Source organism: Vreelandella aquamarina (assembly GCF_044805175.1).
GTDB lineage: Bacteria > Pseudomonadota > Gammaproteobacteria > Pseudomonadales > Halomonadaceae > Vreelandella > Vreelandella aquamarina_B.
This window is the reverse complement of the sequence record NZ_CP085232.1, coordinates 2,181,154-2,237,446: the sequence shown is the minus strand read 5'-3', so window position 1 is coordinate 2,237,446 and position 56,293 is coordinate 2,181,154. Positions and strand designations below refer to the sequence as shown.

The following is a 56,293-nucleotide window of genomic DNA, read 5'->3' as shown; positions in this document are numbered from 1 at the left end:
TCCCGGTGATCGCGGGCGTAGACACAAGGATTGCCCATGCTGCTATCGCCCGATTTACACGCTCACCTGCGTATGACGCCTATCGACAATTCGGCCCTGGCCGCTCAGGCAGAGGTCATTGATCTTTTGATTCCGGATATTCAGCCGCTGGCCACTCGGTTCCCAATTGTAATTACCGATGATGGTGGCCTCGGGTTAAAGGCGTTGATTACGCCCTCAGACACCGACAACCTTTTTGCCGAGCATATGCCCTTGGCATGGCGTCACTACCCGCTGTTGCTCACGTCGCTCTTGAGAGCCGACCACCCCTTGAAAACCTCGACACCCGGCGTGCGGGAAATTACCCCTGCCGTGGCTATTGATACGGACGCACCACATTTTCAGCTCGATAAGGGATTTAGGCTATTTGAGAACGATGAGGCGACGCCTTTTCTGCAGGATCGTATTGCCCGGATGCAAGTCGATGCTGAGCATGAGCAACGCACGCTTGCTTTGCTTGAACTGCTGCGTCGAGCCGAGGTACTGGAACCCACCCACGTTCACCACCTAGGCCAGAAAATAGCCTGCTACCTCGTCAACGACAAAGCCCTGAGCACCAATCTGGACAAAGCCGCCACCGACAGTGACTCCATCGGGCAAGCGGTCTCGCTGGCCCTGGCCATCGCTGACTCCCAGAAAGGGTTGAAGGTGGAACGTAGTACGGATTAACCGGCAGGACGCTCAAAGCGGCCCCAGGGCCGCTTTATGCCGTAAAGGCAGGGGAATGGCATCAGGTAGCGGCATAGAACGCCGCACGGGGCGGCATTGAAGCGCTATCAAATAAGCGGCACGAACGGTACGCCACCACAGCCGGTTAACAGCGCCGCCATGGCGAGCAATAACATCATCTTCATTTTTCCCTTAATCATCGAAATCAAAGCTCAAATCCTCATCGTTATCAAAGAAGCTATCTAGGTTTTCCGGTGCGGCGACGTAGCCGGGATTCAGCCTCGCCAAGCGGCCTAGCAGGTGCGTTTGGGGCAAGGAGAGATTCACCGCGTAGGCAATGGGTAGTGCCTGGGCTTTTCTAAGGCTTAGGAACGTCTCGTCGTCGATCTGGCTAAGCGCTTTTTCATCGATCATGTGCAAGCCGTTAATGGACAGGCCCAGTTGGCTGTGTAGGGTTTCCGGCCAGGGGGTAATAACGTTGGCTTTCGCTAATGCTGACAGCGCTTTTTGAGTCGCCTGATGTTTACGATGGCTGGTTTTGAGCGCTTCTACACGGGCGGCAACGGCTTCACTCATCTGGCCCTGTTCATCGAAAAATGGCTCACCGGTACTCTCTTCGGCTAATAGGCCACTGTTACGATTAAACGTGACCAGCCCCTTCTTCCCCACGGTCACGATCTCAAAGGGATAGGTAGATAGCCACTCAGGCCGATAATGACCCAGCCACTTGCCGTTTTTGATGAACAGGTTATGGCCGGTTTCGATACCGCACAACCCGACTAACTGCCATTCACGATTCTCCTTGATGAACGCTAACGGCATGGTGGTAGCGGCTTTGGCGAGTTCGCCTAAGTGCAATGGAATGAGGGCTTGATCGGCAGCGAAGTGAAGGTCCGTTGGCGGGTGCCAGGTTTTGCCCTGGCATTCTTTGGGGCTTAGTACGAGTGGTGTTGGCATAACGGCTCCTTGTTTTCGTTGCGAAATATGTCGCCTAGTGTGCCATAAACACACCCAAGATGGGCTGGCTGTACACTTACGAAAGTGATGGGATCACCGCCACCGTCTCGCGCAAGCACTCTGGGCTTAGGTGAGCATAGCGTGAAGGACATTACAGCGGTTAAAGCCTATAGAAGCTGCCAGTATGGCGATGAATAGCGTGCCCGCATTGGCTTCGTTGCCAATAAACACGATAAGCTACCTTACCTCTACAACACTTGGTTACTAGTGTTACCACAATACGTCACACCAAACACTGGATGGCTATAAGATCGCTTCTGATTTGTTCATAGAGGAGCATCATAGTGGGAGGTTAGGAAGCGCGCTATCGACTGGGATATCTATTTAGTGAGCGGCTAGGCGATTATTTGCATTCCAGATACCGCTGGGCTGCGTAACGTTCTACGAACCGCCAAAATACATGCCTATTATCAGCTTTGTCAGTCGAGATTTTTCCATACTTGAAACTTATTAAAAGCAAGCAAATGCGCTGTGAGCTGCTGATTTATCTATGCTACTAGAGCAGTGAACACCCGCCACCCCTTTGCAGGGTGGCGGGTATAGGGTTACCCCCCGAAAACGATATCGCCTCCGCTCCAATTCACGTCGATATTGGCTCCTATCAAAATGATGTGCATGTCAGCCTGATCATCGAATTGACCATCTGCATCGGCGATGTCCACCAGAATGCGCGTGGCATCCTGTATGCTGTTACCGTCCCAGCTTTGTACCTGAACGTTCTTTTCGTAGCGCACCGAAAGCCCAAGTGTACCCGGGTCTACGTTGCTAGCGTTGGCGGAGCCGCTGCCGAAGAACTGGACGTTACTGTCCTGAACACCGGAAAAGTCGATGATATCGCCCAGTGTGAAGTTTTCGATGTAGTCACGAGTGTTCTGTGTGGTACCTGACTCGTCAATCAGCGTGCTGCGGTCAGTCCCGGCGTAAATGAATTTATCGCGGTTCTCGCCGCCATAGAGGCGGTCACCGCCGCCATCGCCGGTCACCGAATTGGCGTAGGTTGAGTTGACACTAGTGGTATCAGCACCGCTGTCGCCAGCATAGATGGTGTCGCGCCCGCTACCGCCGTACAGGTAATCCGCATCGCTATCGATACCGCCTTTGATAGTATCCGCGCCCGCACCGCCAGTTATTGTATCCCATCCCGTCCCGCCTTCGAGAATGTCGCTGTCGTTACCGCCGTTAATGGTGTCATCACCGCTGCCGCCCTTGATGATATCGTCGCCGTCAAAGCCGTTGGCGATATCGTTACCGTCGCCAAGGCTAATGTCGTCTTCACCCGGCGTTCCATCAATCTTTTGGTAGCCACTGCTTGCCGTCACGGTGATGTGGTCGCGGTGGTTATCGCGAGTATTCATCAGCGCGAAGATATCGCCGTTGTCCTGTCCGATTTGTTGCGCCTGATAAATCGCCTCGGCCGTATCGCTGATCGTGATGGTGGTGGCGTCCTTGATGGAGCCACGATCCGCGACGGTATTGTCCAGGTTTGTCACGTCAAGTTCGTTAACGTGATAGGCAGTGCGGGCAGCCACAGTAGGCGCATTGTCTGCTATGCCGGAAAATACGCCATACACGGCCTTCCAGAAGGTTTCGGCGTTCGCCGCGCTGATCGTGCCGTTGATGGTAATGTTCGAGGCTACGCTATCTGCCGTTACGCTATTGTCAGACGTTGCGCCTTGGATGAAGGCTAGATTGGGCGAGTTGATCGCTGTATCAAAGGCACTCCAGCTATCTGTGACGTAATAGTTGTAGCTTAGCTTGTCGTTTTCCTTATTGTTGGCTTGGCTAAGGAACGTGTTGATTTCACTCACGTTGGCTTGAATCCAGAGAATCGTGGTCAGCCCTGAGTTGGTCAACGCAATGACGGTTTCTGCCTCGGTGGTATTCACGGAGCCACTCTGGCTGACGGTCAGATCCGTGGCGGCGTTGACGCCGCTGGCATTGCTGCCGGTGATCAGGTTGGCGTACGTATCCGACACGTTGTAGTGAAGGTCTCCGGCGCCGCCATCCCGTGCGGCAATGATTGTGGCATCGGCGGCATCGGCCGTGTTGAGAGCGGTTAGGTCTCGACCCTGCGTGATGGCGCTTACCAAGTCTGTGTCACTCTTGATCAGGTTGGAAACATAATCCGCAATGTCGTAGGTGGCCATATTAAAGTCTTCGTAGATCGCTTTAGCCTGACTGACGCTGGCTGCTTCGGTGGCGGTGACGCTGGTTGCATTTAGCAGAATGTCATCGGCGGCCGACGAGGCGAGATTGGCCGGGGTGTCTTTCAGGCTGTAAGTTAAGTCACTTAACTTGAAGCGACTGGTGTTATCTTTGTCTTTTAACGCCAAGAGGTACTGGATATCAGCTACTTTAATGTTATTGATAGTATAATCTTCAAGCGTAACCGTCCCGGCACCAGCTACCAAGTCGGCGTTCTCACTTTCCACGATTTTAGCAAAGCTGTCTTTCAGGTTATAGCTAAGCGTGCCATCATCGTTTTGCGCATCAATTGCCTTGATCTGAGTGATGGTCGCGTCGTCAGTAATGGTGACGTTGGTGCCCTCACCGACATAAACGCTTACCTTGCCACCACTGTCGACCAGGCTAGCGGCGATGTCCTTGAGGTTCTGCGCTGTCACAGTGCCGCTGCCAATGGCAGCTTTGACGGTGTCCAGTCCTGACACACTGATTTCGTCGGTGACTCGCACGTTTTTGCCGTCGATGACGTAGGTGCTGTTGTTTGTAAGCTCATTTTCCGTACCGCTGACCGTGGTGTAGTTCAGTGCACCATCGCCGTTGGCAGCGTCCAGCGCGGTGAGTTGGGCAATGGAGGCTGCATCGGTCACGGTGACGTCTGTGCCTAGGGTAACGGCATCATCTGCGGTGCCGCCCGGTGACAGATGATCGGCAGTGTCCTTCAGCGCGTAGGTGCCGCCGCCGGAGAGGGTGATCGCATCGTGCTGGGCAATGGTCATCGCGGCCACGGCACCCGCCGGCAGGTCAACGGCGGTCACGCTGAGGCCTGCGGAAAGTGGCGTGATATCCACCACCCCGGTCTCTCCGTCAGCGACATTCAGCAATGTGGGCGGCGTGCCGGTCAGGCCGGAAAAGTCCATGCTGCTGGTCACACCGGTCAGGGTCAGCTGGCCACTGGTGATGGCAAGCGTGTTGCCACTCAACAGGCTGCCCGGGGCGCTCAACTCGGCCGTACCGGCGTTGACGGCCACTAGGTTGCCGTAGTCCGCCGCACCAAGCCGGTCGCTTTCGCCCTCGCGGGTGAATACCACCTCGTTGTTCGGTGCACCAATGCTAACGGTGATTTCTCCCGTGGCTGTGCCGCCGAAGGTAAGGACGTTTGCCGTACTCACCTCAATGGTAAACGTCGGTGTCGGTGTCGGCGTACGGTCACCACCTCCACTCTCGCCACCGTTACCGCCATCATCAACCTGATCCTCGTCAGGCTGCTCAGCCGGTGCTTTTAGGCCTTCCTTCTGTCCATATGTAATGAAGTGAGTCAGCGGATTCAGATCGACATCAAAGAAGGCATTTTTGACATCTTCAATGTTCTGATACTGGGTCTCACCGGCAGCCTGAAGTGCAGCCAGCTTTTCCTCTAGATAGGCAGAGGCATCAAATGCTTTGGAGGGATTGATTCCTTCACTGGCACCGTACTGGATATAGTGTTGAAATAGATCACCTTCCCATGCATTCAAAAATGCCTCTCGGGCAGCCGCTAAATCTGCATATTCGCCTGGCCTGTTATCTAGTAATTGCTGCGCCTTGGCATCCGCATACTCTGAAATATCGAAGTAAACATAGGGTGAAATTTCTTCTTCGCGCCCGTAAGCGGCATAGTGCTCCAATGGCGAAAGACCGCTATCAGAAAACGCTTTCTGAACGTCAGCAATGGATTTTCCTTGCCACTCACTTGCCGTTGCTGGGTCAGCTTGTAGTTTTTCTAGCTTATTCTGAAGATAAAAATCGGTGTTAAAATAAGGGGCAGGACTGAGGCTTTCCTGGACGCCATACTGCTTATAGTGTTGCTCGGCAGTAAGGCCATAGTCGGTTTGTAAGATAGCCTCTAGATCGGCTACCGTTTTGTTTTCCCACGCTGCCCGCGTCTCTTGGTTTGCTTGGAGCTGCGCTAACTTTGCGTTGAGATAATACGTTTTATCGAACCCTTGAATCGCCACAATCAATACCTTTTTTATGTTTTGCCAATCAATGACGGTGTTGCCCATCAGTTAAGAACAATGTGCCAAAATTTTCAGCAAATTATAGGAGTAAATGGATTTTATCAAATATTTAATCTTACCGTTTTAGGCCGATGGCGCACGCCACAGGTGACTTCAACATATTGATTTTTAAATCAAAAAAAAATACATTAAAACACTTTTTTAAAAAAACAACCGCAAAAAATTAACAAAATTTTACATTTTTGCGCGAAGGTGCATTAAAACGCACAGGAAGGAGGCTATGCTCAGGTTCAGTTTGCACTGGCGGCTATAGGGGACACACCTGCCTCGAAGCTTATTCAGACAGACCAATGAGCATCCCAGCAGCATAAAGATATAATGAATATCAGCACGGCGTTCATAGCGAATTGTCTCATTCACCCCAAACCAGGCAACAGTTCACTCGACCACCCAGCTGTGGTGTCCGAGTCGTTGACCATCTTCCACGCCCCGATGAACGTTACGAGGTTAGATGCTACTTACCCTGTTTGATGAACAGTTTATAGCCAGTATCGATGCCAAAAGCCCAGCCAAGTGCCATTCACGCTTCTCTTTGAGAGGCGCTAACGGCATTGGCCGTGACGGCCTTGAAGAGTTCGCCTACATGCAGTAGCAGTGCCTTATCGGCGGTGAAGTGAACGTCAACGAGTGAATTCCAAGGCAAGAAAACAACCGCCCATGCGATACCGCTAGGCATCGCGTGAACGGTGAAGGATAAAGCGGGAAGAATGGCGATCAATATTGATGCAATGAAGGCGGAAGTGAGGCGATCATGGTTAGTTTTCCCAGATCACCTCGACGCCATAAACGCCATTACGGTAGTAGCTGATGAAGTTAGTGACGTAATGATCAAAGAACTCCCCCACCCGGCAGAGCGCAATCGGCGGCAGGTAGCGCAGGACACATAGCTGGGCACCAAATTCAAAATCGATTTCCCGCATTAACGTCCTTTTCTCTCCTGATGCCACGTAGCTAAAATCGGTGAGATAACCTATGCGGTAGGTCGTCCCCTCCACACGCCCCAAGCGAATGTCCACGGGGTGGTAGCCGCCTAGCAGGGGATCGTAGCCGGGATCACGAAAGACCACGGTGATGGCAAAGATGGGATCTTCCGGGGGTGATGGAGGTGTCTGTTGGTAGGCCCGCTGGATCTCATTTTTCTAGGAGCGACGTTAGCGACTCAGGGATAGGTAAGGGAGTATCACGGGTATCAATCTGTATCGACAATGGCATCGAATGTCTCCAATGGAAATAGGCAAACGGATGGAATCGCGATCCACACAAAAACGGCATAGCCCTGGTGAAAGAGCTATGCCGAATCCTGCATGTCGCTAAACGAACGTTTTGGGTGATGAAAAAACCGCCGATTAACGCGGTGGCTAACGATTAGCCTTCATCGGTGCTGACGGATGGATTTTTGGGGGGATCTGCGGGGGTTTTGGCGGTGTCCAGCGTGTCGGTGCTGCTGGTGTCATCTGAGGAACTCGTAGCTTTTTTCGCATTGGCGTCACGGCGACGTTGCTGTTCGGCTAAGCGGGCTTGCTTGCGCGCTTCCTTACGGGCATTTTCCTGAGCGACCTCATCGGTGAGATCAATCCCTTCCTCGATGGCAGTAGTCACCTGTTGCCAAAAAGCATCCAGCTTCTCCGCTGGGTGAAGTACCAAGGGTTGCTGCTTATCGGCGATCAATAGCCCTTCGGCTTTCAGTGCTGCTCCGAGAAACCCATGGTTATTGGCCCCTTTGCGTTCATAGAGCGGCTTAAACAGAATCGCTTTAAACGGCACGGTTTGTTGATCGATAAGGGTCAGAATAGCGGTGAGTTGGATCCACTCCTGACTGAAGTAACCACTGGATTGATTGGCGGTAATACGCAGCCAAGTGTGATCGGACAGCGTGCTTTCTTCTCCGGTGGCGTTGGCATCAATGCCTATTTCGTAGCTTAATGTGCCAGAAGCGCGGGGGCTGAGTTTGGAGCACGTGGCCTTTTTGAGTATGCGGATACGGTCGTCCTGGATGGTTGTTTCCTGCTCATCGTTGGAAATGGATGGCGGCGTGGTTGCATCCTTCATACTTTCGGCAGCGGCTTTGACGGTGGTTTTACGTGAACGGGCGTTCATTGGCTTTCTCCTGATAAAACGTCCTAATAGAAACGCTAGGCACGCGAACACCCCCAGAACGGTGAAATTCCAGGGGGGAAACGTGGGGTGTGGGTTAATACAAAGAATTGACCGATAGGGGCGGTAAAACGGCCTTAACCGGCGGCTTTTAGTCGCATCTCAGCGGTGATGTAAGGTTCTAGCTGGGCCAGGACGGCAGTGATCACGGCTAAATCATCCACATAGCCTCCGATCGGGAGGGCATCGGCTATCGCATCCAGTGGGCAGATCAGATACCCCAAGGCGGCAACGGCACTGGCTTTTAAGGCGATGGGCACACTGGGATCCCGCATCACGTACCACAGCACTTTGGCGCGATAACGGATATCACGGTAACTGGTGGGGAGTTGATGCAGCTTGCGCCAAAAGCGCTTTTGCGAGAACTGCTTGGCATAGCGGCTAGTCATGGGCTTGTTTCCCTAACGCGGCTAAGGCACAACAGCGGGAGGCTTTGGGAAAGAGCAAGTAAGTACCGCCGCCATCGTCTTGGGTGACGGCCAGCAGTAAGGCGTGCTCTTCAGGGGCATTGAGCAACATCTCGCTGAAATGGATCAGCTGCACGCATGTGAGCTGATGAATACCGGGTAAATCGGTGAGTGTCTGGGTGGCGGTCAGGCAATGCAGCTGCGTTCCCGTGCTTTGCCAGAATTGCTGGGCAGCATGGCGATCGCCTTCAAACGGGGCGTGGATAAGCTGCTCTTCCAGGAAGGTTTTGAGCGGAGGCGATATCGCCAACGATGGGATGTGTAGCGGAGAGTCAATCGTGGTCATAAAAGGTTCCTTTACCGAATGGGCAAAGGAATAATATGTATTTATGACAATGAGTTATAACGGTTACTAGACGTTGTGATAGGAGCGTCGTTTAAACCATTGCTCGCTCACGGGTACGTTACCCGGAACATAGGAACACAGCAAAATAGCCCCTCTTTGGTCATAAAATCGCGCTTACTATCGAGATGAAAGGAAAAGGCTGAGTGATATGGCATCGTGTGGTTTTAGGGGCTGTTCTAGTGGGTAACCACTGCGTCGTTCAGAAACGCTACCGTGACCGCTTCTCCCTTCGCCGGTATGCTGGTCGCCACGATGAGCCCCGTGTTGAGGACCCCCCTGGATGAGCGAGACGGAATCACAACGGTCAACGGATCACGATAGCCCTTGGAAAAATGCGCTGGAAACGCATTTTGCAGAGTTTTCGGCATTATTGTTTCCGGCCATTCATCAACAGGTCGATTGGTCCAAAGGCTATACCCCGCTGGATAAAGAGCTTCAGCAAATTACGGTCGAAGCGGAAAGCGGACGTCGTTATGCCGATAAGCTGGTGAAGGTGTATGCCAACGATGGCACTGAAACCTGGGTGTTGATTCATGTGGAGGTGCAAGGCGAACCGGAAGACGCGTTTGCCGAACGGATGTATACTTATCAATACCGTTTGCGGGATCGTTACGGCATTGACGTGGTCAGTATTGCGGTACTAGCGGATACGCGAGAAAGCTTTCGACCCACGACGTTTTATTACGAGCGCTGGGGCTGTGAGGTGGCGTTTACCTTCCCCATGGCCAAGCTGATCGATTGGGAAGCGCAGTGGGAGGCCCTGGAAGCCAGCGATAATGTGTTTGCGCTGGTGGTCATGGCGCAATTACGGGCGAAGCGGTTAACCGATGGCAATGCCCGCACCCAAGCCAAAATCAAGCTGGTGCGGTTGATGTTTGAGCGTAACTACAGCCGGGAACAGATCCAGCAGTTATTTATTGTCATCGATTGGATGCTCCAGCTGCCTTACGTTCTGGAACCCACGTTCCGACAAGCGGTCTATGAGATTCAGGAGGCGAAGAAAATGCCCTATATCAACACCTTTGAACGTCACGGTATCGAGAAAGGTTTGCTGCAAGGCCGGGAAGAAGGCGCGCTTATAGGTGAGCGGCGCTTTTTAACCAAGTTACTCCATAAGCGCTTTGGTGAGCTACCCGATTGGGCACAGCAGCGCATTGCGGAAGCCGATGAAACCCAGCTAGAGCGTTGGGCTGATGACGTTTTGGAGGCACATAGCTTGGATACCCTGCTAGGCAGCCACTAACTCAATTTTAAGTGTGCAGCGCCCCATCACTAAGCGTTTCCTATCATAAGATCATAGACCCCGATGCATTAACGATCGGGGTTTTGTGTGATGAGCCTAACGGCATCGTCACGATCCCGACAAAACAGCCTCTATCAAGCTGATTTATCGCTGCTTAACCGTGATGGAAGACAAACCCTTACGGCTGCCGATTAGCCCCTGTTTTCAGCGCTCTCCGCACCGTAAAGAGAGCTCTACTGGATCACCGAGCCGCTTTGATTGATTTCAGGCTTTCTCTTGATCAAATAAATGTCACGAACGGCACGCCGTTCCTGCGAATACTACGCTTCATTAATGAGGATCTTCATGCTCAATACGCTCGTACTGTGCCCCAGGTCTTGCCTTGGCATGCTTCAGGACTGAGTACGAGCTGAGTGGGCATTTTTCCTCTAAGACAGTGAACAAGGTTCTGAAAGTATCTACCTATACTCCTGACTCTCCCCAGGCACTGCGAAGAATGCCGCTTAATGCGGTGATGGGCGCCAGGTTGTTGTCAGCGCGTCCGGGGGTGTGCATCTCGCTCTGCAACGATAGTAACGCTTCCAGGCTGGGGAGCTGACGCTTCACCATTTCCCGGACGTTCAAACGCTCATTGAGGGCTTCAAAATACGTCAACAATGCAGCGGTGGTCGTGTGTCCAAGCGCATGGGCCAGTTGGGTAAAGCGTCCGTCATCCGCCGTCAGGTTGTGGGCCAACACGGCAGGCATAGTAAACGCACAGGCGAGGCCGTGAGGCACGCCATAATGGGCCGTGAGGGGGTAGCTCATGGCATGGCAAAGCGCCGTACGCGTCTGGCTAATGGCAAGCCCAGCCAACGTGCTCGCTTCGGCCATCCGGTCGCGATCATCTGACGTGCTTTCACCACTGGCCAACCGAGGTAACGTTTCCATACCAAGCTGCAAGGCTTGCGTGGCAAGGTTGAGCGTCAACGGGTTGGCATGGCGATTCCAGATCGATTCTGCGGCTTGATTGATGGCATCTAGCCCTGTGGAAATGGTCACATGAGAGGGCAAGCTATCCATCAAGGCCCCATCGACAAAGGCGGCGGTGGGAAACACACGCCTTCCCGCCAGCGAGTGTTTTTTCTTTGCCTGATGATCCCATACCGTGGCGAAAGGCGTCACTTCGCTTCCGGTACCTGCCGTGGTTGGCAGCGCATATAGAGGTAGTGACACTCTCCGCGTTGCAAGCTGTGGAGATGCTAACTGATCCGCCAAAGGCATATCACAGCTAAGCCCCGACCGCATGGCCTTGGCGGCGTCCATGGCGCTCCCCCCACCAAACGCGATCACCGCGTCCAGTGAGTGCCCCTGCCATTCCTCAATACTGTCTTGAAGCTCATGGAGATCAGGGTTTTCGGTCACACGGTCATGCCACTCGAGACGGTGTGATTGGGCGATTTGCTGCAACAGCGAATCGCTTTCCCACTGCTGACGTCCACGCTGGCTGGTCACCAGCAAGAGCGTTTTTGGCTGTGTGCCGAGCTTTTGCGCCAATCCGGCACGGCAGTCGCGTCCGATGGTGAGATCGACCGGGTTATAAAACTGCCACGGTGCGTTCATGCTCATTGGGCCAGCCACTCCATGAAGGCGTCACGATTCTCCTGCGGGGTTTTGGTCGGACGCCCCAGGTCGCTTCGTGAACCGGGAGCAATGCGTACTTCCAATAGCCGGGGGCCGGGGTGATGCTGCACGCTATTCCAGGCGTCGTGGATCTCATCTAATGAAGAGGCTTGTGCATAGGCGCGGTAGCCACTGGCGTGGGCCATCGCAGCAAAATCGAGTTGTCCGGCGACCGTAGGCTGCCCACCGACCGATTCATGGGCGGCATTATTGAGCAGCACATGGGTCAAGTTAGCGGGAGCTTGGCTGCCAATGATCGGCAATGCGCCCAAGTGCATCAGCAGTGATCCATCCCCATCCAAACAGACCACCGGTTTGTCGGGACGCCCTAATGCCACCCCTAACGCAATAGACGCCGTATGTCCCATGCTGCCGACTGTCAAAAAGTCACGCTGCGGTTGCCCCGCTGCCACCCGCAATTCAAATAGTTCTCGCGAGGTTTTGCCTGTGGTGGCCACAATGGCAGCATCGTCCATCAGCGGCAGCAGCGCAGTTAAGGCTTGCTCACGCGTCATGTCGGATAACGCGTTAGCTTTCGCGGTATAGGGGTGCGGGGCAAAGGTGTCTTTTTTAACCAGCAGCGCCACAGGAGCGTGGGTGGTGTCCAGTTGCGCTTGAGCCATAGCCATCACCGCCTCCGGGTCGCTATCGGCGTCCAGTACCTGGTACGGAATCCCTAATAGATCAAGCTGTCCAGGCGTTATCTGCCCTTGCTTGACATGCTGCGGCTCGTCTTTGACACCGGGCTCGCCTCGCCAACCGATCAACAGCAGCATGGGCAGTCGATACACGTCCGCATCTGCCAGGGAAGCCAGGGGGTTGAGGGTATTACCCAGTCCCGAGTTTTGCAGGTACACCATGGCGGGCTGCTGGGTCGCCATATAGCGCCCGGCGGCGATGGCCACCGCATTGCCTTCATTGGCGGCAATAAGGTGTTGCTCTGCAGGGAGCGTTTCATCAAGAAATGCACAGAAGTGCTTGAGCAGCGAATCCGGCACTCCGGTAAAGAAATCGATATGACGCCGCGTGAGGGCGTCGAAAAAAGCGTGGGGGGCGATCATCGCGCACCTCTTTAATGGCGAATCGTGAAATAACGGACGCGCTTAGCGCGTACCAGGAATCAGCTCTAAAATGTCTTTGATCGACAGCATCCGTTCATCGCACTCGGCAGAGCGCCGATGCTGCAAGATCGACTTCGCCGTTTCCAGCATGGCGGGATAGGCGCTGCGGAGAAGCTGGTTGGCATAGATCACGATATTGACACCGTACGCCTGGAGCTCTTCCTCCGTCACGGTGTTATAGCTGGACGGCACCGCTACCAGCGGCTTGCGATTGGAAAAGGTGTTGTATTGTTCACAGAAAGCAAAAATCTCGTCTGGTGTCTTTTCACGGCTGTGAATCATGATGCCATCGGCACCTGCATCGAGGTAGGCCTTGGCCCGAGTTAGTGCATCTTCGACTCCTTTTCCCAAGATCAGGCTCTCAATGCGGGCAATAATCATGAAGTCATCTGTCGCCTGCGCTTTCTTGCCTTGCTGAATCTTGTGGCAAAAGCCTTCGATAGAATCCTGGGTCTGCGGAACATCAGTGCCAAACAGCGAGTTCTTCTTCAGCCCCGTCTTGTCTTCGATGATGGCGGCGGAGACGCCTAAGCGCTCCAGGGTCTTAACGGTAAACTGGAAGTGCTCGGTCTGCCCCCCCGTATCCGCATCGTAAATGATGGGCTTCGTCGTGACTTCCAACACCTCATTGAGTGTCGTCATGCGCGCGGAGACATCGACCGCCTCGATATCCGGCTTGCCTTTCGCCGTTGAGTCGGTCAGTGAGCTACCCCACATGCCATCAAATTCACGCTTGCCTTGGGGCGTGTCGACATAGGCGTGTTCAATAATAAGACCGCTGAGAGCGTTATGAATATCGAGGAACCGGAGCAGTGGCTTGACCTTGAGCATGCGGCGCAGGGACTTCAAGCGCAGCTCGGGGGTGGTGCCGATTTCCTTGAGAGCTTGATTGAGCTTGGTGGAGGAAATCCCTTGCGTATAAGGCACTTCGACCAGTTCTCCGCCCCACTCGGCGAGCGCATCGATGACACGCTGGCGTGTCTGGCGCTGAACGCCCTCTTGCCAGTCATCGCCATGTACCACGTAATCGGGCTTCAGCTCTCGTAGGTTAGGCACATAATCCAATGTGGTCTGCGGAACGACCTGCGCGACCCCTTTGATGTTTTCAATTACCTGCTTGCGCTGCTCGAACTCCATAAACGGCACTCGCTTGTAACTGGCAATCGCTTCGTCCGTAAGCAGCCCGACCGTCACTTCACCGAGCTCTTGGGCTTTTTGCAGAACATTCAAATGCCCTGGATGCACCAGGTCCGCACTCATACCGACGTAAACATGCTTCATTACTAAACCCTTTAACTTTCTTTAACCCGAAAATTGCACCGAGAACAAATCACCACGCAAATAAGCTGACTCAATGAACCGTGGCACTTTCTTTCTCTTCCAGCGCTGCCTCTTCCAACCGCCGCTTTTCTTCCATTTCAAGGTGCGCCTCTACCTTGCTTTGCAATTGCTCCAGCAGTGCATCGCCGGGCTGGTGACGCAGCATGTGGCACACCAAGGCACGCATTTTCTTGAAGCTGCCTTTAGTCCAGTACTTGTACAGACGGATATAGGCGTAACATTGCGTCAGATAGGAGAAGCTGACCAAGCCCGGTTCACCACCGAAGGTGGCAAAGTAGGGATCGGGCTCCTTCCAACCCTTACCGTAGAGGGACTCGAGCAGCGGCACAGGGTCTTTCAACTCCCATACGGCGCCATGTGGGCGCTGGTTCACCTGAAGATCCATGCCAGGGAATTTGAGCAGGTAGTTCCAGTCGAACGGGATCTTGGGCATGATGAAGCCCGTGACAGCGACCTTCTCCTGGGGGTCATAGCTCAGCGCAAAGAGATCAATGGAAAGCCGTTTCTGCGGATTCGTGAATGCACGCGGGCTGACCATCCCGAAACTGTTTTTAACCTCTTTCCAGCCATGTGCCGCCAGACACTTGCCGGCTTTCGGCATTTGATTAAACGGAATGCAGATGTCCACGTCTTTATCGAAGGGGAGCAACTGACCATCGCGCACCAGCCCCAGTAGGGTGCCGAAGGCTGGGAAGGCCTGCACTCCCGCTTTTTTCAGTTGGGCCAGCAGCTCCCAGAGCGTGTCTTCGTGGCGCTCGACATCGAACGTTTCTTCAGCATCCGCCGCCGACTTATCCCCCGGAGGTGCCAGCTTGATCAGCTCTTCCAGGGATTGGCGATAGTAGTCTACAGCCTCTGGCAACAGGTAGCTGCGGCGCTTTACCTCGGCTGTCAGCTGCAAAAAGTGTGGGTTATCGGGGGTTTTGCTGCGGTGGCGCTCGATGTGAGCCTCCGCCTCGTCAATTCGACCCAATTCCAGCAATGACTGTACATACTCCACTTGCATGTGCTGGTGGTCAGGCTGATGCTCCAACCCGATCTTGAAAAACGCCAGGGCCAGTTCGGGTCGATTGACCTTGCGTGCGATACGCCCCAGGTTGTAGTTTGCCACGACATTGTCGCGGTCCCGGTTCCAGACCTCCTGGAACAGCTCTCTGGCTTCGGCATAGCGCTTGCGCTCAAGCTGTAAGGCACCCTTGACCTGCAGCAACGGCGAGGGGTAAGGCGGACGCAACCGCTGTTCAATATCGTTCAGCAGGCGTTCGGCCTGCTTGAAATGTCCGCGTTGGTGAATCAGCTTATCGGCTCGCTGGAGCTTTTTGAGCTGCCGCGAGGAGAGCTGATCCTTGTTGCTCACTTTGGAGGCAGAGTTGGATGATGCCTGCTGTTTTGGCACGGCGATACTCCATGACGAGCAGTGAAGGCGATAGCAAAAGCCCCCAGCGGTGAGGCCAGGGGCTCGATGGCTTACATAGCGAGTGTTGTCACCCGCTCATCAAGCAAAGGGTAAGCCCTTAGGCAGCGGTGCCCGCTGTCAGGAAGCCGCCTTCGAAGCCAGTGATGTCGTCGGCATTGAAGCCAACCAGGGTGACCTGGGTGATCTCAGCATCCCCGGTGCTGTTGCCACCGAAGGTTTCGCTTTCGACGTACAGCTGCAGATCGTCACCATCCTGCTCCCAGAAGATTTCCAGGGCAGAAGCGTCGCCAACGTTCTGGCTCATGGACTGACCGTCTTCAAGCTCAACCAGCGTGAAGCCTTCGCCGAAGAAGATTTGGTCTTCGCCGTCAGCACCGAAATCGCTCATGCTCACGTCGTTGTCCGCTTCCGCGAAGAGGTAGACATCATCACCAGCGGTAAAGTCTTCACCATCTTCCAGAAGGCTGATGCCCAGACCTGCCGGATCGTCATCTTCTTCGTTGGTGATGGCCAGCTCGGCATTGGTCTCAGCTTCCACCAGATCGTCGTAGTCTGACTCCAGCTGGGTCATTTCGCGGTAGTCCGCCAGCGCATCGGCCAGGTCAGACTGGTCTTCCAGCGCGGTTTCGAGAGCGGTGCGAGCTGACAGGACAGTAGCAGCGTCCGAGGCAATGGCGCCAGTCGGGCCACTAGTAGACGGTGTAGCCCAATCGCCAGCACTCGCTGAGTACGTAAAGTCTACGGTGACATCGTCACCCGAATTAGTGATGATTGACGTAGCTGCAGACCAATCAATCTCAAGGGTGTTGTCTTCCTGATCAATGCGCACAACATTCTGAACCGCATCTTGGAGGTTGCCCAGTGCTTCAGACTGTGCATCACGTGCATCGGTATCGCTCTGCAGGGCAGACAGCAGCTGAGTGGTGCGGGCGAGGTCAGCATTCTCACCAGCAGAAGTCAGTTCCCAGTCGCCTGCAGAGTTTACTTGGGCAAGAACGACGTTGCCTGAAGTTGAGCCATACACAGCGAAAACATCGCCACCGGACGCTGCAGAGAATGTACCACCCGCGCTCACGGTACCTTGTGCAAAAGCTTCAGTGCCCGAAACGCTTGCGGAGAAGTCGCTAGCAGCGTTCGCATTATCAAAGGCAGCCACTGCACCAACCAAGTCGGTGGAAGCTTCTTCCGCCGCAGCAATAGCTGCTTCGTAGGATGCCGTGCGAGACTCAACGGTATCCAGCGCGCTCAGCAGATCGCTACCGGCATCGGCTTCGGTGCTTTCCAGCGTCTCCTCAGCGGAAGTCACTGCGGAAGCGGCAGCCGCTTCAGCGTCAGCAATGTAGCCTTCACGGACGTTGTTGGAGGCAGATACGAAGGCAGCTGTAGAAGCCGCAGCACCCAGTGCAGACACTTCGCCACCCAGCGCGCTAGTAGCGGCAGACAGAGCGGTGTCGAGATTAGCGGAGGTCGCTGCGCTTGCGCCGCTACCCGCCACGTCGGCTACCTGCTCAACATCGAGTGCGTTTTCCAGGAAGGTGGAAACGTCATCGCGGGCGGTTTGCAGAGCAGCCAGTGCTTCAGTCAGCTCTCGGAAACATTCCCGCTTAACTCACTGATAGCACTGTGTAGTTTCACTTTATTAAATGAGCGCAACGTATCGGCAACTCATCAGGGTGGCCTGAACCGCCGCGTAACCGCCCAGAAAAGTGGCAGTTTTGGGATGACAGTACATAGTTTCCTAATGAGGCTACTCACTAAGGAGACTGACCATGACCGTCACGCGATTAACAGAAGAGGTCGTACAAGCATTAGTGTGCCCCGCAGACCGCCAACACTGGGTGGTGCTGGATACGCTGTTATGCGGGCTGTTTGTGGATATACAGCGCAGCGGGCGCATGGCTTACCGTTTGCGCTACCGCGCTGATGGGCGCACTCGCTATCTCACGTTAGGGAATGCGCGCGTGATCACGTTAGAGGAAGCCCGCCACGAAGCCCGCGAGGCACTGCGTAAAGTGCGTGTGGGTGCCAACCCCGAGGCCGTCTTGTTGCCAGGGGCAGGGCCAACGGTGGCTTGCTTTTTTACTGACCACTATCTGCCCTATGTAAAAACCTATAAGCGCAGTTGGTCAACGGATGATTCGATGATTCGCCTGCATATCCTTCCCCTGCTGGGCCCTAGGGAAATGGGGGAACTGACCGGGGCGGATATTGCCCGTGTGGTCGGCCGTATGCAGGCCCGCGACTATGCCCCCGCCACCATTAACCGAGTGCTGTTTGTGCTGGGGTATGGCTATCGCTTGGCGATGCGCTGGAAAATCACGGGCATCACGGAAAACCCCGTGCGGGAAGTGCGCTGTCTAAAGGAGGATAACCGTATTGAGCGCTACCTCACCCCAGAACAAGTGGCGTGCTTATTGGTCAGCGTGCGCAATAGCCAAAACCCGTGCTTGGCGGATATCGTGTCGTTTTTGCTGTATACCGGAGCGCGCAAGCGGGAAGTGCTGAACGCCCGTTGGCAGGATGTGGATTGGGCGCATCAGTTGTGGCGTATTCCGCACACGAAATCGGGGCGTATTCGTTATATACCGCTGTCGGAAGGGGCGTTGGCACTACTGTCACAACGCAAGGCGGGTGCGCCAAGCCGGTGCGACTGGGTATTTGCTAACCCGGCTACCGGCAAGCCGTTTATCACTGTCTATTACAGCTGGTACAAGGCGCGCAAGGAGGCTGGCATGCCGGAGTTACGGTTGCACGATTTACGCCATAGCTTTGCGAGCTTTTTGGTGAATGCGGGGCGTAGCCTGTATGAAGTGCAAATATTGCTAGGCCATGCCAATGCACGCACCACCAGCCGCTATGCCCATTTAAGCCCGGAGCGCTTGCGCGAGGCGGTGGCGGTGATTCCGTCGCTGTCGTAAGGTGCGCACTTTGCCAGCCCATCCTGGGTGTGTCTATGGCACACTAGGCGACATATTTCGTAACGAAAACAAGGAGCCGTTATGCCAACACCACTCGTACTGAGCCCAAAAGAATGCCAGGGAAAAACCTGGCGCCCACCGCAGGGTCTTGCCTTTGCTGCTTCTCACTCGCTGTTGCCCCTTCATGCTGGGGAGCTTGCTAAAGCGGCTGCCACCATGCCCCTGGCTTTAGTTAAGCAGGGGCGTGAGTGGCGTTTAGTGGGAGTGTGCGGCGTGGAGGCACACCATAACCTGTTTATTAAAGATGGCAAGTGGATGGGTCAGTACCAGCCCGAATGGTTAGCGACCCACCCGTTTGAGGTGGTGACGGTGGGCGAGAAGGGCATTGTTACGTTTGATCACGAAAGCGGCTTTCTGGCCGAAGGGGAAGCAGGCGAGCCGTTCTTTGATGCCCAAGGGCAGCTGAAAGCGGCGGTAAGCACTCGGGTGGAAACGCTTAAAGCAGCCTACGGTAAACAGCAGGCTACCCAGAAGGCACTGGCGGCGCTGGCCCGCGCGGGGGTTATCACCCCCTGGTCGGAAGCGCTAACACGCCAGCTGGGCATGGTAATAGATGGCCTGCACATGATTGACGAAAAGGCCTTGGCCCAGTTGGATGACGAAGCGTTTCTGGCGTTGCGTAAGGCGCATGCACTGCCGATTGCTTACGCTATCAACCTCTCCCTTCCCCAAACGCACTTGCTGGCCCGTTTGGCCCGGTTAAACCCTGGCCATGTGGCGGCCCCGGAAAACCTGGATAGCTTCTTTGATAGCGATGAGGATTTGAGCTTTGATTTCGATGATTAAGGTAAGCACCGTGTTGTTGGTGGCCGCGATGCTGGGCGGCTGTGTGCCATTTGTGCCGATTATTTGATAAGCAGAGTACAATATAAACCAAGAGGCTGGCGATGCATCAGGGCTGCTATCGGGCCCTATGCATCATTGGCTACCTAGCAGGGCACCTAAGCTATGAGTGTCCAGAATAGCCGACGAGGGCGGCAGGGCACTAAAGAAGTCGTTACGTAGGTTGCGCTCTACGGCGGTGATGATCACTAGGTCGGGTGTAAAGCCTTCCACCAATTCAGCAAATCGTGCCGGAGGCGTGCGGTCGTAATCCAGTTGCAGTGTCTCTGCAAAGGTGAGCGCCATGTAGGGCGCTAGCGCGGTACCAAACGAATCCCTCAGCCACAGCACGCGCAGTGGGTTGGCGGCGTTGTCGCTTACCACCCGCAGCGGTTCTCGCTGGGTGCCAATGCGCCCTGGGCCACCTTCCGCCACCAGGGTATTCTCAGGCCAGCGGTACTGGCGTACCTGGGCCGTGGCGTTCAGCGCCAGCTGTGGCTCTTTATCCACCAAGTGTGCCCCTAGGCGTAAAAAATCGGCCAAATCGCCGCCGTCGGTTGGCACGGTGCCGGTATAGCGGGCTTGCAGCGGGTGGCGAAGGGTAGGGTGGTGGGCTTGCAGCTGTGCCATTAGCGTGTCAAATGCTTGCCACGCCCCCAGGGCATTCCAGTGGGTATCGGTGCGGTAATACAGGTCATCTTCTGCGCGGTCTCGCTGCGCTTGCAAGGCCGCGGTGGGGTTGACTACCCGGTGCCCAAACGGGCTGGCCGCCAGTAGCGCCGCATGGCTAGGCGGTTGCGGTGTGGCCCAGCGGGGCAACCGATGCGAATACACGCTACCTTTATCCGGCCCAATCATTAAGTACATATCCATCACCCCGCGCTGCTGTACATAGCGGCGCCACTGGGTAAGCGCTGCGGCGCTGGGCGCTACCTGGGCCGGTAGGGCCGGTTGGCGCTTAGCGCTTAGGGTGTGGGCGTAGCGGTCGCCTAAAAATAGCCAGCCCTGTTGGCCAACCACCACCTGCTCGGCAAAAGGGCTTACCCCCAGCGGCAGCAGCCATTGGCTCAGGTAGGGGATCACCGGGTCTAGCCGGTACAGGGTGCGCGGCTGGGTGAAGGTTTCTCGGCTTAGCCCGCTATGGGCAATATTCAGCAGCGGCAGTATCGCTAATAGCCCCAGCGCGAGGCTAAAAAACAGCCCGATTCGTCGCTTCATCATGGCGTTACCTTAAAAGTTGAAATACAAAAAGACGCTGCTGGCACCCGCCAGCGACATATACAGGGCACAAGCAAACAGCACCGCCGCCCCGGCCATACGCAAGGCGGTTAACCGCTGGCGCATCAGAGTGGCAGTGTTATTCAGGCTAATCAGCCAAAATGCCCCCACCATGGCCAGTAAAGGCAGGCTGTGTACCGCCAGGGCAGTGCCCCACACGGGCAGGTGGTCAGGCAGGGTGCCCAGCCAGGCAAGGTGGCTAGTAGGAATGGCGCTGAGTGAGCCGTTCAGGCCGCCGTTCAGGCCCACCATACCGCTCAACACATTCAGTGCGGCCTGCATATCTTCAGCGCGGAAAAACACCCAGGTTAGGTTAATAAATTGAAAGGTCACGACCCAGGCAAGCACGGTGGGGAGCACACCGCCCCAACGCTGCCAAAGTCGGTGAACCACCAGCGCGCCCCCATGCAGCGCCCCCCAATAACAAACATCCAGCTGGCACCGTGCCATAGCCCACCCAGCAAAAAGGTAAGAAACAGGTTGCTATAAGTACGCCAGGTACCAAACCGGTTACCCCCCAGGGGGATATATAGGTAATCACGCAGAAAACGGCTTAGGGTAATATGCCAGCGCCGCCAGAAGTCTTGTATGCTCAGTGCTTTATAAGGCGAGTTGAAGTTAATGGGCAGTTGAATGTTAAACAGAAGCGCCGCCCCAATGGCCATATCGGTATAGCCGCTAAAATCAAAATAGAGCTGAAAGGTATAACTTAAACTGGTGATCCACGCCTCTAACAGCGGTAACGGAACGCTGCTTTCAAACCCAGGGGTGGCCCACTGGGCAAAGGTGTCGGCAATCACCACTTTTTTAAACAGGCCTATAGAAAACACGAACAGCCCCAGAGCAATATGGCGGTAGCGCGCAACTCGCTGATAGGCCGAGGCAAACTGCGGCATCATCTCTTTGTGGTGAACAATCGGCCCGGCAATCAGCTGGGGGAAAAACGTTACAAACAGCGCGTAATTAAGAAAATCGTATTCGTGGGTTTCTTGGCGGTAGCTATCCACTAGATAGGCAATTTGCTGAAAGGTAAAAAAGCTAATCGCTAGAGGCAGCAGCACGTCGGGAGAGTCTAGCTGCCAACCCAGGTGGTTAAGGTTCTCTACTAGAAAATTGGCGTATTTAAAATAACCCAGTAGCCCCAGGTTAAATACCATACCCAAGGTGAGCAGTACCCGTGGGCTCACCTTGGGGCGGCGCCCCGTTGCTTGGGTCAGCGCAGTGCCCATCGCATAGTTCACCAGCATAGAGCCCAAAATAAGCGGCAGGTAAGCTAGGTTCCACCAGCTATAGAAAAACAGGCTGCACAGCACCAGCCATGCTTTGGCCGCCAGCGCAAGCCGATATCGGTTCAGCCCAAAATAGCCCAGCAGGCTGATGGGTAAGAAAGCAAAAATAAAGGTAAACGAGTTAAACAGCATGCGTCATTCCCTACGCTGTTAAGCCACCACGGCTATGCCAGCATAGGCCGACGATACTTTTTCTGGTCAGTGGCTAGCCGAAGATAGGCGGAAAAGCGGAGATAATAACAAGCGGGGAGTGTGACACAAGCTTTCATCGCTATACCTACCGACAAGATGGTGTGCTTTATTTTTTTACTGAACGAATTAGTCATCCGAGTAGTAAAAGTAACTCTATTGAAAATACACCTTGCTGATTGATGGCCAACGCTATGATGCAGTGTAGATTCGCTTTGCTCATGCCGAAATAGAGGGTTTTCTGGTATGGTTGCCGCCTTGAGCTGAGCGGGCCGCAGTGCTGGTAGATACGATATCTGTTGTTTAATTTTTTTGATGTTGGAGAGAAGATGAACATCTTGATTACAGGCGGTGCGGGCTTTATTGGCTCAGCGGTGGTGCGTTATTTAATTGAGAACACACAGCACGCTGTGGTGAATGTGGATGCGCTCACCTACGCCGGTAACCTTGAATCGCTGGCCGCGGTGGAGGGCAACGAGCGCTATGCGTTTGAGCACGCGGATATTGGCGATGCTGCCCGTATGGCGGCTATTTTTGAGCGCTACCAGCCGGATGCGGTGATGCACCTGGCGGCGGAGTCCCATGTAGACCGCTCCATTGATGGCCCGGCGGCGTTTGTTCAAACCAATATCGTGGGTACTTATACGCTGTTAGAGGCAGCCCGCCAGTATTGGAAAAGCTTGCAGGCCAAGGCCCCTGAAAAGGCGGCGGCGTTCCGCTTCCATCATGTGTCTACCGATGAGGTATATGGCGATTTAGAAGGGCCGGAAGATCTGTTCACCGAGGAAACCCCTTACGCGCCCAGCTCGCCTTATTCGGCCAGTAAAGCAAGTTCTGACCATTTGGTGCGGGCTTGGCACCGTACCTATGGGCTGCCGGTGTTAGTGACCAACTGCTCGAATAACTATGGGCCTTATCACTTCCCTGAAAAGCTTATCCCGTTGATGATTTTGAACGCCCTGGCCGGTAAGCCGTTGCCGGTATATGGCGATGGCCAGCAGGTGCGCGATTGGCTATATGTAGAAGATCACGCCCGTGCGCTGGTTAAGGTCATCACCGAAGGCGTGGTAGGCGAAACCTATAATATCGGCGGGCATAACGAGAAGGCGAATCTTGAAGTAGTGGAAACGCTGTGCGACCTGCTGCAGGATCTGGTGCCTGCCGAGCGTTCCTACCGTGAGTTGATTACCTTTGTACAAGACCGCCCAGGCCACGACCTGCGCTACGCCATTGATGCCAGCAAGATTGAGCGTGAACTGGGCTGGAAGCCAGAAGAAACCTTTGAAACCGGGCTGCGTAAAACCGTGCAGTGGTATTTGGAAAACCGGCAGTGGTGGCAGCGGGTTCAGGATGGCAGCTACCAAGGGGAACGTTTGGGTAGCTTATAGCTCTGAGGTTGGTGTTGGTGGCCTAGCGGTCGCGAGCTGAAGCTGCCTCCCACAGGTGCTGTATTCAGCCGAGTAGCCTTTTTGGAGGCTATTTGATAGGTGGTCCGCGTTGGTAAGGCTTCATGTAGGAGGGCGCTTCAGCGCGCGATGGGTGCTGAAAGCACCCCTTAGTTTAAGCAGGCTGTAAGCCCAAACGGTCGCGAGCTAAAGCTGCCTCCCACAGGTGCTGTATTCAGCCGAGTTGCAAGCTTCGCGGTAGGAGGGCGCTTCAGCGCGCGATGGGTGCTGAAAGCACCCCTTAGCTGACGGAGGCTGGAAAGCCCAAACGGTCGCCTGCCCTACGTTACAATGTAAAAAGGCGGGGTGCCGTATCAGCTCACGTACTTTATACGCTGGAGAGTAGCCGTGCGATTAACGGGTAGAGAAGTGACAGCCATTAAAAAAGCTGCCAAGGATGTGCTTGGCGAAAGTGCCCAGCTGCGAGTGTTTGGTTCACGCACCAATGACCTCGCAAAAGGTGGAGATATTGATCTGATGATTACGGTGGGAGAGGCGGTAAGCAATCCTGCTTGGGCTATCGCTAGAATTGAAGCAAAGATCATTGAGCAATTGGGCGATCAAAAGATAGATATTGTGCTGAATGCCCCTAACCTAGAGAAGTCGATGATTCACCATGTTGCACAAGAACAAGGGATTGTATTGTGAACCTATTGCCAGAAACGCAAGAGAGGCTGAATTTTCTTGTAAGAGTGGTTAGCAAGGAAATTAAGCATCTGGACTATGCAGACAGCCAAGCGTTTGGTGCTTCTCTTACGCTTGAGAGAGTGGAGAAGCTGGAGCAAGACCCGGCGCTAGCGCTCACGCTTGAAGCGTTCACCAGCCGATTCTGTCGGCTTCAAGTGAAGGGTGCTGAAAGCGCCTCTTAGCTTACGGAGGCTGGAAACCTAAACGGTCGCGAGCTAAAGCTGCCTCCCACAGGTGCTGTATTCAGCCGAGTTGCAAGCCTTGCGGTAGGAGGGCGCTTCAGCGCGCGATGGGTGCTGAAAGCACCCCTTGGTTTAAGCAGGCTGTAAGCCCAAACGGTCGCGAGCTAAAGCTGCTTACCACTGACGTAGTAATCAGGTGGGTAGGATGATGAATTCAAGTGTTTCACAAAGGAATGGGTTATGAAGGTTCTGATCACCGGCGGCAGTGGCCAGGTTGGCTTTGAGCTACGCCGTCAGTTGGCTACGTTTGGTGAGATTCTGGCGCCTAACCGGGCGGCCTTGGATCTGTTGGATGCTGACGCCGTGGATGCGTTTTTGGCACAACAGCAGCCTGACCTTATCGTAAATGCCGCCGCTTATACGGCGGTCGATAACGCTGAAACAGACCTTGAGGCGGCAACGCGGCTGAACGCGGAGCTGCCCGCGCAGTTGGCGGCGTATTGCCAGCAGCGGGGTGCTTGGTTAGTACATTACTCATCGGATTACGTTTACAACGGTGAGGGTGATACTCCCTGGCAGGAAGGCGCTGCCACGGGGCCATGCAATGCTTATGGGGCTACCAAGCTGGCAGGCGATGAAGCGGTCGCTAAGAGTGGCTGCCAGCACCTGATTTTTCGCACTAGCTGGGTGTACAGCGCCCATGGTAAGAGTTTTTTATCAACCATGCTGCGTTTAGGGGCTGAGCGTAGCGCCTTAAGCGTTGTGAGTGACCAAATTGGTGCGCCAACGCCTGCAAGGCTGATTGCGTTAGTCACACAGCAAGCGCTTACTAAGCTACACGGTACTCAGCTACAAACAGCCACGGCATCGGGTATCGAGAGCGGCGTGTATCATTTAGCCCCTAAAGGGGCAACGAGCTGGCATGGCTTTGCCTGCGAGATTTTCCAGTTAGCCAGCAACCTTGGGCTACCGTTGGAGATTACTCCTGAGGGTGTTTCAGCCATACCAACAAGCGATTACCCTACGCCAGCGGTTCGCCCGCATAACTCTCGGTTGGGCGTTGATAAAATTGAGCAGGCGCTTGGCATCCAATTGCCCAGCTGGCAAAGTCAGCTGGCGCTTACCGTGGAAGAAATAGCAAGCTCGCGTTAGTTCTGCGGGTAACGAGCAAGGAGCAATACGATGCAACGTAAAGGCATTATCTTGGCAGGTGGCAGCGGTACGCGCCTGCACCCCATCACGCGCGGTGTTTCAAAACAGCTGCTGCCGATTTACGACAAGCCGATGATCTATTATCCGATTTCGGTGTTAATGCTGGCTGGCATCCGCGAGATTTTGATTATCTCTACCCCGGAAGATTTGCCTCAGTATGAAAACCTGTTGGGCAATGGCGACTCTTTCGGTGTGCGCTTTGAGTACGCAGTGCAGCCTAGCCCAGATGGCTTGGCGCAGGCGTTTATTATTGGTGAAGAGTTTATTGGCGATGCGCCGGTGTGCTTGGTGCTGGGTGATAACATTTTCCACGGTCAACACTTCTCAGACCAGTTAAAGCGGGCGGCGGCACAGAGTAGCGGGGCAACGGTGTTCGGTTATTTAGTGAAAGACCCGGAGCGCTTTGGGGTGGTGGAGTTCGATGCCGAGGGTAAAGCGGTCTCTATTGAGGAGAAACCCGCCAAGCCGAAGTCGCCGTATGCGGTGACCGGGCTCTATTTTTACGATAACGATGTGGTCGAGATCGCCAAGCAGGTTACGCCTTCCGAACGAGGCGAGTTGGAAATTACCAGCGTGAACAATGCCTACCTAGAGCGTGGCGACCTGCGCGTCGAGCGCTTGGGCCGTGGTTTTGCCTGGTTGGATACCGGTACCCACGATAGCCTGTTAGAGGCGAGTCAGTACGTGCAAACCATTGAGCACCGCCAGGGGTTGAAAATTGCTTGCCTGGAGGAGATTGCCTGGCAGCAGGGGTGGCTAAGCGATGAGTCGCTGCGTGAAAGCGCCACGGCACTGGCAAAAACCGGCTATGGCCAGTACCTGTTAAACCGTTTAGATGCTAAAGGGGGCTATTAATGCAGGTTGAAGAGACGTCTCTACCGGGGGTGTTTATTCTTACCCCTAAGGTGTTTGGCGATGCCCGTGGCTTTTTTATGGAAAGCTTTAATCAAAAAGCGTTTGAAGAAGCAACTGGGTGCAAGCGCGAGTTTGTGCAGGATAACCACTCCCGCTCCCGCCAGGGGGTGCTACGTGGCATCCATTACCAGCTTGAGCAGCCGCAAGGTAAGCTGGTGCGCGTTACCCAGGGCAGCGTGTGGGATGTGGCGGTAGACCTGCGCCGCCATTCGACGCATTTTGGGCAGTGGGTAGGCGTTGAGCTGTCTGCTGACAATAATCGCCAGCTGTGGGTGCCGGAAGGCTTTGGCCATGCGTTTGTGGTGCTGTCAGAAACCGCTGACTTCTTGTACAAAACCACTGATTACTACCACCCTGAATCAGAGCGCTGCATCCGTTTCGATGATCCGGAGCTTGCCATTGAGTGGCCCACGCTGCCGGTAGAGATTGCGCTGTCGGAAAAAGATCAAGCGGGTAGTCAGCTGTCTGAAGCTGAAGTATACGAGTAGAGTAGTGCGGCTGTTTATCGTCCGCTAGGCATCAGCTTACTCTGGGCTGTGTAATATTAGGTGAGGGCGGCTGGCTAGGTGGTAATAGCAACACCTTTTAATGCCCGCTGCCCCCTGCTTGCTCCTCTAACCTGCCTGCAATGGGCTGTAACTTAATAACTAGGTGGCTTTCGTTGGGCTGAGTAATGACGGCTTCATAGCGTTCGGGATGATTGCTGATTTCTTTTTGAAAACTCTCTACGACGTCGACCAGCTCTTTAACGAGAGCTTCTTCTTGTTGTGGCGTTAGCAGGGGCATAGCCAGTGTCCTTAAATGACCATTTTGTTAAAGTTAAATTGTTATCTTTGGCGCATTATGCATGGCAAGGTTGTTTTTTTCTAGCAATTAAAGATTAGGTTTATGAGTTTGGAGAAACTGAAGGAGCATATTTTATAGGTTATTATTGTTTGAATAGCATGACGATCGTGGGATAAACGTTCGTTTAAATGTCCTACTATATTAGCTTGCTAACCGCTGCCTTCCTTGTCCCTCCCCTATCCCCCTGCGAGGAAGTGTTTCTTTGCTAACTATTTCTAAATAAATAGCTTATTGGGTATGGAAAATCTCATATTTTTGGTGTTAGATAATGTAACGTTTTGTTAGGGGGTGCTTATGCTAAATGAGTATCTGTCTCACATCCCACTCAGCTATGCAGAGCACGCTCATTTGGGTTGGCGGTTTAGCCTAGAGCAGGTACTCAAGCGCAGGTATAAGTGGCTGCCTATCAGTTTAAGCGAACTGGCGCGTACGTCGGCTTACTTTCCAGTGGTCATTGTGCAGCAGCGGCAGCGTTGGTCTATGGCTGTTTTGCTGGATGAGTCGCTAGAGTTGCAGGCCAACCTGCAGGGCAGTGAAGCAGCGAAAGAGCGCTTTTTGCCTATGTGCTTGCAGGCGTATCCGTTTTCCTTACAGCCTTCGGCTGATAATAAGAGTGGCGCGCAGCTTTGCGTTGCCGAGAGCGCCTTAGCTACTTTAAAAGAAAGAGGGACGCTGCCGCTGTTTGGTGAGAACCGGCAATTTTCTGCCTCTGTCATAGACCGTTACCATCTGTTATACCGAATTAAAATTGATGCTGAAATTGCCCACAGCGCCTGTGAGCTGCTCGCAAGAAAGGGAGTGCTGATACTGATTTCTGATGTTGAAAGGCAGCTTACCCGTATTAAAGACCACTCTGTGCCCCTGTACCGTATCAATATTGATGCCATTGGTCGGTTATCTAGAGAGGACTTCGCGGACTTACAAATGCACCATGCAATGGAGTTAGGTATTTATCAATATAGCTCGTTATTTCATGTTAATATGTTTCATCACTATAGCTAATGAAAATTAATGCTAATGTGATGCGTAGTGGTGTTTAAGAGCATTCTGTTGTTAGCAAGGTACTTAATATGACGGTAGCTGCCTCTTTAGAGTCTCTTTCTCGGCTTGTTCATCGCGGTGGTGCCAGTGGCGTAACGGGGAGCTGCCACCAGCTTTTTTATGGTAATAACCATTCGCTATTAATCGATTGCGGGCTGTTCCAGGGTGAAGATGCCGGGCAGGGTCAACTACCCCCGCCTGAAGGCGGGAGCTTGTGACAACAAGCCCGGTTGACCAGGGAGAGCGGTAGCCAACCCGCTACGTTGATAACAGGTCGCCAAGACTCACCGCCAAATGCTTCCTCAGTTTGGCGCTCTGAAAGGTCAAGATCATGCTGGCGCAAGGTAAAACGCCGAAGGTCTTGATTGCTGCTGGCAGCGGCATCGTCGGCAGGAGCCGGTTATCGACATTCCCGAGGGGAGACGGGGCAAAAGCCCCGCGACACCAGGCCCGTAAGGGCATTGATTAGGAGGAAATCGCATGGCGGTTTTCGTTTTGGACAAACAAAAGCAGCCGTTGATGCCATGCAGCGAAAAGCGCGCTCGGTTGCTGCTACAGCGCGGGCGTGCCGTGGTGCATAAGCGTTACCCGTTTACGATTCGGCTGAAAGATCGAGTGGGCGGCGATATCCAGCCGCTACGCTTAGGCATCGACCCTGGCAGCAAAACGACCGGGCTAGCGCTGATGCGTGAAACAGATAGCGAACAGCGGCATGTGCTGTGCTTGTTCGAGCTGGTGCATCGCGGTTATCAGATCAAAAAGGCATTACAGCAACGGGCGGCTTTTCGGCGTCGCCGCCGCAGTGCCAACCTGCGTTACCGCGCCCCGCGCTTCAATAATCGCACCAAACCCAAAGGATGGCTGGCCCCCAGCCTGCAGCATCGAGTGGATACGGTGATGGCCTGGGTAGAACGACTCAGCAAGTTGGCACCGATCACCGCCATCAGTCAGGAGCTGGTGCGCTTTGACACGCAGAAGCTGGACAACCCAGAGATCAGCGGCGTGGAGTACCAGCAAGGCACGCTGTTGGGCTACGAGGTGCGCGAATATTTACTGGAAAAGTGGGGGCGTGAGTGTGCCTACTGTGGCACCGGCGACACGCCGCTGGAAATCGAACATGTGGTGCCGCGTTCACGCGGCGGTTCGAATCGTGTCAGCAATTTAACGCTGAGCTGCCATCCCTGTAATGCCGAGAAAAATAGCCAGACACTTACCGATTTTTTCGCCACGGGCAAAGGTTTGAAGCGCCGCTTGAAAGCCAATGGCCACACCGCTGGCATTCGACTAGCGCGCGTACAGCGCCAGCTCAAGCAGCCATTAAAAGATGCCAGCGCCGTTAATGCGACCCGCTGGGCGCTGTTCTCCGCGCTCAAGACCACGGGGTTACTGGTCGCCGTCAGCAGCGGTGGCCGCACCAAATACAACCGGCAGCGCCTCAACATCCCCAAGACGCATGCCTTGGACGCCGCTTGTGTCGGGGCTTTCGAGAGGCTGCATGACTGGACAGTGCCCACATTAACCATCAAGGCGATGGGGCGTGGCAGCTATCAACGCACCCGCTTAACGAAACACGGGTTTCCGCGTGGCGTCCTGATGCGGCAGAAGCAGGTACAGGGCTTTCAGACTGGCGACATGGTGCGTGCGATGGTGCCCACCGGCAAGAAGGCCGGTACCCATACGGGGCGGGTTGCGATACGCAAAACCGGAAGTTTCAATATCCAAACAGAACACGGTGCGGTACAAGGCATCTCGCACAAATACTGCACCGTGATACAACGCGGTGATGGCTACGGCTATCACTTCACACCCTTCACCAACCTAACAGGAGGAGCGGGACAGGCGGTGGCGTGATCCAAGTCGCCCTGCGAGCGACGCGCTATCCCTCCCGGCGCTAAAGCACCGGGTTTCTCGCGCAAAATCTGATGAGTTTGAGCAGTTAACCGTCGATTTCGATGTGGCATCCATTGATGCCCTGGTGATTACCCATGTGCATATCGACCATGTGGGGCGTTTGCCTTATCTACTGGCTGCGGGGTTTACGGGGCCGATTTTTTGTTCTAAGCCATCCGCCAAGCTGCTGCCACTGGTCATTGAAGACGCCTTAAAGATTGGCTTTACCCGCGATACACGGTTAATTGAGCAGTTTTTGCAGCGGGTGGAGCAGCAGTTAGTGCCATTAGCGTTTGGTAAATGGCATAACGTGACGTCAACACCTACCCGCCATGTGAACATTAAGCTTCAGCGCGCTGGGCATATTTTAGGCTCTAGCTATGTGGAGGTTGCCCTGCGCGACCCTTCGACCAAGCGGCGGCAGCGGGTGGTGTTTTCAGGTGATTTGGGTGCTGCCAACTCCCCCTTGCTGCCAGCACCAAAAGCCCCCGCCAAAGCGGATGTGCTGGTGTTGGAATCCACCTATGGAAACCGCTTGCACGAAGGCCGCTTGGATAGAGCCGCTAAGCTAAAACAGGCCATTGAACAGGCGCTACATAATAAAGGGACGGTGATTGTGCCTGCCTTCAGCATTGGCCGTACCCAGGAGCTGCTGTATGAGCTTGAGGGGATTATCCATAGTGCGGATAAGCAGTCGTTGTGGAAGTCGTTGGAGATTATTGTCGATTCGCCGCTGGCGGCGCGCTTTACCCAGGTGTACCGCGACCTCAAGCCGTTTTGGGATAGCGAGGCGCAAACCCGCGTTCGCGCTGGCCGTCATCCGCTGAGCTTTGCATCGTTATACACAGTGGATAGCCACGACACCCACGAACAAACGGTGCGCTATTTGGCCGAGAGCGGGCGGCCTGCAGTGGTGATTGCCGCCAGCGGGATGTGTGCCGGTGGCCGGGTGGTGAACTATTTAAAAGCCATGCTGGGTGATCCGCGCCATCAGGTGCTGTTTGTGGGCTACCAGGGGGCGGGCACGCCGGGACGGGATATCCAGCGCTACGGCCCCCAGGGCGGTTGGGTGATGCTGGATGGCGAGCGTTATGACATTAAAGCGGGGGTGACTACCATTAGCGGTTACTCTGCTCACGCCGACCAAGCGGGGCTGTTAGGCTTTGTTAAACAGATGCGCCACTGGCCGCGCAGTATCCATTTGGTACACGGGGACACCGACGCTAGACAGGCGCTAAAAGCGGCCCTTGAGGCGTTAGCGGCTAAACACGGTAAAGCGCTGGAAGTAACGCTGCCGGAGAATCAGCCCGCGTAGCCAACCTGGGGCTATGCTATTATCAGCGGCTTTATTGCGCTGTTTAGGTTCGTTTACCTGTATGTTAAGCCCCCATGTTTCCCGTTCTGGGCCGTTGGCCCATATTACCAGCTTTGCTGTGTTTTTGATGGGCGCGCTGGCGCTGGTGGTGCCTTCCGGTTACTCGATTGGCCCTGTGCTACTCCTGCTGGCGAGCGCCGCCCTGTTGTCCAAGCGTTTTAAGCGTGCCTCTTCCGTGCTGCTCCCTCAAGACCGCTGGATTATCGTAGCGTTGGCAGCCTACGGTATCTTAGTGGGGGTTATGTCGACGATTGAACTTGGTTCCCGCGGTTTTGATAGGCCGCTGCGCTTTTTGCTGGCCATACCGGTGCTGCTATTGATAATGCGTTACCCGCCGCGTTTGCACTGGCTGTGGGGTGGGGTGGCACTAGGCGCTATTGGTGCCGGTAGTTTGGCCCTGTGGTTGAAACTGGTAGAGGGCGTTGCGCGGGCGAGTGGCTTTCTGCACGCGATCCAGTTTGGCAATCTAAGCATGCTAATGGGCGTGCTGTGCTTTGCGGGCTTGGGCTGGGCGGTGGTTCAGCGCCAACGAAATGCGTGGGTTGCTTTGCTGCTGCTGGGGGCTTTGCTGGGGATGCTCGGCTCGTTGATGTCCGGTAGCCGTGGCGGCTGGGTGGGACTGCCAGTGGTGGGATATGTGCTCTACCGTGGTTACGGCCGCCAGTTGCCTATGGCGGTAAAGGTAGGCGCGGTTGGAGCAGTATTGACCCTGTTTGCAGCGGTGTATCTGTTGCCGCAAACGGGGGTTCAGCAGCGGGTTGAGGCTGCTGTTAGCGATATTAGCCACTATGTCGCCGGTACGGAAACCGATACATCCCTGGGGTTGCGCTTTGAAATGTGGCGCGGTGCTTCCCAGTTAATTGCCGAGCGGCCACTGCTGGGCTGGGGCGAGGCTGGCTACCGCGAGGCTTTGGGCGAGCTAGGCGAGCAGGGCGTGATCTCTCCCGTGGCGGCGGAGTTTGGCCATGCCCATAACGAGTTTATCGATGCCTTTGCTAAACGGGGGCTGGTGGGGCTGGCCGTGCTGCTCATGCTTTATATGATCCCGCTGAGAATGTTCGCCCCTGGTTTGTCGCATCCTGATTTGCCCACTCGCTCACTGGCGATAGCGGGCACGCTGCTACCGGTGGCGTTTATTGATTTTGGTTTATCGCAAACCTTTTTGGCCCATAACAGCGGCGCTACATTCTATGCGTTTTGGTTAGCAGTGTTGTGGGGAAGTTATCGTGCGGAAACGAGAACTGTGTCGTAAAAGCCTAACTAGGCAATTAAAACTGGGTGCTGCGGCACCCGGTGTTACTTAATTCGCTTCGTTAACTGGCGGCTCTTCATCGGCTGTTGGCCCTATCACCGCCACGGTTTTTTGCTCCCGTGTCCATTTACCCGCTTTTTTATCAATGTACTGAAAGTGTTCATTGGTAAAGCTGCCCTGGTTGCAGGCGTGGCGGTACGACACGGTTGGCACGTTGGCGTGGGTTAGCCACTGGATAAATACCCCTGGGCCGGTAATGTCGAACACATTGGTTAGCTGGTTCTGCTTAATGTTGACGCTAATTTGCTCAATCAGTAGCGCGAGGTTGGGGTTATTAGGTTTGCTGGCAATAAAGTAGTTGCTTAGCTCGCCCTTGCGAGAGGTGACGTAGAGCTCGTCAATATCATCGGGGACCACGCTGGCAAGCGGCCAAATGGCGTGGGCATCGATATCCAAATACACCCCACCATGCTTTTGCAGTACCAGCAAGCGCCAAAAATCCGCCTGGGCGGCACCAATCTGTAGCCGGTCATACTGCTGATTAATTGTTGTGTTGTAGTGTTCGGCAATAAACGCTTTGCGGGCTTCGGTAATCATAAACCGATACTCAAAGCGCGGGGCCATCAAGCGGTTAAACAGGTAGTTGAGATAAACCGGTAGGGTGACTTTGTTGGTGAAGTTAGTTTGCCAAATAATACGTGGTATTGCCGAGTCTTGCTTAGGCGTTAACCAGGGCGCGGCGCGTTCTGGCAGCGTAAAGCGCTTGTTGGGAAAAATAGCGTGAAACACATAGCTCAGCAGTTTGGTGATGTTAGCAAATAGCTTGATGAAACGGCTAACAACCACGATCAAGGTTTTGTGGGTGGTGGGCCTTGTGGGCATGGGAATCCTTTTAAATCCGTTCCGTGCGTAGTGGTTAAGCTAGCAGGGCGTTACCAGCCGCCCTGGCCTTCTAGTAGGCTGCGCATGTTATTGTCGAGCGGTAGCTGGAAATCGGCGCTACCTAATACCATGGCATCGCCAGCACGCACTACCCGAGCGCTCACATAAAGGTAATCCTGCCCTTGGGCATAGGTTCCCATCAAAATCGAGCGGGCGTTGTGCTGGGCGCTAAGCCGTTGAACCTGGCGGGAGAGAATAAGCTCGCCCACGCTCTCTTCAATAAACATGCTGTCACGCATTTTGACTTCACGTACCTGCATGCCTTGCTGTGCCAAAGCGGAGGCCATGATCTCGGAGCTAATGCGGCCAAAGGTAGAGGATTGGCTGAGGTTATCAATGCTGACAAAAGTAGCCGCAATCATCGGGCTGTAGCGAGTAAGATCGGGATTATTGGTCACCATCTGCTGCGCTGCCTGATGAGCTAGTTCCGAAAGGCCGGGCTTAGGTTCTTCGGGCTGTGCCTTATTATCCAGGGCCGAGCAGCCGGTTAATGCCAGCATGGCTAACAGCAGCGTTAATACGCTAAACGGGGCGCGTAGGAGTCGTAAAGGCATAAACGTTACCAGGTGTCAGTGATGGAAACAGTGGGCGTGGTGGGTGCTTGGGGAACCCGGTGGGGAGCATAGTGACGACGGTCGCCCGGATTAATGTAATAGATATTGGAGGAGGAGTAGAGAATTCGCTCACCGTCCAGAATTTGGGTGGTAATGATCACTTCTTCATTGCCGGTATACGTCCAGCTGCCGCTGGTAATATCGGCGGCGATGGCACCGGGGATAAGGGCCAAGGCAGGCTCACTCCAGTGGTTATAAGGAATGGTGGCCACGGCAATTCCTGCGGTTAGCGCAGTGAAGGCTCCCATGGGTGGGCGTATAAAGCCCCTGTCCCGGTGTGTGACCACTTCGACATCCACCTGTATGTTGGCGGTGTTTGCCGTGGGGGCGGTCATCAGTGTTGCGCCGCGTGATACTAGCTCGCTGGTGAGCAGCGTGCGAAAGCCTCTGCCAAATTCGCCGCCGCTATAGGCGGATTCACTGCTCTCTTCAGCAGGCGTAATGTGAAGGTCACGAAAACGTACGCGTTCGCGCTGCAGGATTTGAGTCGCCTCATGACGTGCGAGGACATCCCAGTGATGGGCGGCCTGCATGCGCTGCTGTTCCGTATAGGGGTAAGTGGTAGCAATGGGGGCTTGTGAGGTATTGGCATAGAAACAGCCACTTAGCATCAGGCTGGCAATTCCCAAGCCAATGGGGCGTAACAAACGGGCAACGGGGAATGACGTGGGATAAATGCGCACCTGATAGTTCCTTATCGCTACTAAACAGCTTTTTGATAGACTAGTTTGCCATGCTTAGCATAGATCGGCCACGAGGTTAGCAACTTGAGTAATAACACCCATGCTTGAAGACCACCGCAGCGGCCCCCGTCACGATTCGCTGCTGTCTGCGTACCCGGACGATGAAAGCAACAGCGGTTGGATGATTAGCTATATCGACATTATGACGCTGCTGGTGGCGCTGTTTGTGATTATTGTGGCGGCGGCGGGTGTCACAAGCCCTGAGTGGTCGGCACCGGAAGAGCAAGTGGAGCCTGAACTGCGTATTGCACCACCGCTTGAGGTGCCACTGCCCTCTGCGCTGGATAAATTGCGCCCGCAGCGTAGCCCTGTCTTGGCAGCCGCTCCTGGAGAATTAAGCCCCATGGCGATTAGTGCCGCGCTGGGGGTGGCCGGTTTGCCTGCTCGGCCAGCGCTTACCCCGAAGGTGCCGCCGCTGTTAGCGCTGCCTGAGCCGGTAGAGGTCACTCCTGAAGTTGAGCTGCCGTCTATGGAATCCTTCACTGAACGCCTGGCCCCGATGCTGCCTACCCCTTTAGTGCGTGTAGAAGAAGAGGTGGCTACTTCACCCATAGCGGATTACATGGTGCTGCTGACCGATCGTCCTCCCGTCAATGTGCAGAAAATCAGCGATGAGGCAATTAGCAGTGCCCTCGCGTTAGATGCAAATCTACCTGAGCGCGTTGAAACATCCCCTTACCTGCCGAATTTGGAAGGCGTTGAAGTATCACGCGTGGAGGAGGGGATTAGCTTGCGGGTGCAGGATAGGCTGCTGTTTCCCTCGGCCACTGCTGAGCTGACCGAGGGCGGTGAATCTCTGGTGGGTAGCCTGCTAGAAACTATCCAGCGTTACGATGGCGAAGTCTGGGTAGAGGGTCACTCCGATAGCCAAACCATTAACACGCCGGAGTTTTCATCTAATTGGGCGCTCTCCAGCGCTCGTGCCATTGCGATTGTAGAAGCCTTGGAGGCTGCCGGTGTGGCTCCTGAACGTTTACGGGCAGTGGGCTTAGCGGCTACCCAGCCGCTAGCCGATAACGACACCGCCGAAGGGCGTGCCCGCAACCGCCGAGTAGAAGTGGTCATCCATGTAGAGTAAGAGCATGCAGAGCAAGCGCAAAAAAAAAGCCCGCCGGGGGTAGGCGGGCTTGAAAGGGCTTGGCTCACTGCAGCCCACTGACATCAGGTGAGGGGTGTACAAGGCTGTCAGTGGGTACAATTTGAGTATAGCTATTTAAACGGTTTTGCCAAGTGGTTGTGCCACTTTTTTTGCATCTGTTTTTGCACAGATGTAGTGCTTTTTCTGTGCCTTGTTGTGGAGCTTCATTGGGCAGAGCGTTTGTTGGCTATATAAGTATTTGATTTAAATTATTTAAATTTCGTTGGCACATATTCTGCTTTATTGCTTATCTGAAAGAGACGCCCGCAAAACGGCTTTTTTGGTTTGCATAAGGTGGTGCCATGACCGAACAGACTCGCACTGCGTTGCCGGAGCCAGCAGTACTCCCCAGCAGCGCGGTTCCAACGCTTCAGCCGCGCTTGGTGGTCACCGACTTAGACGGTTCGCTGTTAGACCACCACAGCTACGACTTTTCCCCCGCCGCTCCGTGGCTGGCCCGCCTAAAACAGCTGGGCGTACCGGTTATCCCTGTCACCAGTAAAACCCATGCCGAACTTATTCCTCTACGTGAAGCGTTAGGGCTAACGGCCACGCCGTTCGTCGCTGAAAACGGTGCGGTGATTGGCTTGCCGCCTGGCTGGTGCCATGCACGCTTAGACCGCCCCGTCAGAGGCCGTGACAATGTGGTGGTGAGGCACACCGGGGTGGACAGTGGCTTTATTAGGGCGCGGCTGAACGTTTGGCGTCAGCGCCTGGGCATTCGTTTTACCCGTATGGGGGAGCTTGGGCTTGAGCAGGTGATGGCGCTAACCGGATTAGACAAAGCCTGCGCCAAAGCGGCCCGCCAGCGTGAAGGTAGCGAGCCGCTGATCTGGGAAGATGATGAAGCGGCGCTGGCCAACTTCCGCTTAGCGCTAGCGGGGGATGGATTGATGCTAACCCAGGGCGGGCGCTTTTGGCATGTGATGGGCAAGACTTCGGATAAAGGCAGCGCCGTTGACTGGCTGGTGCAGCGCTTTACCGCGCTACGCGGGCGGCAGCCGCTCTCGTTGGGGCTAGGCGATGGCCCGAACGATATCTCTATGCTGGAAGCCGTTGATCAAGCAGTGGTTATCAAAGGCTGCCACGGCTTAACCGTATCACCCCATAACGCAGCGCTATACCGCACTAAGGAAACCGGGCCAACAGGCTGGGCGGAGGGGGTCGCCCACTGGTGGGGGCGAGACGACCGCCGGGTAGCGGCGGTATCTAGCCAGCAGTCTGAGACGGCTTAACCAGAGGAAGGAAGCGCATGAGTGATTTTCATCAAAATGGTGTGATTACCGACTTTCATAACCTAACCCGCCGCCCGGTAGAGGCGCTTGAGCAGGAGCTTTGCCACTTCGCCAAGCGTCGCCCGATGGGGTTGATCCTGCCGTCGCTGTTTTCCGAGCTAGAAGGCCCTGCGCTCTCTGCGATTGTGGATGAGTTGGTGAAGGTGCCTTATCTCAACGAAATCGTGATTGGCCTGGACCGCGCCGACCGTGAGCAATTCTTGTACGCCCGGGAGTTTTTCTCCCGCTTGCCCCAGCATACGCGCATTCTATGGAACGACGGGCCACGCCTACGCGAGCTAGATGCCGAGCTGGAGAGCCACGGGCTGGGTGCCCTGGAGCCTGGTAAAGGGCGCAACGTATGGTACTGCGCGGGATATGTGCTTGCCTCCGGGCGCTCGGCGGTGGTGGGGTTGCACGACTGCGATATCCTCACCTACGACCGTGGCCTGCTGGCCCGGTTGATGTACCCCGTGGCTCACCCGCGTTTTAACTATAGCTTCTGTAAGGGCTACTACCCGCGCATTGCCGAAGGAAAGCTGAATGGCCGTGTGTCTCGGCTGATGGTGACGCCGCTGCTGCGGGCACTAAAAACGGTATGCGGGCCGCTACCCTATTTGGACTATCTGGATAGCTTCCGCTACCCGCTCTCTGGGGAGTTCGCAATGCGCAGCGATGTGCTGGAAGGCATCCGTATTCCGGCCGACTGGGGGCTGGAAATTGGCGTGCTCTCCGAGCTACAGCGCAACTACTCCCACCGCCAGCTCTGCCAGGTCGATATTGCCGATGCCTACGACCACAAGCATCAGCCGGTCAGCGAGGATGATGCCAATGCAGGCCTTAACCGCATGAGCTTGGATATCGCTAAAGCGCTTTACCGCAAGCTGGCCACTCAGGGGGTGAGCTTTAGCAGTGAAGACTTCCGCACGCTAAAAGCCACGTACTATCGTTTAGCACTCGATTTGATCGAAGCCTACGACCACGACGCCACCATGAACGGCCTGAGTTTAGACCGCCACTGTGAAGAACAAGCGGTGGAGCTGTTTGCCAGCAACCTGTTGGAAGCGGGCAACCTGTTTTTGGATAACCCCCGCGAACGGCCCTTTATTCCTAGCTGGAACCGCGTACAGGCGGCTGTGCCCGATTTGCTGGCGCGGATGCACAAGGCGGTGGAGCTGGATAATCAGGGAAAGGTGTAGCGATAGGCACCAGCGTGACGTGAGCTGATCCAGCTCCTTGAAACCGCTGCACGGTAAGCTGCAGCGGTTTTTTTATTCCTTCTTGTCGTGCCAATCCCATCTATCGCTGGATCACGAGAAGGGCGCAGGCTTTGACGCTAATCAACATAAAGCAGGAATAAAGGTACCGAAATTATAAATTGATCTAAACATATAACCTTTTTTGATCTATGCTTAGAGCATTGAGACACCAACATCAGGCCATCACTAGGAGGCTTCAGGATGCAACGTCCTATCGTCACCCACTTTTTTGACGAGCCAACCAACACGTTTAGCTATGTGGTGCAAGACCCTGATAGCAGCGCCTGCGCCATTATCGACTCAGTGCTGGACTTTGATTACGCCGCAGGACGCACGGATGTCCGTTCAGCTAATCAAATAATAGCCTTTGTTCGTGAAAAGCAGCTGAAGGTGGCTTGGATATTGGAAACCCATGTCCACGCCGACCACCTCTCCGCAGCGCCATACCTGCATGAGCAGTTAGGTGGCAAAACGGGCATTGGTGCGCATATTGTCGAGGTGCAGGAGATCTTTGGTAAGGCGTTCAATGCGGGCACTGAGTTTGCCCGAGATGGCAGCCAGTTTGATGCGTTATTCAATGAAGGCGATACCTTCACGATTGGCTCGTTAGAGGGGCGTGTGCTGCATACACCTGGCCACACTCCCGCCTGCTTAACCTATGTGATCGGTGATGCCGCCTTTGTGGGCGATACCCTGTTTATGCCGGATTACGGCACCGCGCGCTGCGACTTTCCTGGCGGCGATGCCCGCACGCTCTACCACTCCATACAGAAAGTGCTGTCGCTGCCCGAGCAAACGCGGCTATTTCTATGCCACGACTATAAAGCCCCAGGGCGCGAGCTATTTCAGCACGAAACCTCCGTTGCTGAGCAGCGCAAAACGAACGTGCACGTCCATGACGGCATTAGTGAGGAAGAGTTCGTCAAAATGCGTACCGAACGGGATGCCACGCTGGGAATGCCACGTCTGATTATTCCTTCGGTACAGGTCAATATGCGGGCCGGCGAGCTGCCGCCCGCCGAAGATAACGGCCAAGTATACCTAAAAGTACCAATTAACTGGTTTTAAGCGGCGGTGGTTTTACTTAACGACACATAAATGGGTAGGAAACAGTGATGAAAACTAACGTAGGCGGCATCGACAAAATAGCGCGGATTGTGGTGGGTTTAGTGTTAATCGTGCTGACCTTGATGGGCACGATTGGTGTATGGGGGTGGATAGGGGTCGTGCCGTTGGCAACGGGGCTGTTCAATTTCTGCCCAGTTTATTCGCTCATGGGTATATCCACCTGTAAAACCAAGCGTTAGGCAACGAGCGTTGGGTAACATAAGGAGCTAGATGTGGATTGGATAGCGAGCCTGCACGGGCTAGTGGGAGGTGTGCTGATTGGGCTTTCAGCAGTGTGGCTGATGGGCGCACTAGGCCGCATTGCCGGTATCAGCGGCATCATTGGCGGTTTAATTACTCAGCGCCCCAAAGGCGATAGCGCTTGGCGGGGGGCGTTTTTAGTAGGGCTCATTAGCGGCCCGCTGCTGGTGATGGCAGTGGGCGGCGGGCTGGGTAACGTGGCGGGCGTGCCCGGTGCCGTGATTGGTGAGCCAGCGGGTGGCGTACCGCTGATGCTGCTGGCAGGGCTATTGGTTGGCGTCGGTACTGGGCTGGGTAGTGGTTGCACCAGCGGCCACGGCGTCTGCGGCTTGGCGCGCTTGGCCCCCCGCTCCATGGCGGCCACGGCTATGTTTTTGGTCACAGCGATTGCCACGGTTTATGTGGTGCGGCATGTCATTGGGGGTGGGGTATGAGTACACCAGCCGTCAAAACCGCAGCGGGTTACATCGCAGGCTTGCTATTTGGCATAGGGCTGGCGATTTCCGGCATGACGGACCCCGCGCGGGTGTTGGGCTTTTTAGATATTGCCGGTGCCTGGGACCCCACGTTGATGTTTGTACTCGGGGCCGCCGTAGGCACCACCTTTGTGGGCTACCGTTTAGTATTCGCTCGCGGTACGCCGCTCTTTGGTACCAAGTTCCAACTGCCAACCAAGCAGGAGCTTGATGCCAAGCTGCTAGGCGGAGCGGCGCTGTTTGGGGTGGGGTGGGGGCTTTCCGGCTACTGCCCGGGGCCAGCCATCGCCTCTATCGGTGGGCTAACGCTGCCGCTGCTTGCACTGTTGGCGGCGATGGTGCTGGGCTGGTTTATTGCCCAGCGTCTGGTGCGATAAGTTCGTAACGCTTCCCGCAATGACGCCCTTACTTCCCCTGGTAAGGGCGTTTTTTTGATCCGGCGCAAGGGCAGTGCTGGACGCCTTAACGCTCAGTTAATGCACGTTTGCCATGCTGCTTCCATTACAAGGAAACCGCTATGCACGTTCTACTCATAGAAGATGATCCGCTGGTGGCCTCTGGCATTCGTTCTGGGCTGATGATGTACCACTTCGTGGTGGAGCACGTGACCTCGGCGCAGGCTGCACGCCAAGCGATGCAGAGCGTCGCCAGCGACGTGGTCATCCTTGATCGCGGCCTGCCGGATGGCGACGGGCTAGCGCTGCTGCAATCCTGGCGCGACGAAGGGGTGACAACCCCCGTGCTAATACTCACCGCCAGGGACGCCGTGCGCGACAGGGTGGATGGGCTGCAAAGCGGGGCCGATGACTACTTAGTAAAACCCTTTGATTTAGATGAGCTGGTGGCACGGCTACATGCGCTACTGCGGCGCGTGGCCGGACGCAGCCAAGGGCTGACCGTGCATGGCGCGCTGACACTAGACCCCAGCGCTCGGGAGGTTCGGGTAGCGGGTGAACTAGTGGCGCTCTCCCGCCGTGAGTTGGTGCTGTTAGAGGCGTTTTTACACGCCCCGCGCAGCGTGCTCTCGGCGGACCAGCTCAAAGATAGCCTCTATGGACTAAGCGATGATGTAGAGAGTAATGCGCTCAATGTCCATATTCATCATCTGCGCCGTAAATTGGGTAGTGGGATTATCGAGACCGTGCGCGGCCTGGGCTACCGCTTGGGCAAGCCGGAAGCCGTGCAGACGCTGGAGCAAACGCCCAAGGGGCCGAGATGAGCCTACGCGCCCGCCTGCTACTCACGCTAGGGCTAACACTCGCCCTGCTCTGGGGCGTTGCTGCTGCCTGGCTGCTAAACGACCTGGAAGAAACCTTCGTTGCCACGCTGGATCAACGCTTGGCCCAGTCGGCACGTATGGTGGCAGGGCTGGTGCTGCAGCTACCGGAAGAGGTGTGGGAGCAGAGCATGATGACAACGCTTGCTATTCCACCCATCGAGGGGTTGGCCTGCCAGGTGCACTCGCCGCGCGGAGAGGTGATTGCTCGCACCCACGCCAATATGGATAGCGTGCTTGCGCCAGGGCAGCGCGGTCACACCTACCGCCAGGAGGGCGATACCACTTGGCGCGTCTTTACCTACGAGCGCGGCGGACTGGTCATTACCACGGCGGACCGCATGGATGAGCGCACGATGCTGCTAAACGGGGTAGTTCGGGTAGCCGTCGTGCCGTTTGTGGTGGCGTTAACCGGCAGCCTGATTGCGCTATGGGTGGGTATATGGCGCGGGCTGGCACCGCTGTCACGGTTGCGGGAGTCGTTAGCCAGCCGCCACCCAGAAGCGCTGGCACCGGTGGCTACTTACGGCGTGCCGAAAGAGATGAAGCCCCTTATCGATACGCTCAACAGCCTCTTAATACGCGTGCAGCAAACCTTGGTGCGGGAGCAGCGCTTTACCAACGACGCCGCCCACGAGCTGCGTACTCCTCTCACCGCGATCAAAACCCACTTACAGGTCGCACAGCGAGCCGAAGGGGAGGTTGCTCAGCAAGCCCTTCACCATGCCGAGGCGGGAGTGGTGCGCTTGGCCCATACTTTAGATCAACTGCTTACGCTTGCCCGCGTGGAGGGGCGAATGCGCTTCGATGATGGCGAGCCAAGCGATGTTGCCCAGGTGGTTGAGCTGGCCATTGCCGATAGCGCCGCCGCCCAGGGCCAGTGCCAACGGCCACAGGCGCTGCCTAGCGTGTGCTTGGCGATACCCAGGGAGCTGGCGATTACCGCGCTACGCAATCTGCTGGATAACGCCCTGCACCACGGGCCGGATGGGGCACCGATCACGCTAATGGCAGCCCCAACCAACGGTGGCATGACCTTTACGGTTCACGACCAAGGCCCAGGGGTGGATGAAGAGGCGCTAGCCCAACTGACCCAACGGTTTTGGCGGGCCAGTAAGCAGCAGGGGAGCGGCTTAGGGCTGGCGATTGTTGCCGCGATTGCCGAGCGTTTTGGTGGCGACGTGCGTTTTGAGAACGCAAAAGCCGGGGGCTTCTATGTGCACCTTACGCTTCCTATAGACCACCGCGATAGCACAACGTCATAACAACCGACGCAATGGGGGGAGGAAAATGAAAACATCAACGTGGGGTAGGTTTAGCCTGCTGTTGGGGGCTTGCTTGATGGCAAGTGCCAGCCCGGCGCAAGAGGGGGATGCTGAGCGTGGGCAAGAGACATCGGCTACCTGTGTCGCTTGCCACCAAGCCAACGGCGGCGGCATGAATATTTCCGGCGGTGAGTCCTGGCCGCGTTTGGCGGGCCTTAATGCGGGCTATATCGCCAAGCAGCTGCATGACTTTAAGTCCGGGGAGCGCCAAAACGCCACCATGATGCCGTTTGCGAACATGCTTAACGACCAGCAAATTGCTGATGTGGCGGCGTATTACAGCCAGCTCCCTCCAACGCCGGGACAAGGGGGCGAAAATGCCGATGAAGCGCTGCTGGATCGCGGCGAGCAGCTGGCCGAACGGGGCGACTGGAACGCTTATATTGTCTCCTGTAAGAGCTGCCATGGCCCGGGCGGCCAGGGTGTGGGAGAGACGTTCCCCGGCATTGCTGGTCAACATGCAGGCTATATCAGTGCACAGTTAAACGCTTGGAAGAACGATACACGCAGTAACGACCCCCAAAACCTAATGGGGGCGATTGCCAAGCGCATGAGCGAAGAGGATATTCAGGCGGTCTCCGCGTGGTACGCCACCCAGCCCGCCGCTGAAGGGGAGGCCGCACAATGAGTAATTACCATCGTTATATAGTGATCGTGCTATCCAGCAGCACTCTTGCAGTAGGCACCAGTTTGAGCCTCTACGCAGCGAATGCGTTTGCCCAGCAGGAGGAGCGGGCCGATGCCGCGCTGAATCAGCTGGTACACGAACCGCCCACCATGGAAGACCTGGAAGCCTCGGATCTCCATCCAGAGCTTAAAAAAGTTATCCGCTACGGCTATGACCTGTTTACCAATACCCAGCAGCTGCGAGGGGAGTATGTGTTCAACGATATGAACTGCTCAAGCTGCCACCTGGGAGAGGGCCGAGTACCGTTTAGTGCACCGGTATGGCCAGCAGCGGTCACCTTGCCGGATTTTCGCGGCAAAAATCAGCACGTGAACAATCTGGAGGAGCGTATTGCAGGTTGCTTTGCCTACTCCATGAACGGCACGCCGCCTGAGTATGGCAGCGATGAAATGCTGGCGCTTAGCGCCTACCATCAGTGGCTCGCCACCGGCGCGCCGATGTACCCGGATAAACCGATCTATGGCCGTGGCTTCCCCGCGCCTGAACAGCCAGAAGCACCCAGCTATGCCAGGGGCGAGGAGGCCTATCAGGAAAACTGCGCCATCTGCCACCAGGAAGATGGCTCCGGGCACTATGAAAACGGCGAGTATGTGTTCCCTGCCCCTTGGGGCGATGGCTCTAACAACTGGGGAGCTGGTATTGCACGGGTAGAGACCATGGCTGGTTTCATCTACCAAAACATGCCACTGGGCCAGCCGCGCTCGTTAACCGGCCAGCAAGCGTGGGATATCGCTTACTACATCAATAGCCAAGAGCGCCCCCAAGACCCGCGCTACACCGGCGATGTCGCGGAAACCGCCGAGCGGTTCGGCCCCACGTTCCACAACCGCTCGCTCTACGGCCAAACCCGCGAACACGACGGCCATGTGCTAGGCGACCACGCGAATTTCGGTGAAAAAGGCGACATCCAGCCCTGGAATGTGGGTGTACCGCGCTTTGAAAATCTCGCTGATGAGTAAAGCGCGTTAAGACACACCAAAAGGGCGGCTATGAAATCGCCCTTTTAAGGCTGTTTTGCTAGTTAAGGCGCTTCGCTACCCATCATCTCAATGAGGCGTTCTGGGCTGGGGAGGCCTTGAATGCGGTCGATGCGTAAGTTGCCGTCTTGCGTTTCACGCTGGTAAGCGCTGGTGGGGGTGGCGTAGAGGCCTAGCTCTTCAAATAGCTGATTATTGTCGTATACCTGCTCTTCAATGTCCCGTGGCTGGGCGCTGGGGGTGAGTTCGTCGCCTTCGCTGTGGCGGTGCAGCGCGGCGGAGGGGTCGTCGGCACCGAGGATGGTGGCGGCTAGGGCTGGACTATTGGGGGCCAGAATACCGACCATAATGTGGCGGAGCTGGACGCTGCCGGCCTCTACCCAGGGGCGGGTTTGTTGCCACATCTGGCGGCAGTAGGGGCAGTTGGCATCGGTGAAGGTGTAAATCACCCGAGGGGCGTTAGGGTCGCCATCCTGAACCCAGTGGCTCTCTTCCAACAGCTGCCAGGTTTCGGCTTCCAGCGGCACCCGCACATGCTCGTCTAGCTGTGCTTCCGTCAGGTTGCTACCTTCGCTATCGACTAGCGTGCCGATAATGGCGTGCTCTCCATCTGGCGTTAAATAAATCGCCATATCCTGGCCCTGAGCGCTGGCCCCAAAGCCGCGCATTCCCCCGGGCGCCTCAAATTGCCCGTGAATGGTTAAGCCCTGGTTGGCCAGCGCCTGCACAGGCGCAGGCAGTTCGTCAGCATGGCTGGCCGCCGCTGCGCTACCCAGCGTGGTAAGCAAGGCGAAGCGACTCATACTCTTGAAAGAAACGCATGGCATTGCACTATCCTTTTTACAAAGCGTGACGGGGCAATATAGCCCCGTCAGGTGATTTTCTAACAGTGTCGCAGGTAATGATTATTTGGCGATTACGTAAGAGCGTTCCTGGGGCGTTATGCCGCAGCGCGCCTACGTCTCAGCGACTAGCCAGCGTACAGCATAAGGCGGCAGGGTTTCCTCGTGGCGTGGGGTGAGCGGGTCAATCGGTTGCCAGTTGTGCTGGTTAAGCGCTTGATTCAGGGCATCGCCTGCGTGGGCGAGGTCAAACTTGCCATCGGTAACGTTAAACAGCGCAAGCAGGCGACGCCCGTTACTGAGCGGGCCGCGCTCAATCGCCAACAGTTCCGGCGGTGTTTCCACTACCCGTTGTGGAACGTTGGGGTGGAAACAGGGCTCTTGGCGGCGCTGTTCTAGCAGCCGGCGCAGTGCGTGGAAAACGTCATGGGTCGGCGTAGAGGGAGTCTCCAGCAGCAGCTCTAGCTCGTCCCGCTGCCAACGGCGACGGTTAATCGAGCGTAAACGGCCGCTGCGCTCCACGCCTTCGACATCGTTCAGCGTGCCGGTGAGCGTATGGATATAGAGCGCGGGTATTCCTTGCAGGCTGAGCATGATCGCTTGGCTGCACAGAAAGCGCGCAATTTGCCACGGGTCTGGCCCGCGGCGGGTGCCGCGCATGGCTTCAAACCAGGTAATGTTGATTTCGTAGGGCGTGTCGCTGCCATCGGGGTTGCTACGCATACTGACGAAACCGCCGAAGCGGTGCATCAGCTCCAGCAAGGCATCCCGCTCATGGTCGGGCAGCAGCCCTTCTAAGGGGCGCACACCAATACCATCGTGGCTGGCGGTGAAGTTTAAGTAGGTACACTGCTTAGGCAGTACCGGCAAGCTGTTTAACCATGCCTGTAGCGTGGTGGCTTCGCCGCGGGTCAGGGAATGCAGCAGCAGCGGTGGCAGGGCGAACTGATACACCATGTGGGCTTCATCCGGCGCGCCTTCCGCTAGCCGCTCCAAGCCAAAGTAGCTGATGTTTTCAGCGTGGGGCACGTTGGTTTCGGTAATCAACAGCGTGCCGGGAGCCACTTCATCCACAATCGCCCTCAGCAGGCGCACCACCGTATGGGTCTCCGGCAGGTGGATGCAGGAGGTTCCTAGCCGTTTCCATAGGAACGCGACCGCGTCCAGGCGAATCATGCGTACCCCTTGCTGCAGGTAGAACAGCAAAATTCCGACGAACTCCAGCAGCACATCCGGGTTCTCGAAGTTGAGGTCGATTTGATCTTCCGAAAAGGTCGCCCAAAGGTGGCGGGTGCCACGGCGCGTTGAGATTGGCACTAATAGCGGGCTGCTGCGCGGGCGCGTCACCTGGGAAACATCTGTTTCCGGATCAACTTCGATAAAGTAGTCGCGGCCAGGCAGGCTGCCGGTCAGGTAATCGACAAACCAGAGCGACTCTCGCGATACGTGGTTGAGCACTAAATCGGCCATGACGTCATAGTGGTTGGCGAGGGCTTGGATATGCGCCCACTCGCCCAGCTCGCTATTGACCTCCCGATAGTGAATGACCGAAAAGCCATCGTCGCTGCTCCAGGGAAAGAACGGCAGCACATGCACGCCGCTAATGGTGTCGCCCAGGTAGCGCTGCAAGAAAGTGTCCAGCACTTCCAACGGTGGCGCACCGTCTGCGACGATGGAATCACCGTAACAAATAACCCACTGATCCTTTTCGCTCCATGTTGGTGCATGTTGGTTCGCTGTGCTGGCTGGCAGGGCAGCGGGCGAGGCGGTGCGAAAATGCTCAAGATGCTGCCCTAGGCGCCGCTGTACTTCCCCGGCACGGGGGCCATACAGGTGGGTGAGGTAGTGGTGAACAGTCTGCTCGAAAGGAGTCATAAGGGTGTCCTGTAAATCAACCTTCGACAAACGCTGCAGCTTGTGTGCCAAATCGTTACAATGCCGTGTTGATACACGCGTTATATAACACAGCTACGCCGTAAGGGCAGCGATACGCCTGCTGCCGATAATAGGCGATAAAACAGTTTATAAAATGGCGAATAATGGGCAGGGCATTAAGTCCTGTGGCGCTTTTTATTCGCACTGGCTGACACGCTGCACGCACAGATCCTGGTGCGTACTGATAATAGGTTGACTGCCATGCATTGCCCTTTTTGTGGTGCAAATGATACGAGAGTGACAGATTCAAGGCTGGTGGCGGAAGGCGATCAGGTGCGCCGCCGCCGCCAGTGCGCCAACTGCCAAGAGCGCTTTACGACTTATGAAACTGCTGAGCTGATCATGCCTCGGGTTGTAAAATCCGACGGCTCCCGTGAGAGCTTTAGCGAGGCGAAGTTGCGTGCAGGTATGCTGCGCGCCTTAGAAAAGCGCCCGGTAAGCGCGGAAGCCATTGAAGCATCGGTGGAACGTATTCGCCAGACGCTACGCGCTCGTGGGGACCGCGAAGTGAATGCCCGTGAGATCGGTGAAGCGGTCATGAAAGCCCTGCGTAATTTAGACCAAGTGGCCTATATCCGTTTTGCTTCGGTATATCGCAAATTCCAGGATTTAGACGAGTTCCGCGCGGAAATTGATCGCCTCTCTCAAGAGCCCACGGATGAGCCTGAGGGCAATGGCAAACGGCACGGAGCATCGTAATGGGTGAGTTCTCCACCGCCGACCATCGCCACATGGCTCGCGCTATCCAGCTGGCTAGGCGCGGGCTTTATACCACCGACCCCAACCCCAGGGTCGGGTGTGTGATTGTGCGCTTCGATGGCTGTGGGGAAGGCCGCGTGGTGGGCGAGGGCTACCATGTACGCGCGGGAGAACCCCATGCGGAAATTCATGCCCTGAAAGCGGCAGGCAGCCAAGCCCAGGGCGCCACCGCCTATGTCACGCTGGAACCCTGCTCCCACACCGGGCGCACTGGCCCCTGTGCGGTAGCTTTGGCGCAAGCTGGTGTGGCTCGCGTGGTGGTAGCGATGGGCGACCCCAACCCACAGGTGGGCGGCGGTGGCATTCAGTACTTAGCGGCAGCGGGTATAAAGGTAGAGGTTGGGCTGCTGGAAGGGGAGGCCCGGACGCTGAACCCTGGTTTTCTCTCCCGCATGGAGCGCCAACGCCCCTTTGTTCGGCTGAAAATGGCGATGAGCCTGGATGGCCGCACCGCGATGGGGTCGGGGGAGTCCCAGTGGATTACCGGCCCCGAAGCGCGCACCCAGGTGCAGCGGCTGCGCGCCCGTTCCAGCGCGATTTTAAGCGGTGTGGAATCCATCATTATGGATGATTCACGCCTAACCCTGCGTGCTGACCAGCTGGCGCTGGATAACGCCGCTGAGGTTGTTCAACGTCAGCCGCTGCGAGTGATACTGGATTCACGGTTGCGCCTGCCGCTTGCGGCGGCCTGCCTGCGCGAGCCGGGGCGCACGCTGATCATCACCACCGACCAGCATAGCGAAGAGAAGCGGCATAAATTAGCGGCTGCTGGGGCCGATATCCAGGTGTTACCCGCTGCGGAAGGAGGGCGGATTGCGCTAGCTGACATGCTCCGTTGGCTAGCAGATAATGAGCAGGTTAACGAGTTGCTGGTGGAGACGGGAGCCACGCTGGCGGGCGCGCTTTGGGAGGCTAATTTAGTCGACGAACTGCAGCTATTTGTCGCGCCCACGCTGCTGGGAAGCGATGCAAGGCCGCTCTTTACGCTGCCTGGGATTACCCAGATGGCTGACCAAAAACGCCTGACGATTAAAGAGACCCGGACGGTGGGGCGCGACTGGTGGATTACCGCGACCCCTTACGCTGACTAGCGCAAGTTGCAATTGCAAGGTACCCTGACGCCCGAATTCGCATGCAATGCGACCACATTTTTTGGAGATTCCATGGCGCACTCTTCTTCTGAGGGTTTATCCCCTATCGCCGAGCTGGTGGAAGATATTCGCCAGGGCAAAATGGTGATTCTCATGGATGATGAGGATCGCGAGAATGAAGGTGATATCATCATGGCCGCCGAAATGGTGAAGCCTGAGCATATCAACTTCATGGCACGCTATGCGTGTGGCTTGATCTGTATGCCGATGACCCGCGAACGCTGCGAGCAGTTAAACCTGCCGCTGATGGTGCGCGATAACGGCTCAGGCTATGGCACCAAGTTTACCCTCTCTATCGAGGCGACCGAGGGTGTCACCACCGGTATTTCAGCCGCTGACCGTGCACGTACCGTGCAGGCAGCCGTGGCGCCGAACGCTAAACCGTCGGATATCGTCCAGCCAGGGCATATTTTTCCGTTGATGGCCGAGCCGGGTGGCGTGCTGCGCCGCGCCGGGCACACTGAGGCAGCCTGTGATTTGGCAGCGCTGGCCGGCCTGGATCCCAGCGGTGTGATCTGTGAGATCATGAACGATGACGGTAGTATGGCGCGTCGTCCGGAGCTGGAAGTGTTCGCTAAAGCCCACGGCATTAAGATGGGTACCATTGCGGACCTCATCCACTACCGTATTGTCAACGAGCAAACCGTTGACCACCTGGAAACGACCCAAGTGTCCACCGTTCATGGCGAACTGGCACTGCATGTGTTCCGCGACCGTATCCAGGGCGCACACCATCTGGCGCTGGTAAAAGGGCAGCCAACGCCTGGACAGGCCACCACAGTGCGCGTGCATCTTGCTGATACGCTGCGCGACGTGCTGGGTCTGATGAAAGGTGACCAGTGCCGGTGGGACGCTAACCGCGCAATTCATGAAATTGCCCAGGCGTCGGCTGGGGTGTTTGTCCTCATTGATGACGGACGCCCGCATCAAGATTTAAAAGACCAGTTGGAGGTTTTCCTAGATCGCGTGCGCAAGCCGCGTACCAGCGATTCGGACGGCTCCGGCAACTACTTAACGATTGGTACTGGCTCGCAGATTCTACGCCATTTAGGCGTGGGTAAAATGCGGCTACTCAGCTCCCCGTGGAAATTCTCGGCGCTCTCTGGGTTTGATCTTGAAGTGGTCGAGCGCCTGGGGCCCAATGACACGGCGTATGAGCCAACTTCTCAGCAGGAATAAATTGATGCAATCCCTTTCGCAAGTTGAAGGCACCTTTGTAGACGTCGATGGGCGCTATGTCATCGTGGTGGGTCGCTTTAACCATCACGTCGTTGATAGCTTAGTGGAAGGCGCCGTCGACAGCCTGACACGCCACGGTGTAGATGCCGAGAATATCCATATTGTTCACGTTCCCGGTGCATGGGAACTGCCCTTGGCAGTGAAGCGCGTCCTTAACGTGATGAAGCCGGATGCGGTGATTGCCCTTGGTGCGGTCATCCGCGGCGGCACGCCCCACTTTGAGTATGTGGCGGGTGGCTGTAACACGGCCATGAACCACCTCCAGCTGGAGTTTGACACCCCGGTGGCAAACGGCGTACTGACCGTTGAGTCCATTGAGCAAGCTATCGAGCGTGCGGGTACTAAAGCCGGTAATAAAGGCACCGAAGCTGCCATGGCGGCGATGGAAATGGTCTCACTGTTGCGCGCGCTGCCGGTAGGAGAGTCCCAATGAGCGAGCGTCGTGAACGCAAGCCCTCTGCCGCACAGCAAGGGCGTCACGCCGCAAGGGAGTTAGCGGTACAGGGGCTTTACCAGTGGCAGATGACCGGTAAGTCCATTACCACGATTGAAGCCGAGTTTCGTAGCCAGGTGGCTGACGACGACTTGGAAGATCATGAGAATTGGGTAAAAGTCATGGAAATCGCTGATAAAGCGCTGTTCCATGAACTTCTGCATAACACGGTGCGCTTCAAAACCGAGCTGGACCGTGAAATTGCCCCGCTGCTTGATCGCCGCTTGGAAGATTTGGACGCGGTGGAGTTGGCCATTCTTCGCCTTGGGGCTTACGAGCTCTCTCGGCGAATGGAAGTGCCTTACCGCGTAGTGATTAACGAAGGCGTTGAGCTGGCAAAATCATTTGGCGCCACCGACGGCCATAAATACGTGAATGGCATTCTCGATAAGCTGGCTAACCGCTTACGAAGTGCCGAAGTCAGCGCCCGCCGCTTATAAGCGGGCCGCCTGATCAAGCGTTTAAGGGGCCTTTGTGCTTGCCGAATTCGATCTGATTCGACGTTACTTTATGTCGCCGCAGGAGGCGCAAGCGACAGATGGCGTTGCCCTAGGATGCGGTGATGACGCCACGCTATTGGTACCCCAGGCGGGGCAGCAGCTGGCGGTGAGTGTGGATACATCCGTCGTCGATGTGCACTTTCCCCATGATGCACCCGCCTATGCGATAGGGCACCGGGCATTAGCCGTGGCGCTCAGCGATTTAGCCGCTATGGGGGCTAAGTCGCGCTGGTGCTTGATGGCGATTACCCTCGATCAGCGTGCTTTCCAGGATGATGCCGCTGCCGAGCAGTGGCTTGCGGGCTATGCCCGCGGCTTCCATGCGCTCTGTCAGCAGCACGCCACGACCCTTGCCGGTGGCGATGTGACCTCCGGTGCGCTCAGCATTAGCGTCACCGTGATGGGTGAAGTGCCTGCAGGCACGGCCATGACCCGCTCGGGTGCCCAGGTGGGCGATGTGGTGGCTGTGACCGGTGCATTAGGCGGTGGCGCAGGTGGGCTAGCGTTGTGGCAACAGGGTGAGCGCGACCTTGAGCACCCGTTGCTACAGCGCTATCTCTTGCCCCAGCCACGGCTGAGTGCCGGTATTGCGCTACGTGGGTTGGCCACGGCGGCGATGGATATTTCCGATGGCCTGCTGGCGGATCTGGCGCATCTGCGGGAAGCATCCCAGGTGGGGGTCGCGTTGCAGCCCGACGCTCTACCTCTGGCGGAAGGGTTGGCCGAAGCGCTGGGCAGCGATGCGGCCTTAGCCGCTGCGCTATCTGGCGGTGATGACTATGAACTGCTGGTTACGCTACCGCCGGCCAAGGTTGCCCAAGCGCAAGCGCAATTGGCTGAGCTTGGCCTTTCGCTCAGCGTGATTGGCTGCTGCACCGAAGCGCTTGGGGTGACAGGAGTGTCGTCGCAAGGCGCTACCGGCTGGCAGCATTTTCGCGGGGGTGTCCAATGAACCGCGCACCGGCGAGCGTCTGGCGACGCCCCACCCACTTTTTTGCCTTTGGCCTGGGCAGCGGTACGGTGCCCTGGGCGCCGGGTACCTTTGGCACCCTGGCGGCCATCCCGTTCTACTGGATGATGGCCGACCTGACCCTAGGCTGGTACCTAGGCATCGTCTTAGTGTCCTTTGTGGTAGGGGTATGGCTATGCGATAAAACGTCCCATGACCTAGGGGTACACGACCACTCAGGGATCGTATGGGATGAGTTTGTAGGTTACTGGATTACCATGGCGGCGGTGCCTTTCTCCTGGGAGGCGGCGCTATGGGGCTTTGTGGTATTCCGCATCTTCGACGTCTTTAAGCCATGGCCCATTCGCTGGGCAGACCGCCGGGTAGCCGGTGGCTTCGGCATTATGATTGATGATGTAATGGCAGGGATCTACGCCTGGAGTACGATGCACCTTTGGTTCTGGCTGCATTAATTTAAGCCTGGGTATCAACTGCTATGCTTACTGTGCTGCACGCCTACTGCCTGCAGGGTCAAGGAGGCTATTCAAGGAGATAGCATGCGCAAGGAACGTTTGATCGTGCCTATCCTCGCGGCTATTGCCGTGATCTGGATGGTCGCGCAACTGCTATCTAGCGTTCTTTTTGAGCGCAGCCTACGCCAAGCGCTAGAGGATCTGGAGGCGCGGGGCGAATGGCGCGTCAGTCGAATTGAGAGCCACCAAGGCTGGCTAACCTCCCGTGGAAGATTGATTCTTTCCCCTCTTTTGGGTCGCCCTTGGCGTTTGGAACTGACCTACCGGGCTCGTCATGGGGTGCTCAGTACCGATGTAGAGGGCACTCTGTTGCCGCGCCTAGACAGCGTGCTGCAGAAAGCGGTGGGCGAGGTCTCGGCACCTTCCGTGCCGCGCTGGCAGGGGCGCTACCAAACATTAAGCGGGCATACTGAGCTGCGCTTAGCTCTGGCCCCCTTCGTTATTCAGCAGAGTGGCCGCGAGTTGGCGGTGCGCGGTGCGCGCGTTCGGTTGGAGGGTGTGTTTGGGGATTGGCGCCTGCGCGGCTTGTTGGAGCAGCTCACGCTGACCGATGGGCTTGCCCAGCTCACCCTGGGGCCAGCCCAGTTAGAGAGCCGCTATACTTATATTGAAGACGCCTATCACTTTGCCCAGCGCGACCATCTGCATATTGAAAGCCTAGCGCTTCGCTACCCTGCCTACGATATCCACGTCACTCCTTTCGACGTGCATAGCCATATGGAGCTGGATGAGAGCGAGCTGCGCTTAAAAGGTGAGCTGATTGTCGGGGATGTGCGCGTGCCCAGCGAAGCGCCCGATACCTCGTTGTTAAGCGGCCGAATAGAGGCGGAACTTTCCCGGCTAAATGCGGATGCCGTGCGCGAGACTATACGCCGTTTGCGCCAGGAAGCCGCCTGGGGCGACGCTAGCCTGCCCATGGCAGAAGGCTTACTGTCCCGATTAGAGCCGCACTTACGTCAGGTGCTTAGCGATTCCCCACGCCTGGATGTCACCACTATCGATATTGATAGCCCGCTGCTTGGCTTGCAGGTAAATGCGGATGGCGCACTATTTTTCGATGCCCGCCGCTTAGATGAGCTAAGCATTACCGCGCTTGATAAGCCCGATGAGCGTGCCCGCTGGCTAGAGCGTATCGACGGAGATTTTGTGTGGCACGATGCGCCCACCATGGCAGCTTTATGGTTAGGGTTGCCACTAGGTACCCAAGAGCTGCAGTTTGATGTTATTCGCGGTGTATGGCGCGTCAATGGCCGCCCGATGCCTCAGTTGCTGCCGCCCTAACCTATCGGCGCGCTGTGGGGTAAATCATCTTTAGGGTTGAAGTTTTCACCCTGTGCCCACATTCCTGTAGCAATGCTAAGCGGCGAGAGCCGCTGGTTACTGTTGATGGGAGGGCGCATGAGCGACCAGGATTACGACCGCGATCACGAACACCATGACTGGCTCTCTGAGAGCGAGCCGCACGAGTCCAAAGAAGATAGCTCCAAAAGCGACGACTACCGCTCCGACGGTGAGCGGGTAAATTCGATTGTGCCCGCCAGCGAGATGCTGCCCGAACGCATCTACCTACTACCAATTCATAACCGCCCCTTCTTCCCCGCCCAGGTGCAGCCGCTGGTGATTAACCGCGAGCGCTGGGAAGAGACCATGCGCCGGGTGGGCAATACGCCGCATCACACTATCGGCGTGGCCTTTGTGGGGGAGCAGGGCGTTGAGTCGCTGGATCATGAAAACTTCCCCGAAATTGGCACCGCCGTGAAGGTGCATAAGCTCAAGGGTGAAGATCAGCAGATCCAGTTCATCGCCCAGGGGTTGCAGCGCTTTAAAATTCAACGCTGGCTCTCTAAAGAGCCGCCGTATCTGGTAGAAGTCACCTACCCGAAAGAGCCGGTCAATGCCGAAGATGAAGAGACCCGTGCTTACGCCATGGCGATCATTAACGGCATTAAAGAGCTGCTGCCGATCAACCCGCTCTATGGGGAGGAGCTAAAACACTACCTCAACCGCTTTAGCCCCCATCAGCCCGGCCCGCTGACCGACTTTGCCGCCGCGATTACTTCGGCCAAAGGCCCAGAGTTGCAAGACGTGCTGGCGACGCTGCCCGTTGCCGAGCGGATGCAAAAAGTGCTGCCGCTGCTGCGTAAAGAGATTGATGTTGCCCAACTGCAGAGCGAGATCAGCGAGCAGGTCAACGCCCAGATGCAGGAGCGTCAGCGGGAGTTCTTCCTGCGCGAGCAGCTGAAGGTGATTCAGCGCGAGCTAGGCATCTCTAAAGATGACCGCGAAAATGACGTGGACACTTTCCGAAACCGGCTCGAAGCCTTGGTAGTACCCGAGCGGGTTCAGGCGCGTATTGATGAAGAGCTGAATAAGCTTAGCGTGCTGGAAACCGGCTCGCCGGAGTATGGCACCACCCGTAACTACCTGGATTGGTTGACCTCGCTGCCCTGGGGGATCACAAGCGAGGATAAGCTAGATCTCGCCCACGCCCGAGAAGTGCTCGACCGCGACCACGATGGCCTAAAAGACGTGAAGGAGCGGATCATCGAGTTTCTTGCCGAAGGCACTTTTAAAGGCGACGTGGGCGGCTCCATCGTGCTGCTGGTAGGCCCGCCAGGGGTGGGTAAAACCTCGATCGGACGCTCCATCGCCGAAGCGCTGGGCCGGAAGTTTTACCGCTTCTCGGTAGGCGGT

At 56.0% G+C, this 56,293-nt stretch carries 55 protein-coding genes (1 of these 55 cut by a window edge); 35 read left to right on the top strand and 20 right to left on the bottom strand.

What is annotated here, in order from left to right; all coding sequences use genetic code 11:
* Positions 1-36: 36 nt before the first annotated feature.
* Positions 37-708 carry a SapC family protein gene (locus LG300_RS10480; RefSeq protein WP_404375219.1) on the top strand — a complete coding sequence of 224 codons (672 nt, stop codon included), beginning with the start codon at positions 37-39 and terminating at the stop codon, positions 706-708.
* Between the two features lie 192 nt (positions 709-900).
* Here the strand turns inward: LG300_RS10480 and LG300_RS10475 are convergent, their stop codons facing one another.
* Positions 901-1,665, bottom strand: coding sequence for a SapC family protein (locus tag LG300_RS10475; RefSeq protein ID WP_404375217.1), 765 nt, complete (start codon positions 1,663-1,665; stop codon positions 901-903).
* Positions 1,666-2,270: 605 nt separating this feature from the next.
* The gene (locus LG300_RS10470; protein ID WP_404375215.1) at positions 2,271-5,903 is read right to left on the bottom strand and encodes a beta strand repeat-containing protein; all 3,633 of its coding nucleotides are present in this window, start codon (positions 5,901-5,903) and stop codon (positions 2,271-2,273) included.
* Positions 5,904-6,417: 514 nt separating this feature from the next.
* On the opposite strand from LG300_RS10470, the gene LG300_RS10465 reads away from it, so the two are divergent.
* On the top strand, positions 6,418-6,558 hold the full coding sequence (locus tag LG300_RS10465) for a hypothetical protein (protein WP_404375213.1): 141 nt from the start codon (positions 6,418-6,420) through the stop codon (positions 6,556-6,558).
* Positions 6,559-6,721: 163 nt separating this feature from the next.
* Here the strand turns inward: LG300_RS10465 and LG300_RS10460 are convergent, their stop codons facing one another.
* From LG300_RS10460 to LG300_RS10445, 4 genes are all read right to left on the bottom strand, one after another.
* A complete protein-coding gene (locus LG300_RS10460) occupies positions 6,722-7,033 on the bottom strand; it encodes a DUF2787 family protein (RefSeq protein WP_404375211.1) in 312 nt (103 codons plus the stop codon).
* Positions 7,034-7,331: 298 nt separating this feature from the next.
* Positions 7,332-8,063 (bottom strand): hypothetical protein, encoded by a 732-nt coding sequence (locus tag LG300_RS10455; protein WP_404375209.1) that lies wholly within the window; start codon positions 8,061-8,063, stop codon positions 7,332-7,334.
* A 134-nt stretch (positions 8,064-8,197) separates the two neighbouring features.
* Positions 8,198-8,509 (bottom strand): YkvA family protein, encoded by a 312-nt coding sequence (locus LG300_RS10450; protein ID WP_404375207.1) that lies wholly within the window; start codon positions 8,507-8,509, stop codon positions 8,198-8,200.
* Entirely contained in the window at positions 8,502-8,873 is a 372-nt protein-coding gene (locus LG300_RS10445; protein WP_404375205.1) for a hypothetical protein, read from the bottom strand. Before LG300_RS10445 ends, LG300_RS10450 begins: the two co-directional genes overlap by 8 nt.
* Positions 8,874-9,213: 340 nt before the next feature.
* On the opposite strand from LG300_RS10445, the gene LG300_RS10440 reads away from it, so the two are divergent.
* Entirely contained in the window at positions 9,214-10,176 is a 963-nt protein-coding gene (locus tag LG300_RS10440; RefSeq protein ID WP_404375203.1) for an Rpn family recombination-promoting nuclease/putative transposase, read from the top strand.
* A gap of 462 nt (positions 10,177-10,638) precedes the next feature.
* On the opposite strand, the gene LG300_RS10435 is transcribed toward LG300_RS10440, so the two are convergent.
* The 5 genes from LG300_RS10435 to LG300_RS10415 form a co-directional block, all read right to left on the bottom strand.
* Entirely contained in the window at positions 10,639-11,784 is a 1,146-nt protein-coding gene (locus LG300_RS10435) for a phosphonoacetaldehyde reductase (protein WP_404375201.1), read from the bottom strand.
* Complete coding sequence (gene aepY, locus LG300_RS10430) at positions 11,781-12,899, bottom strand: phosphonopyruvate decarboxylase (protein WP_404375199.1); 1,119 nt, start codon at positions 12,897-12,899, stop codon at positions 11,781-11,783. The genes LG300_RS10435 and aepY overlap by 4 nt, the downstream gene beginning before the upstream one ends.
* Positions 12,900-12,941: 42 nt before the next feature.
* A complete protein-coding gene (gene aepX / locus LG300_RS10425; protein WP_404375197.1) occupies positions 12,942-14,240 on the bottom strand; it encodes a phosphoenolpyruvate mutase in 1,299 nt (432 codons plus the stop codon).
* A 70-nt stretch (positions 14,241-14,310) separates the two neighbouring features.
* Positions 14,311-15,696, bottom strand: coding sequence for a tetratricopeptide repeat protein (locus LG300_RS10420; protein WP_404375195.1), 1,386 nt, complete (start codon positions 15,694-15,696; stop codon positions 14,311-14,313).
* Positions 15,697-15,814: 118 nt separating this feature from the next.
* Complete coding sequence (locus LG300_RS10415) at positions 15,815-17,212, bottom strand: hypothetical protein (RefSeq protein ID WP_404375193.1); 1,398 nt, start codon at positions 17,210-17,212, stop codon at positions 15,815-15,817.
* A gap of 274 nt (positions 17,213-17,486) precedes the next feature.
* On the opposite strand from LG300_RS10415, the gene LG300_RS10410 reads away from it, so the two are divergent.
* Positions 17,487-18,635 (top strand): tyrosine-type recombinase/integrase, encoded by a 1,149-nt coding sequence (locus LG300_RS10410; RefSeq protein ID WP_404375191.1) that lies wholly within the window; start codon positions 17,487-17,489, stop codon positions 18,633-18,635.
* Between the two features lie 81 nt (positions 18,636-18,716).
* The gene (locus tag LG300_RS10405; protein WP_404375189.1) at positions 18,717-19,481 is read left to right on the top strand and encodes a SapC family protein; all 765 of its coding nucleotides are present in this window, start codon (positions 18,717-18,719) and stop codon (positions 19,479-19,481) included.
* 132 nt (positions 19,482-19,613) lie between these two features.
* Here the strand turns inward: LG300_RS10405 and LG300_RS10400 are convergent, their stop codons facing one another.
* The 3 genes from LG300_RS10400 to LG300_RS10390 are packed head-to-tail and all read right to left on the bottom strand — an operon-like array spanning position 19,614 to position 22,216.
* Positions 19,614-20,738, bottom strand: coding sequence for a hypothetical protein (locus tag LG300_RS10400; protein WP_404375187.1), 1,125 nt, complete (start codon positions 20,736-20,738; stop codon positions 19,614-19,616).
* Between the two features lie 9 nt (positions 20,739-20,747).
* Complete coding sequence (locus tag LG300_RS10395) at positions 20,748-21,128, bottom strand: hypothetical protein (protein ID WP_404375185.1); 381 nt, start codon at positions 21,126-21,128, stop codon at positions 20,748-20,750.
* Positions 21,125-22,216, bottom strand: a complete 1,092-nt coding sequence (locus tag LG300_RS10390; protein WP_404375184.1) for an MBOAT family O-acyltransferase — start codon at positions 22,214-22,216, stop codon at positions 21,125-21,127. The genes LG300_RS10395 and LG300_RS10390 overlap by 4 nt, the downstream gene beginning before the upstream one ends.
* Before the next feature lie 386 nt (positions 22,217-22,602).
* On the opposite strand from LG300_RS10390, the gene rfbB reads away from it, so the two are divergent.
* From rfbB to rfbC, 6 genes are all read left to right on the top strand, one after another.
* Positions 22,603-23,661, top strand: a complete 1,059-nt coding sequence (rfbB, locus tag LG300_RS10385; protein ID WP_404375183.1) for a dTDP-glucose 4,6-dehydratase — start codon at positions 22,603-22,605, stop codon at positions 23,659-23,661.
* Between the two features lie 426 nt (positions 23,662-24,087).
* Complete coding sequence (locus LG300_RS10380) at positions 24,088-24,366, top strand: nucleotidyltransferase domain-containing protein (protein WP_404375182.1); 279 nt, start codon at positions 24,088-24,090, stop codon at positions 24,364-24,366.
* Positions 24,363-24,587, top strand: coding sequence for a hypothetical protein (locus LG300_RS10375; RefSeq protein WP_404375181.1), 225 nt, complete (start codon positions 24,363-24,365; stop codon positions 24,585-24,587). The genes LG300_RS10380 and LG300_RS10375 overlap by 4 nt, the downstream gene beginning before the upstream one ends.
* Before the next feature lie 240 nt (positions 24,588-24,827).
* Positions 24,828-25,739 carry a dTDP-4-dehydrorhamnose reductase gene (gene rfbD / locus LG300_RS10370; protein WP_404375180.1) on the top strand — a complete coding sequence of 304 codons (912 nt, stop codon included), beginning with the start codon at positions 24,828-24,830 and terminating at the stop codon, positions 25,737-25,739.
* Between the two features lie 30 nt (positions 25,740-25,769).
* The gene (rfbA, locus tag LG300_RS10365; protein WP_404375179.1) at positions 25,770-26,654 is read left to right on the top strand and encodes a glucose-1-phosphate thymidylyltransferase RfbA; all 885 of its coding nucleotides are present in this window, start codon (positions 25,770-25,772) and stop codon (positions 26,652-26,654) included.
* Positions 26,654-27,202, top strand: coding sequence for a dTDP-4-dehydrorhamnose 3,5-epimerase (rfbC, locus tag LG300_RS10360; protein ID WP_404375178.1), 549 nt, complete (start codon positions 26,654-26,656; stop codon positions 27,200-27,202). Before rfbA ends, rfbC begins: the two co-directional genes overlap by 1 nt.
* A 97-nt stretch (positions 27,203-27,299) precedes the next feature.
* Here rfbC and LG300_RS10355 read toward each other — a convergent pair whose 3' ends face one another.
* Positions 27,300-27,500 (bottom strand): hypothetical protein, encoded by a 201-nt coding sequence (locus tag LG300_RS10355; RefSeq protein ID WP_404375177.1) that lies wholly within the window; start codon positions 27,498-27,500, stop codon positions 27,300-27,302.
* 354 nt (positions 27,501-27,854) lie between these two features.
* On the opposite strand from LG300_RS10355, the gene LG300_RS10350 reads away from it, so the two are divergent.
* From LG300_RS10350 to LG300_RS10335, 4 genes are all read left to right on the top strand, one after another.
* Positions 27,855-28,562 carry a SapC family protein gene (locus LG300_RS10350; protein WP_404375176.1) on the top strand — a complete coding sequence of 236 codons (708 nt, stop codon included), beginning with the start codon at positions 27,855-27,857 and terminating at the stop codon, positions 28,560-28,562.
* Positions 28,563-29,081: 519 nt separating this feature from the next.
* Positions 29,082-30,452, top strand: a complete 1,371-nt coding sequence (gene iscB / locus LG300_RS10345; protein ID WP_404375175.1) for an RNA-guided endonuclease IscB — start codon at positions 29,082-29,084, stop codon at positions 30,450-30,452.
* Positions 30,453-30,555: 103 nt separating this feature from the next.
* A complete protein-coding gene (locus tag LG300_RS10340) occupies positions 30,556-31,806 on the top strand; it encodes an MBL fold metallo-hydrolase RNA specificity domain-containing protein (protein WP_404375174.1) in 1,251 nt (416 codons plus the stop codon).
* A gap of 61 nt (positions 31,807-31,867) precedes the next feature.
* Entirely contained in the window at positions 31,868-33,118 is a 1,251-nt protein-coding gene (locus LG300_RS10335) for an O-antigen ligase family protein (protein WP_404375173.1), read from the top strand.
* Positions 33,119-33,166: 48 nt separating this feature from the next.
* Here LG300_RS10335 and LG300_RS10330 read toward each other — a convergent pair whose 3' ends face one another.
* From LG300_RS10330 to LG300_RS10320, 3 genes are read right to left on the bottom strand one after another with little or no spacing between them, the layout of a single operon-like run.
* On the bottom strand, positions 33,167-34,000 hold the full coding sequence (locus LG300_RS10330) for a glycosyltransferase family 32 protein (RefSeq protein ID WP_404375172.1): 834 nt from the start codon (positions 33,998-34,000) through the stop codon (positions 33,167-33,169).
* Between the two features lie 50 nt (positions 34,001-34,050).
* Positions 34,051-34,614 (bottom strand): FlgO family outer membrane protein, encoded by a 564-nt coding sequence (locus LG300_RS10325; RefSeq protein WP_404375171.1) that lies wholly within the window; start codon positions 34,612-34,614, stop codon positions 34,051-34,053.
* A gap of 5 nt (positions 34,615-34,619) precedes the next feature.
* Entirely contained in the window at positions 34,620-35,285 is a 666-nt protein-coding gene (locus LG300_RS10320; RefSeq protein ID WP_404378022.1) for a hypothetical protein, read from the bottom strand.
* A gap of 172 nt (positions 35,286-35,457) precedes the next feature.
* Between LG300_RS10320 and LG300_RS10315 the strand changes: the two genes are divergently transcribed.
* The 11 genes from LG300_RS10315 (at position 35,458) to LG300_RS10265 (ending at position 45,180) form a co-directional block, all read left to right on the top strand.
* Positions 35,458-36,495 (top strand): OmpA family protein, encoded by a 1,038-nt coding sequence (locus LG300_RS10315; RefSeq protein ID WP_404375169.1) that lies wholly within the window; start codon positions 35,458-35,460, stop codon positions 36,493-36,495.
* Positions 36,496-36,857: 362 nt separating this feature from the next.
* A complete protein-coding gene (locus LG300_RS10310) occupies positions 36,858-37,790 on the top strand; it encodes an HAD-IIB family hydrolase (protein WP_404375167.1) in 933 nt (310 codons plus the stop codon).
* Between the two features lie 17 nt (positions 37,791-37,807).
* A complete protein-coding gene (locus LG300_RS10305) occupies positions 37,808-39,028 on the top strand; it encodes a glycosyl transferase (RefSeq protein WP_404375165.1) in 1,221 nt (406 codons plus the stop codon).
* Positions 39,029-39,289: 261 nt separating this feature from the next.
* Positions 39,290-40,156 (top strand): MBL fold metallo-hydrolase, encoded by an 867-nt coding sequence (locus tag LG300_RS10300; protein ID WP_404375163.1) that lies wholly within the window; start codon positions 39,290-39,292, stop codon positions 40,154-40,156.
* A 47-nt stretch (positions 40,157-40,203) separates the two neighbouring features.
* Positions 40,204-40,395 (top strand): DUF2892 domain-containing protein, encoded by a 192-nt coding sequence (locus LG300_RS10295; protein ID WP_404375161.1) that lies wholly within the window; start codon positions 40,204-40,206, stop codon positions 40,393-40,395.
* Between the two features lie 33 nt (positions 40,396-40,428).
* Entirely contained in the window at positions 40,429-40,890 is a 462-nt protein-coding gene (locus tag LG300_RS10290; protein WP_404375159.1) for a YeeE/YedE family protein, read from the top strand.
* Positions 40,887-41,309, top strand: coding sequence for a DUF6691 family protein (locus LG300_RS10285; RefSeq protein WP_404375157.1), 423 nt, complete (start codon positions 40,887-40,889; stop codon positions 41,307-41,309). The genes LG300_RS10290 and LG300_RS10285 overlap by 4 nt, the downstream gene beginning before the upstream one ends.
* A 140-nt stretch (positions 41,310-41,449) precedes the next feature.
* Entirely contained in the window at positions 41,450-42,151 is a 702-nt protein-coding gene (locus tag LG300_RS10280) for a response regulator (RefSeq protein ID WP_404375155.1), read from the top strand.
* Positions 42,148-43,473, top strand: coding sequence for an ATP-binding protein (locus tag LG300_RS10275; RefSeq protein ID WP_404375153.1), 1,326 nt, complete (start codon positions 42,148-42,150; stop codon positions 43,471-43,473). The genes LG300_RS10280 and LG300_RS10275 overlap by 4 nt, the downstream gene beginning before the upstream one ends.
* A 25-nt stretch (positions 43,474-43,498) precedes the next feature.
* On the top strand, positions 43,499-44,161 hold the full coding sequence (locus LG300_RS10270; protein WP_404375151.1) for a c-type cytochrome: 663 nt from the start codon (positions 43,499-43,501) through the stop codon (positions 44,159-44,161).
* Complete coding sequence (locus LG300_RS10265; protein WP_404375149.1) at positions 44,158-45,180, top strand: c-type cytochrome; 1,023 nt, start codon at positions 44,158-44,160, stop codon at positions 45,178-45,180. The genes LG300_RS10270 and LG300_RS10265 overlap by 4 nt, the downstream gene beginning before the upstream one ends.
* Before the next feature lie 62 nt (positions 45,181-45,242).
* On the opposite strand, the gene dsbG is transcribed toward LG300_RS10265, so the two are convergent.
* Complete coding sequence (gene dsbG, locus LG300_RS10260; protein ID WP_404375147.1) at positions 45,243-46,025, bottom strand: thiol:disulfide interchange protein DsbG; 783 nt, start codon at positions 46,023-46,025, stop codon at positions 45,243-45,245.
* A 129-nt stretch (positions 46,026-46,154) separates the two neighbouring features.
* Positions 46,155-47,915 (bottom strand): sugar phosphorylase, encoded by a 1,761-nt coding sequence (locus tag LG300_RS10255; protein WP_404375145.1) that lies wholly within the window; start codon positions 47,913-47,915, stop codon positions 46,155-46,157.
* Between the two features lie 261 nt (positions 47,916-48,176).
* Between LG300_RS10255 and nrdR the strand changes: the two genes are divergently transcribed.
* The 9 genes from nrdR to lon form a co-directional block, all read left to right on the top strand.
* Complete coding sequence (nrdR, locus tag LG300_RS10250; protein ID WP_404375143.1) at positions 48,177-48,674, top strand: transcriptional regulator NrdR; 498 nt, start codon at positions 48,177-48,179, stop codon at positions 48,672-48,674.
* Complete coding sequence (ribD, locus tag LG300_RS10245) at positions 48,674-49,825, top strand: bifunctional diaminohydroxyphosphoribosylaminopyrimidine deaminase/5-amino-6-(5-phosphoribosylamino)uracil reductase RibD (RefSeq protein WP_404375141.1); 1,152 nt, start codon at positions 48,674-48,676, stop codon at positions 49,823-49,825. Before nrdR ends, ribD begins: the two co-directional genes overlap by 1 nt.
* Positions 49,826-49,897: 72 nt before the next feature.
* Positions 49,898-51,064: a bifunctional 3,4-dihydroxy-2-butanone-4-phosphate synthase/GTP cyclohydrolase II gene (ribBA, locus tag LG300_RS10240; RefSeq protein ID WP_404375139.1), complete on the top strand. Its 1,167-nt coding sequence runs from the start codon at positions 49,898-49,900 to the stop codon at positions 51,062-51,064.
* Between the two features lie 4 nt (positions 51,065-51,068).
* Entirely contained in the window at positions 51,069-51,557 is a 489-nt protein-coding gene (gene ribE, locus LG300_RS10235) for a 6,7-dimethyl-8-ribityllumazine synthase (RefSeq protein WP_404375137.1), read from the top strand.
* Positions 51,554-52,057 carry a transcription antitermination factor NusB gene (nusB, locus tag LG300_RS10230; protein WP_044630379.1) on the top strand — a complete coding sequence of 168 codons (504 nt, stop codon included), beginning with the start codon at positions 51,554-51,556 and terminating at the stop codon, positions 52,055-52,057. The genes ribE and nusB overlap by 4 nt, the downstream gene beginning before the upstream one ends.
* Before the next feature lie 34 nt (positions 52,058-52,091).
* On the top strand, positions 52,092-53,069 hold the full coding sequence (gene thiL / locus LG300_RS10225; RefSeq protein WP_404375134.1) for a thiamine-phosphate kinase: 978 nt from the start codon (positions 52,092-52,094) through the stop codon (positions 53,067-53,069).
* On the top strand, positions 53,066-53,539 hold the full coding sequence (locus LG300_RS10220; protein WP_404375132.1) for a phosphatidylglycerophosphatase A: 474 nt from the start codon (positions 53,066-53,068) through the stop codon (positions 53,537-53,539). Before thiL ends, LG300_RS10220 begins: the two co-directional genes overlap by 4 nt.
* Before the next feature lie 84 nt (positions 53,540-53,623).
* On the top strand, positions 53,624-54,880 hold the full coding sequence (locus tag LG300_RS10215; RefSeq protein WP_404375130.1) for a DUF945 family protein: 1,257 nt from the start codon (positions 53,624-53,626) through the stop codon (positions 54,878-54,880).
* Between the two features lie 117 nt (positions 54,881-54,997).
* Positions 54,998-56,293, top strand: partial view of an endopeptidase La gene (gene lon / locus LG300_RS10210; protein ID WP_404375128.1) — the 5' portion only. Its footprint extends 1,164 nt past the window's final position; the window shows 1,296 of its 2,460 coding nt (coding positions 1-1,296); it begins with the start codon at positions 54,998-55,000; its stop codon lies off the right edge, out of view.

Excerpts from the sequence above, each read along its gene's own strand:
- LG300_RS10350 (WP_404375176.1), top strand. The coding sequence starts at position 27,855 with ATGCTAAATGAGTATCTGTCTCACATCCCACTCAGCTATGCAGAGCAC.
- LG300_RS10215 (WP_404375130.1), top strand. The coding sequence starts at position 53,624 with ATGCGCAAGGAACGTTTGATCGTGCCTATCCTCGCGGCTATTGCCGTG.
- LG300_RS10295 (WP_404375161.1), top strand. The coding sequence starts at position 40,204 with ATGAAAACTAACGTAGGCGGCATCGACAAAATAGCGCGGATTGTGGTG.
- LG300_RS10435 (WP_404375201.1), bottom strand. The coding sequence starts at position 11,784 with ATGAGCATGAACGCACCGTGGCAGTTTTATAACCCGGTCGATCTCACC.
- LG300_RS10355 (WP_404375177.1), bottom strand. The coding sequence starts at position 27,500 with ATGCCCCTGCTAACGCCACAACAAGAAGAAGCTCTCGTTAAAGAGCTG.
- rfbB (WP_404375183.1), top strand. The coding sequence starts at position 22,603 with ATGAACATCTTGATTACAGGCGGTGCGGGCTTTATTGGCTCAGCGGTG.
- rfbD (WP_404375180.1), top strand. The coding sequence starts at position 24,828 with ATGAAGGTTCTGATCACCGGCGGCAGTGGCCAGGTTGGCTTTGAGCTA.
- LG300_RS10255 (WP_404375145.1), bottom strand. The coding sequence starts at position 47,915 with ATGACTCCTTTCGAGCAGACTGTTCACCACTACCTCACCCACCTGTAT.
- LG300_RS10410 (WP_404375191.1), top strand. The coding sequence starts at position 17,487 with ATGACCGTCACGCGATTAACAGAAGAGGTCGTACAAGCATTAGTGTGC.
- LG300_RS10275 (WP_404375153.1), top strand. The coding sequence starts at position 42,148 with ATGAGCCTACGCGCCCGCCTGCTACTCACGCTAGGGCTAACACTCGCC.
- ribD (WP_404375141.1), top strand. The coding sequence starts at position 48,674 with ATGGGTGAGTTCTCCACCGCCGACCATCGCCACATGGCTCGCGCTATC.
- LG300_RS10450 (WP_404375207.1), bottom strand. The coding sequence starts at position 8,509 with ATGACTAGCCGCTATGCCAAGCAGTTCTCGCAAAAGCGCTTTTGGCGC.
- ribE (WP_404375137.1), top strand. The coding sequence starts at position 51,069 with ATGCAATCCCTTTCGCAAGTTGAAGGCACCTTTGTAGACGTCGATGGG.
- LG300_RS10390 (WP_404375184.1), bottom strand. The coding sequence starts at position 22,216 with ATGCTGTTTAACTCGTTTACCTTTATTTTTGCTTTCTTACCCATCAGC.
- LG300_RS10315 (WP_404375169.1), top strand. The coding sequence starts at position 35,458 with ATGCTTGAAGACCACCGCAGCGGCCCCCGTCACGATTCGCTGCTGTCT.
- LG300_RS10440 (WP_404375203.1), top strand. The coding sequence starts at position 9,214 with ATGAGCGAGACGGAATCACAACGGTCAACGGATCACGATAGCCCTTGG.
- ribBA (WP_404375139.1), top strand. The coding sequence starts at position 49,898 with ATGGCGCACTCTTCTTCTGAGGGTTTATCCCCTATCGCCGAGCTGGTG.
- LG300_RS10400 (WP_404375187.1), bottom strand. The coding sequence starts at position 20,738 with ATGATGAAGCGACGAATCGGGCTGTTTTTTAGCCTCGCGCTGGGGCTA.
- dsbG (WP_404375147.1), bottom strand. The coding sequence starts at position 46,025 with ATGCCATGCGTTTCTTTCAAGAGTATGAGTCGCTTCGCCTTGCTTACC.
- rfbC (WP_404375178.1), top strand. The coding sequence starts at position 26,654 with ATGCAGGTTGAAGAGACGTCTCTACCGGGGGTGTTTATTCTTACCCCT.
- aepY (WP_404375199.1), bottom strand. The coding sequence starts at position 12,899 with ATGATCGCCCCCCACGCTTTTTTCGACGCCCTCACGCGGCGTCATATC.
- LG300_RS10320 (WP_404378022.1), bottom strand. The coding sequence starts at position 35,285 with ATGCTAAGTGGCTGTTTCTATGCCAATACCTCACAAGCCCCCATTGCT.
- aepX (WP_404375197.1), bottom strand. The coding sequence starts at position 14,240 with ATGAAGCATGTTTACGTCGGTATGAGTGCGGACCTGGTGCATCCAGGG.
- LG300_RS10280 (WP_404375155.1), top strand. The coding sequence starts at position 41,450 with ATGCACGTTCTACTCATAGAAGATGATCCGCTGGTGGCCTCTGGCATT.
- LG300_RS10455 (WP_404375209.1), bottom strand. The coding sequence starts at position 8,063 with ATGAACGCCCGTTCACGTAAAACCACCGTCAAAGCCGCTGCCGAAAGT.
- LG300_RS10300 (WP_404375163.1), top strand. The coding sequence starts at position 39,290 with ATGCAACGTCCTATCGTCACCCACTTTTTTGACGAGCCAACCAACACG.
- LG300_RS10265 (WP_404375149.1), top strand. The coding sequence starts at position 44,158 with ATGAGTAATTACCATCGTTATATAGTGATCGTGCTATCCAGCAGCACT.
- iscB (WP_404375175.1), top strand. The coding sequence starts at position 29,082 with ATGGCGGTTTTCGTTTTGGACAAACAAAAGCAGCCGTTGATGCCATGC.
- LG300_RS10310 (WP_404375167.1), top strand. The coding sequence starts at position 36,858 with ATGACCGAACAGACTCGCACTGCGTTGCCGGAGCCAGCAGTACTCCCC.
- nusB (WP_044630379.1), top strand. The coding sequence starts at position 51,554 with ATGAGCGAGCGTCGTGAACGCAAGCCCTCTGCCGCACAGCAAGGGCGT.
- LG300_RS10330 (WP_404375172.1), bottom strand. The coding sequence starts at position 34,000 with ATGCCCACAAGGCCCACCACCCACAAAACCTTGATCGTGGTTGTTAGC.
- LG300_RS10220 (WP_404375132.1), top strand. The coding sequence starts at position 53,066 with ATGAACCGCGCACCGGCGAGCGTCTGGCGACGCCCCACCCACTTTTTT.
- LG300_RS10285 (WP_404375157.1), top strand. The coding sequence starts at position 40,887 with ATGAGTACACCAGCCGTCAAAACCGCAGCGGGTTACATCGCAGGCTTG.
- LG300_RS10480 (WP_404375219.1), top strand. The coding sequence starts at position 37 with ATGCTGCTATCGCCCGATTTACACGCTCACCTGCGTATGACGCCTATC.
- LG300_RS10465 (WP_404375213.1), top strand. The coding sequence starts at position 6,418 with ATGCTACTTACCCTGTTTGATGAACAGTTTATAGCCAGTATCGATGCC.
- LG300_RS10475 (WP_404375217.1), bottom strand. The coding sequence starts at position 1,665 with ATGCCAACACCACTCGTACTAAGCCCCAAAGAATGCCAGGGCAAAACC.
- rfbA (WP_404375179.1), top strand. The coding sequence starts at position 25,770 with ATGCAACGTAAAGGCATTATCTTGGCAGGTGGCAGCGGTACGCGCCTG.
- LG300_RS10405 (WP_404375189.1), top strand. The coding sequence starts at position 18,717 with ATGCCAACACCACTCGTACTGAGCCCAAAAGAATGCCAGGGAAAAACC.
- LG300_RS10445 (WP_404375205.1), bottom strand. The coding sequence starts at position 8,873 with ATGACCACGATTGACTCTCCGCTACACATCCCATCGTTGGCGATATCG.
- nrdR (WP_404375143.1), top strand. The coding sequence starts at position 48,177 with ATGCATTGCCCTTTTTGTGGTGCAAATGATACGAGAGTGACAGATTCA.
- LG300_RS10325 (WP_404375171.1), bottom strand. The coding sequence starts at position 34,614 with ATGCCTTTACGACTCCTACGCGCCCCGTTTAGCGTATTAACGCTGCTG.
- LG300_RS10335 (WP_404375173.1), top strand. The coding sequence starts at position 31,868 with ATGTTAAGCCCCCATGTTTCCCGTTCTGGGCCGTTGGCCCATATTACC.
- LG300_RS10270 (WP_404375151.1), top strand. The coding sequence starts at position 43,499 with ATGAAAACATCAACGTGGGGTAGGTTTAGCCTGCTGTTGGGGGCTTGC.
- LG300_RS10305 (WP_404375165.1), top strand. The coding sequence starts at position 37,808 with ATGAGTGATTTTCATCAAAATGGTGTGATTACCGACTTTCATAACCTA.